This is a genomic window from Psychrobacter sp. P11F6, from assembly GCF_001435295.1.
Classification (GTDB): Bacteria; Pseudomonadota; Gammaproteobacteria; order Pseudomonadales; family Moraxellaceae; genus Psychrobacter.
The window spans coordinates 3,365,646-3,423,316 of sequence record NZ_CM003594.1 but is presented as its reverse complement, the minus strand read 5'-3'; the positions used below and the strand labels follow the sequence as shown (position 1 = coordinate 3,423,316).

General features: G+C 44.5%; 31 protein-coding genes, 9 tRNA genes and 11 rRNA genes (2 of these 51 cut by a window edge). 29 read left to right on the top strand and 22 right to left on the bottom strand.

Annotation, left to right across the window (positions count from 1 at the left end; all coding sequences use genetic code 11):
- Together AK822_RS14170 and AK822_RS14165 are read right to left on the bottom strand one after the other, a co-directional pair.
- Nucleotides 1-106, bottom strand: partial view of a phosphoglycolate phosphatase gene (locus AK822_RS14170; RefSeq protein WP_060492084.1) — the beginning only. The gene continues 596 nt to the left of window position 1, outside the view; 106 of the gene's 702 nt are visible here — the first part of the coding sequence; its start codon is at nucleotides 104-106; its stop codon lies off the left edge, out of view.
- A 165-nt stretch (nucleotides 107-271) separates the two neighbouring features.
- The gene (locus AK822_RS14165) at nucleotides 272-772 is read right to left on the bottom strand and encodes a DUF4385 domain-containing protein (protein ID WP_060492083.1); all 501 of its coding nucleotides are present in this window, start codon (nucleotides 770-772) and stop codon (nucleotides 272-274) included.
- Between the two features lie 182 nt (nucleotides 773-954).
- On the opposite strand from AK822_RS14165, the gene AK822_RS14160 reads away from it, so the two are divergent.
- Complete coding sequence (locus tag AK822_RS14160; protein ID WP_060492082.1) at nucleotides 955-1,323, top strand: hypothetical protein; 369 nt, start codon at nucleotides 955-957, stop codon at nucleotides 1,321-1,323.
- Between the two features lie 87 nt (nucleotides 1,324-1,410).
- On the opposite strand, the gene AK822_RS14155 is transcribed toward AK822_RS14160, so the two are convergent.
- Both AK822_RS14155 and AK822_RS14150 read right to left on the bottom strand, forming a co-directional pair.
- A tRNA-Phe gene (locus tag AK822_RS14155) sits at nucleotides 1,411-1,486 on the bottom strand.
- A 112-nt stretch (nucleotides 1,487-1,598) separates the two neighbouring features.
- Nucleotides 1,599-2,021: a hypothetical protein gene (locus AK822_RS14150; protein WP_060492081.1), complete on the bottom strand. Its 423-nt coding sequence runs from the start codon at nucleotides 2,019-2,021 to the stop codon at nucleotides 1,599-1,601.
- 573 nt (nucleotides 2,022-2,594) lie between these two features.
- Here AK822_RS14150 and hisB point away from each other — a divergent pair.
- From hisB to AK822_RS14135, 3 genes are all read left to right on the top strand, one after another.
- Nucleotides 2,595-3,260, top strand: a complete 666-nt coding sequence (gene hisB, locus AK822_RS14145) for an imidazoleglycerol-phosphate dehydratase HisB (RefSeq protein WP_060492080.1) — start codon at nucleotides 2,595-2,597, stop codon at nucleotides 3,258-3,260.
- On the top strand, nucleotides 3,260-3,904 hold the full coding sequence (gene hisH / locus AK822_RS14140) for an imidazole glycerol phosphate synthase subunit HisH (protein ID WP_060492079.1): 645 nt from the start codon (nucleotides 3,260-3,262) through the stop codon (nucleotides 3,902-3,904). The genes hisB and hisH overlap by 1 nt, the downstream gene beginning before the upstream one ends.
- Before the next feature lie 183 nt (nucleotides 3,905-4,087).
- Nucleotides 4,088-4,480 (top strand): hypothetical protein, encoded by a 393-nt coding sequence (locus AK822_RS14135; RefSeq protein ID WP_060492078.1) that lies wholly within the window; start codon nucleotides 4,088-4,090, stop codon nucleotides 4,478-4,480.
- Between the two features lie 124 nt (nucleotides 4,481-4,604).
- Here AK822_RS14135 and AK822_RS14130 read toward each other — a convergent pair whose 3' ends face one another.
- Entirely contained in the window at nucleotides 4,605-5,939 is a 1,335-nt protein-coding gene (locus AK822_RS14130; RefSeq protein ID WP_060492077.1) for a valine--pyruvate transaminase, read from the bottom strand.
- A 351-nt stretch (nucleotides 5,940-6,290) separates the two neighbouring features.
- Between AK822_RS14130 and AK822_RS14125 the strand changes: the two genes are divergently transcribed.
- From AK822_RS14125 to AK822_RS14115, 3 genes are read left to right on the top strand one after another with little or no spacing between them, the layout of a single operon-like run.
- The gene (locus tag AK822_RS14125) at nucleotides 6,291-7,568 is read left to right on the top strand and encodes a DNA methyltransferase (RefSeq protein WP_060492076.1); all 1,278 of its coding nucleotides are present in this window, start codon (nucleotides 6,291-6,293) and stop codon (nucleotides 7,566-7,568) included.
- An 8-nt stretch (nucleotides 7,569-7,576) separates the two neighbouring features.
- The gene (locus tag AK822_RS14120; RefSeq protein WP_060492075.1) at nucleotides 7,577-8,719 is read left to right on the top strand and encodes a DUF262 domain-containing protein; all 1,143 of its coding nucleotides are present in this window, start codon (nucleotides 7,577-7,579) and stop codon (nucleotides 8,717-8,719) included.
- Complete coding sequence (locus AK822_RS14115) at nucleotides 8,712-9,425, top strand: MAE_28990/MAE_18760 family HEPN-like nuclease (RefSeq protein WP_060492074.1); 714 nt, start codon at nucleotides 8,712-8,714, stop codon at nucleotides 9,423-9,425. The genes AK822_RS14120 and AK822_RS14115 overlap by 8 nt, the downstream gene beginning before the upstream one ends.
- Nucleotides 9,426-9,438: 13 nt before the next feature.
- On the opposite strand, the gene AK822_RS14110 is transcribed toward AK822_RS14115, so the two are convergent.
- The 13 genes from AK822_RS14110 to AK822_RS14050 form a co-directional block, all read right to left on the bottom strand.
- Nucleotides 9,439-12,084 carry an ABC transporter permease gene (locus AK822_RS14110; RefSeq protein WP_060492073.1) on the bottom strand — a complete coding sequence of 882 codons (2,646 nt, stop codon included), beginning with the start codon at nucleotides 12,082-12,084 and terminating at the stop codon, nucleotides 9,439-9,441.
- Between the two features lie 19 nt (nucleotides 12,085-12,103).
- A complete protein-coding gene (locus AK822_RS14105) occupies nucleotides 12,104-12,823 on the bottom strand; it encodes an ABC transporter ATP-binding protein (RefSeq protein ID WP_205628054.1) in 720 nt (239 codons plus the stop codon).
- A 12-nt stretch (nucleotides 12,824-12,835) separates the two neighbouring features.
- Nucleotides 12,836-13,660 (bottom strand): arylesterase, encoded by an 825-nt coding sequence (locus AK822_RS14100; protein ID WP_060492072.1) that lies wholly within the window; start codon nucleotides 13,658-13,660, stop codon nucleotides 12,836-12,838.
- 87 nt (nucleotides 13,661-13,747) lie between these two features.
- A complete protein-coding gene (locus tag AK822_RS14095) occupies nucleotides 13,748-15,016 on the bottom strand; it encodes an MFS transporter (protein ID WP_228139037.1) in 1,269 nt (422 codons plus the stop codon).
- Nucleotides 15,017-15,449: 433 nt separating this feature from the next.
- Nucleotides 15,450-15,695: a (Na+)-NQR maturation NqrM gene (gene nqrM, locus AK822_RS14090; RefSeq protein ID WP_060492070.1), complete on the bottom strand. Its 246-nt coding sequence runs from the start codon at nucleotides 15,693-15,695 to the stop codon at nucleotides 15,450-15,452.
- A 153-nt stretch (nucleotides 15,696-15,848) separates the two neighbouring features.
- Nucleotides 15,849-16,979, bottom strand: a complete 1,131-nt coding sequence (locus AK822_RS14085) for an FAD:protein FMN transferase (protein ID WP_228139036.1) — start codon at nucleotides 16,977-16,979, stop codon at nucleotides 15,849-15,851.
- A gap of 142 nt (nucleotides 16,980-17,121) precedes the next feature.
- Nucleotides 17,122-17,922 (bottom strand): SDR family NAD(P)-dependent oxidoreductase, encoded by an 801-nt coding sequence (locus AK822_RS14080; RefSeq protein WP_060492068.1) that lies wholly within the window; start codon nucleotides 17,920-17,922, stop codon nucleotides 17,122-17,124.
- A gap of 190 nt (nucleotides 17,923-18,112) precedes the next feature.
- A complete protein-coding gene (gene nqrF / locus AK822_RS14075; RefSeq protein ID WP_055125670.1) occupies nucleotides 18,113-19,348 on the bottom strand; it encodes an NADH:ubiquinone reductase (Na(+)-transporting) subunit F in 1,236 nt (411 codons plus the stop codon).
- 123 nt (nucleotides 19,349-19,471) lie between these two features.
- Complete coding sequence (gene nqrE / locus AK822_RS14070; RefSeq protein WP_011281361.1) at nucleotides 19,472-20,080, bottom strand: NADH:ubiquinone reductase (Na(+)-transporting) subunit E; 609 nt, start codon at nucleotides 20,078-20,080, stop codon at nucleotides 19,472-19,474.
- Nucleotides 20,080-20,751 (bottom strand): NADH:ubiquinone reductase (Na(+)-transporting) subunit D, encoded by a 672-nt coding sequence (locus AK822_RS14065; RefSeq protein ID WP_055125671.1) that lies wholly within the window; start codon nucleotides 20,749-20,751, stop codon nucleotides 20,080-20,082. Before AK822_RS14065 ends, nqrE begins: the two co-directional genes overlap by 1 nt.
- A gap of 1 nt (nucleotide 20,752) precedes the next feature.
- On the bottom strand, nucleotides 20,753-21,658 hold the full coding sequence (locus AK822_RS14060; protein WP_060492067.1) for a Na(+)-translocating NADH-quinone reductase subunit C: 906 nt from the start codon (nucleotides 21,656-21,658) through the stop codon (nucleotides 20,753-20,755).
- Nucleotides 21,639-22,874, bottom strand: a complete 1,236-nt coding sequence (locus AK822_RS14055) for an NADH:ubiquinone reductase (Na(+)-transporting) subunit B (RefSeq protein WP_055125672.1) — start codon at nucleotides 22,872-22,874, stop codon at nucleotides 21,639-21,641. The genes AK822_RS14060 and AK822_RS14055 overlap by 20 nt, the downstream gene beginning before the upstream one ends.
- 5 nt (nucleotides 22,875-22,879) lie before the next feature.
- A complete protein-coding gene (locus AK822_RS14050) occupies nucleotides 22,880-24,232 on the bottom strand; it encodes a Na(+)-translocating NADH-quinone reductase subunit A (protein WP_060492066.1) in 1,353 nt (450 codons plus the stop codon).
- A 1,113-nt stretch (nucleotides 24,233-25,345) separates the two neighbouring features.
- On the opposite strand from AK822_RS14050, the gene hisA reads away from it, so the two are divergent.
- The 3 genes from hisA to AK822_RS14035 all read left to right on the top strand — a co-directional run bounded on the left by hisA (nucleotide 25,346) and on the right by AK822_RS14035 (nucleotide 28,170).
- Entirely contained in the window at nucleotides 25,346-26,083 is a 738-nt protein-coding gene (gene hisA, locus AK822_RS14045) for a 1-(5-phosphoribosyl)-5-[(5-phosphoribosylamino)methylideneamino]imidazole-4-carboxamide isomerase (protein WP_045447648.1), read from the top strand.
- Nucleotides 26,084-26,146: 63 nt separating this feature from the next.
- Nucleotides 26,147-27,784 (top strand): mechanosensitive ion channel family protein, encoded by a 1,638-nt coding sequence (locus tag AK822_RS14040; RefSeq protein ID WP_087945663.1) that lies wholly within the window; start codon nucleotides 26,147-26,149, stop codon nucleotides 27,782-27,784.
- 83 nt (nucleotides 27,785-27,867) lie between these two features.
- Nucleotides 27,868-28,170 carry a hypothetical protein gene (locus AK822_RS14035; RefSeq protein ID WP_045447653.1) on the top strand — a complete coding sequence of 101 codons (303 nt, stop codon included), beginning with the start codon at nucleotides 27,868-27,870 and terminating at the stop codon, nucleotides 28,168-28,170.
- Between the two features lie 87 nt (nucleotides 28,171-28,257).
- Here AK822_RS14035 and rnr read toward each other — a convergent pair whose 3' ends face one another.
- From rnr to thrS, 4 genes are all read right to left on the bottom strand, one after another.
- Nucleotides 28,258-30,552: a ribonuclease R gene (gene rnr / locus AK822_RS14030; RefSeq protein ID WP_060492065.1), complete on the bottom strand. Its 2,295-nt coding sequence runs from the start codon at nucleotides 30,550-30,552 to the stop codon at nucleotides 28,258-28,260.
- A 141-nt stretch (nucleotides 30,553-30,693) separates the two neighbouring features.
- Entirely contained in the window at nucleotides 30,694-31,938 is a 1,245-nt protein-coding gene (locus AK822_RS14025) for a toxic anion resistance protein (RefSeq protein ID WP_060492064.1), read from the bottom strand.
- 321 nt (nucleotides 31,939-32,259) lie between these two features.
- Complete coding sequence (infC, locus tag AK822_RS14020) at nucleotides 32,260-32,763, bottom strand: translation initiation factor IF-3 (RefSeq protein ID WP_045447656.1); 504 nt, start codon at nucleotides 32,761-32,763, stop codon at nucleotides 32,260-32,262.
- Nucleotides 32,764-32,786: 23 nt separating this feature from the next.
- The gene (gene thrS / locus AK822_RS14015; protein ID WP_060492063.1) at nucleotides 32,787-34,721 is read right to left on the bottom strand and encodes a threonine--tRNA ligase; all 1,935 of its coding nucleotides are present in this window, start codon (nucleotides 34,719-34,721) and stop codon (nucleotides 32,787-32,789) included.
- 1,011 nt (nucleotides 34,722-35,732) lie between these two features.
- Between thrS and AK822_RS14010 the strand changes: the two genes are divergently transcribed.
- From AK822_RS14010 to AK822_RS13920, 19 genes are all read left to right on the top strand, one after another.
- A 16S ribosomal RNA gene (locus tag AK822_RS14010) occupies nucleotides 35,733-37,271 on the top strand.
- Nucleotides 37,272-37,346: 75 nt separating this feature from the next.
- Nucleotides 37,347-37,423: transfer RNA gene (locus AK822_RS14005), tRNA-Ile, on the top strand.
- A gap of 9 nt (nucleotides 37,424-37,432) precedes the next feature.
- Nucleotides 37,433-37,508: transfer RNA gene (locus AK822_RS14000), tRNA-Ala, on the top strand.
- Nucleotides 37,509-37,867: 359 nt separating this feature from the next.
- Nucleotides 37,868-40,729: ribosomal RNA gene (locus tag AK822_RS13995) — 23S ribosomal RNA — on the top strand.
- Between the two features lie 191 nt (nucleotides 40,730-40,920).
- Nucleotides 40,921-41,035: ribosomal RNA gene (gene rrf, locus AK822_RS13990) — 5S ribosomal RNA — on the top strand.
- 834 nt (nucleotides 41,036-41,869) lie between these two features.
- Nucleotides 41,870-43,408, top strand: a 16S ribosomal RNA gene (locus AK822_RS13985).
- A 75-nt stretch (nucleotides 43,409-43,483) separates the two neighbouring features.
- A tRNA-Ile gene (locus AK822_RS13980) sits at nucleotides 43,484-43,560 on the top strand.
- A gap of 9 nt (nucleotides 43,561-43,569) precedes the next feature.
- A tRNA-Ala gene (locus tag AK822_RS13975) sits at nucleotides 43,570-43,645 on the top strand.
- Between the two features lie 359 nt (nucleotides 43,646-44,004).
- Nucleotides 44,005-46,866 (top strand): 23S ribosomal RNA (locus AK822_RS13970).
- Nucleotides 46,867-47,057: 191 nt separating this feature from the next.
- A 5S ribosomal RNA gene (rrf, locus tag AK822_RS13965) occupies nucleotides 47,058-47,172 on the top strand.
- A gap of 849 nt (nucleotides 47,173-48,021) precedes the next feature.
- A 16S ribosomal RNA gene (locus AK822_RS13960) occupies nucleotides 48,022-49,560 on the top strand.
- 75 nt (nucleotides 49,561-49,635) lie between these two features.
- Nucleotides 49,636-49,712 (top strand) — tRNA-Ile (locus AK822_RS13955).
- Between the two features lie 9 nt (nucleotides 49,713-49,721).
- A tRNA-Ala gene (locus tag AK822_RS13950) sits at nucleotides 49,722-49,797 on the top strand.
- A 359-nt stretch (nucleotides 49,798-50,156) separates the two neighbouring features.
- A 23S ribosomal RNA gene (locus tag AK822_RS13945) occupies nucleotides 50,157-53,018 on the top strand.
- A 191-nt stretch (nucleotides 53,019-53,209) separates the two neighbouring features.
- Nucleotides 53,210-53,324: ribosomal RNA gene (gene rrf / locus AK822_RS13940) — 5S ribosomal RNA — on the top strand.
- A gap of 834 nt (nucleotides 53,325-54,158) precedes the next feature.
- Nucleotides 54,159-55,697 (top strand): 16S ribosomal RNA (locus AK822_RS13935).
- 75 nt (nucleotides 55,698-55,772) lie between these two features.
- Nucleotides 55,773-55,849: transfer RNA gene (locus AK822_RS13930), tRNA-Ile, on the top strand.
- Between the two features lie 9 nt (nucleotides 55,850-55,858).
- Nucleotides 55,859-55,934, top strand: a tRNA-Ala gene (locus tag AK822_RS13925).
- Between the two features lie 359 nt (nucleotides 55,935-56,293).
- Nucleotides 56,294-57,671: ribosomal RNA gene (locus AK822_RS13920) — 23S ribosomal RNA — on the top strand (it continues 1,484 nt past the right edge of the window).
- Together the 16S, 23S and 5S rRNA genes with 8 tRNA genes alongside form the textbook arrangement of a ribosomal RNA operon.

Below are 57,671 nucleotides of genomic sequence, written 5' to 3'. Positions count from 1 at the left end.
CCAGAGTGGTTAACATCGCATTAGTCGCATCAGCCAAATCTGGCACACTATCAATGAGCGTGCCATCAAAATCAAAAATCAAAAGTTGCTTAATATCTACAGTCATTATTATTTACCCATGCTAGCAATTTGATACTTTTTTGGAGTATTAGCTCCAAGCCCTCATTACCTTAGCACAGCAAATCATGAATTCAATTATTTAACAGTCTGTCATTATAAATGTTTCTATCTTTTCAGGCTGGGGGTAATATTTTATTGATATATTTTATGCTTATTCAACCTCTTTATAACGTTCGCGATGCTCAGCTTTCATTCTTAAATAATCTTCGTTCTCACGACACTCGTCCCATTTTTGTTTAAATATGCGCGCTGACTCTGCTTTGACTGGGTCTTCGATTTGTCGTGGCAACTCTTCGCGACCATGTGCGCCGCTTTGACCTTTTTTATCATCGGGCACTGGCCCTTTATATTTTTTGCCGCCTTTGTGATTGGCGTAACGACGGGCGCGGGTATAGCCCATTTGAATAAATTTGCGCGCCATATCTGCACCGACAAAGTCATCGGCCGCCAGATAATCTAAAAACATCTGATAAATTGTCTCGCTGCTCTCAAGCGCAATATCAGGGGTAGCAAAGCGCCAGTGTGGCAGGATTTCAGACTTATACGGCTCTACCAATAATACGCCTTGCTCGCCGCGACCGACCCGATACAGCTCAGGCTGCGCGCGCAAATCTAGGTTTTTATAATCCAAATCGTAATCGAACGCTCTCATCGATTTTCCCTATTAGTATTCGTCATCTGTCAAATTTATCATTATCAATACTATCGAGTATACTGAGCGCCGCTGTCTAAAAAACAGCACAAAAATGTTATGCAACCGTGACAGTAAGCGTTTAGCATGAGAAGCATGGCGAATAGAGTTAATCATTGAGCAGGTCTGAGTAGGTTAAAGTTATGACAGTTAATAAAAACATCATCAATAGCATCAGTCTAGCTGGCTCGACTTTTACGATGTCGTTAAAAAGTATATGTATGATTTCGGTGCTGCTGCTCATCAGCGTATTAAGCACCAATGTTGCCCATAGCGCATGGTTTGAGCGATTGATTCCGCAAGGAGAAACTTACACGGTACGTGAGATAGATCGTGATTTAGCGTTCGTGATTGATGGTTTCATTTATGATGCGCGCACGTCTTGCTTTTTAGCAGTGGGCGACAGAGTGATATTTTTTGAAGGACGCCATGGTATCGATTACCGCGCGACGGTTTATGACTTAGACTCGCGTGAACGTTGCGAGGTGTTATTAAGAAGACGTTTGTCATAAGCTATTAGACTTATTTCAGAACGGGATATAAGCATAAAAAAAGCCCCGAATATTGCTATTCGGGGCTTTTTAGAATTCTTAAACGAATGGTGGCTCGAGGCAGGTTCGAACTGCCGACACACGGATTTTCAATCCGTTGCTCTACCGACTGAGCTATCGAGCCGTCTTCGTTGAGGCGCTATTAAACTAAATATAGACGTCGCTGTCAAGTGGTTTTTGCATAATAGAAGATAAATAATCAAATATTGGCAAAATTAACTGTTTTTTCTCTAGATTTAGTCTTTAACACGCAGTAAATCATACTCGCTCATAATATGATGAATATCCGCATCGACAGGGACAAACTCACGGACGCCTTTTTTTACCTCGGCATCATAAACCAGTTTAATAAACTTAGCATCGATCGCGCGACCGCGATTTTGTGGATGTACCGTTAAATATTGCAGGCGCTTAGCATCGGTCTGACCATCATCAAAACAAGCAACCGCAGCGATAGGCTTGTCATTGAACATACCGACATATAGATATTGCCCACGCTTAAACCCTTGCTCAACGATATTGAGCACCTCGAGACCATCAGGCTGCGCGTCATCACTATCGTACAATGCCTGCAAGCGCTCTGCTAGCTCATTGTCGCGCGCAGGTTTTTTGATAAGTGGGGCATCCAAGCTATTGATGGCGATCGCTTCTAAAGGCATGGCAGTTCCTATAAACAGAGGGTTTCTATCGTATAAAGTAGCAGTATGACACAGCACAAAGTTATAACACGGCAAAAGTCATAGAAAGTAGGCTGTAGAATATGATATCTAAAAGTCAGTGCAAATCATGATTAATAATACTGAACACACTATTTTAGCAGAATGAGGTAATTTTGTGCGTGGTTTACCGCTTGGTCGTGGCAGTAAATGTTAGGGTTTGCTATGATGAGGCTAGATGATATTTAGTACGTACCAACCCTAGGGCGTGTCCTCAATTCAATCGATAGTTATCTAAATGTGTTAAAAATGGCTAAATCTTGCCAAACGGCGTCAAATAGCTGACTAATATCTCGATATTATCTGCGCTATTTTCCTTGTTTGACTACAATTTATCTCATTTTTATCGCCATTTTTAAAATGAGGACACGCCCTAATACCTTGATATCTTTTGTATATATCATTTTCTAATACATTTTTTGCTAGCGCTGATCCAGACACTAGTAAATTATTTAAACATGTTTTGCCTTATTTATTGACCGCTTTTCACTGATAAAAAACTGATAGAGAGTAGCCATGACAGCCAATGCAATGACGACTGCTGATACACCTGAGCAAAATACACCAAAAAACCTAAATTTACATGGTCGCCCTGAGCGTATCGCGACTGTCGAACGTAATACAGCTGAGACGCAAATCACTTGTACCGTAAACCTTGATGGCACAGGTAAAGGCACGGTGGATACTGGCGTGCCGTTTTTGGATCATATGATTGATCAAATCAAACGTCACGGTTTGTTTGACTTAGAGATTAAATGCAACGGTGATACTTTTATCGATGACCATCATAGCGTTGAAGACACTGGTATTACCCTTGGACAAGCATTTAACAAGGCATTGGGTGACAAAAAAGGCATTCGTCGTTATGGGCACTTTTATGCGCCGCTCGATGAAGCGTTGACTCGTGCTGTCGTCGATCTATCAGGACGTCCGGGTTTACACATGGACATTCCCTTTACCCGTTCGCATGTGGGTAATTTCGATGTTGACCTGTTTAGTGAATTCTTTTATGGTTTTGTGAACCACTCTTGGATGACGGTGCATTTAGACAATTTAAAAGGTAAAAACAGCCATCATCAAATTGAATCTACCTTTAAAGCGTTTGCTCGTGCGTTACGTATGGCTTGTGAGTATGATGAGCGTGCACTCAATACTCTGCCATCGACTAAAGAGGCGTTTTAATGGCTAAAGTAACCAAAGTAGCGCTACTAGATTATGGTATGGGTAATTTACACTCTGCCAGTAAAGCTTTGTCAGTGGTAGGGGCAGACGTTTCTATCACTAACGACCCAAAAGTCGTCGCTGCGGCAGACAAGATTGTCTTCCCCGGTGTCGGTGCGATGCGTGACTGTATCGCTGGCATGCATGAAGCAGGGATTGATGACGTCATACGCCATGCGGTGTTTAATAAGCCTGTTATGGCTATTTGTGTGGGCATGCAGGCATTGTTTGAGCAGTCCGCTGAAAATGGTGGTACAGACTGTTTGGGTATCTTAAACGGCACTGTAGAAGCGTTTGACCCTACGTGGAAAGACAAGCAGGGCGCTACCATCAAAGTGCCACACATGGGCTGGAACACCATTAGCGGTATGGATTTTGACCATCCGCTGTGGCAGGGTATTGAGGACAACGCGCATTTTTACTTTGTGCATAGTTACTACTGCGAGCCTACTGATAGCGCACAAGTGGCGGCGATATGTGACTATGGTCAACCGTTTTGTGCCAGTGTCATCCAAGATAATTTATTTGCGACTCAGTTCCACCCAGAAAAAAGTCATACTGCTGGCTTGCAGTTGTTGAAAAATTTCGTAGATTGGAATGTGTAAATAGACGATAAATGTGAATTGAATATTTAATTTAGTAGAAGGTGGATTATCAATTGTATAATCTGCCTTTTTTATGCTCAGCCATCACTTTGTAGCTGCCACTCTTTAGCTATTATAGTTTAGCCATCATGATTTAGTGATACTCTCAGTCGTTTTCTACTTGCTTATATTTGGAATACTCTAGTGGATTTTACCGCTTTTAAAATCAATATTATTGAAGTATCTGGACTTGCCAAAGATGCCTTACATATCTATGTCGGCGTCGGCATCTATCTTTTGTGTCTGCTTGTGCTGCGTCCTATCATTAAAAAGCAAAGCATCAGATCATTCATGGCTTTAGTCGTCGTGACGGGCATTGCTTTATTGGGCGAGTATTTAGATAATCGAAATACGATTGAAGCATCAGGCATGGCTGGCTTAAGCCACGAACAGCTGGTCGCAAGCCTCCGCGATTTGATCAATACGTGCCTGCTGCCTTACGTGCTCTATGCGCTGAATAAGTGGACGACACTCTTTCAGGCGACCATCAATAAGCCTAAATCATTGACCAAGCGCCATAAAAAAACGGACTATTAATCAGTCCGTTTTTTTGTTTTGCTATTCGAGTTTATGATGGTGCTATTCACAAAAATTAGAGTAGCAAGAAAAACTCGTGTAAGTACTAGGTATGGTAGGCTAAACGAGTTTGACTCCGCTAATCTTATTTTTTGGCTTCATCATAAAGCTCACGTACGACTTCACCAATCGCTTTAATACCATCCTTCAGCGTCTGCTCATCAGCGGCGATACTCATACGAATACACTCATGTGCATGCTGATAATCGCTGACATCGACACCGGGGAAGAAATACTGACTTGGTACAATGAGCGTGCCTTTTTCTTTTAAAATCTCGTACAGCTCAACCGTGGTAATCGGCAAATCTTTAAACCATAACCATAAGAATATCGCGCCTTCAGGCTTATGAATCATCAACGGATAATCGCCCAATGCTTCTTTTAACAGCTTCACGGCAAGGGTCGCCTGCTTTTGATAAAACGGCTTAATCTCATTATCAGCTAACTGCTTGATACGGTCATCTTTTACCAATGGCGTGGCAATCGCTGCACCAAAGCGTGTCGGTGCTAAATTCACCACCGCATTCATCGCGCTGACTGCTTCGATCACTTCAGCATCGGCCACGATAATACCCGTACGCATACCAGGCAGGCCAATTTTAGACAGGCTAAAGCACAGAATCGTATTGTTATCCCACGTCAAATGCGCGTCTGAATAGATGATATTCGGGAAGGGCATACCGTAGGCATTATCGATGATAAGCGGTATGTCATAACGTTTGGCAATCTCGGCCAAATGCGCCATTTCTTCATCAGTCAGCACGTTGCCAGTCGGGTTGGTCGGGCGTGAGCAGCAAATCGCGCCGATACGACCTTCCTTTAGCGCTGGCAAGTTCTCTAACGCGTCAAAATCCACACGATATTTAAAGAAGCCTTCCTCACCATCATGAGTCACTTCATCGATATGTGGCAATACCGCTGCGAAATGCTGACCTTCGACATGCACGTCGCTATAGCCGATATACTCAGGGGTCAATGGCAGTAGAATGGATTTGTCGATAGATTCGTTCTTCTCATCAAGCTTATTATCACTGAATGCACCGCCAAACAGATTAAACAAGTAGAAAAACGCATTCTGTGAGCCATTGGTCAGGGCGATATTTTCTGAGGTGAGGTTCCAGTCATAATGACGGTTAAAGAAGCCAACCAGTGCATCGATAAAGGCAGCATCCCCTTGCGGATTAGAGTAATTCGCCATGCTAATAATCGCGCTACTATTGGCTTCTCCTGCATCATTGTCATTGCCAAGCGCTTTGTACGTCTCCAAAAACAACTCATTGACGGCATCAATTTTGGCAGGGTTACCACCGCCCAGCATGTTGACTGGCTGATCGCTTTTTAGCGCATCGCCCAAATCGTCCATCAATTGTGAGATGCCAGTGGGTTGGGTAAATTTTTGACCGAACTTTGAGAATTTCATAAGGCTACCATGCTGTTTTGGAGGGTTTTATAAGGTGTTATTTTTTTGATAAAAGTTAGGCTAGTATAGCAAATGAGGAGTGTGTTTAGTGGGCAAAGAGTGGGTTTGATAATGGTTTATATGGTGATAAATATTTGAAATTTTGCTAAGAGTAAATTTTGGCGTAGGGTGGCGCTAGACTTGTCAAATTCTCGTAGAGAATGAAGGCGAGGCGTAACCCACCGAATAAGTTAAGCTCTACTATCGTATTTAATAATCTATAATACAATTTGATGGGTTTACGCTATCGCTAACCCACTCTACGCTTGCTATACTGGAGCACATACATTTTCTTACACTATGAATAAAATAATGCTCAGCCTCCCATCTCCTAAGTTGAATAAAAAAGAGCAAACTAATGGTACAGCGCTGTACCCTTATTACGCTGGCTTTTCATATGATTTCGTTGACGTTTCAATCCAAATGTTTAAAAAAGATAATATGCTAATTTTGGATCCATGGACAGGTACAGGTTTAACTAATAGAGTGGCTCAAGGATTGGGCATCTCGTCTATAGGTTTAGACATAAACCCAGCAATGGCAACTGTTGCTAAAGCTAATTTGATAATTGGTAACTATTCACTATCTATAAAACCAATCTGTTCAGAAATTATTAGCAAAGTTAAGAGGAAAAGAGTAGCTGATTTTTACAGCGAGACTGATCCTTTACTCCAGTGGTTTGATGATGAAAGCGTAAAAAACCTACGTATATTGGACTATTCAATATATAAACTCTTAGTTGATGAAAAACTGAGAGAAGAACTTACTATCGACATCACTAAACTTTCAGATATAGCTAGTTTCTTTTATATAGTACTTTTCAAAATTACAAAATCTTTGATAAAGCAGACTTATCCAACATCAAACCCTTCATGGATCAAAACCCCAAAAAGTAGTGATAAAAAAATAAATCTCAAGAAAAGCGATCTATTAGATTTATTTAGTGATGTAGTTGGAAGGCAAGTTCTTTTAGTGAGCCAATATAAAGACATACAACATAATCCTACGACTGAAGTTAGAGTGTGCGACTCTCAAAATATTTCAATAGACTCTAGTAAGGTAGATTTAATAGTTACATCTCCTCCTTATTGTACTAGGATAGACTATGCTGTTCTTACTAAGCCTGAGTTGGCTGTTTTAGGTTTTGAAAGCACGTACTTTAAGAAGCTTAGAAAAGAAATGATAGGAACTACAGCTATTGATGACTCAAGCCATGATATGAGTTTTGGCTGGGGCGAGTCCTGCCATCATTTTTTAAAGCAAATGTCAGAGCATGCTTCTGTTGCTTCTAAATCTTACTATTTAAAAAACCATATTCAGTATTTTGCTAGTATGGAAAAATCAATTAAAGAAATAAATAGAGTGTTGAAAGCTGATGGTGATGCGATACTTGTAGTTCAGGACTCTTACTATAAAGACCTTCATAATGACTTACCTTTGTTTATTGCAGAAATGGCGACTAATATAGGTTTGAAATTAGAAGAGAGAGTTGATTTTAAAGCTCGTTCGCTTTCCAATATTAATAGTAAGTCACTAAACTATAGAAGTATAAAGCCTATATACGAATCGGTATTGCATTTTAAGAAATAAGGAAAGTTATGAGCAATGATTTAGTAAAAATAATTGAATCTAATCTTAGAGGTATCCATACCTCACAGTATGATTTGTCATTTAATGAACTTGCAGATATGTATGAAAGTGGTGAACTAACAATTAACCCAGATTTTCAACGTTTATTTAGATGGTCTAATGCAAAACAATCACGCTTCATAGAGTCTCTCATACTTGAAATGCCCATACCTCCTATATATGTTACTGAGACCGCTGAAAAGCAGTACGATCTAATTGATGGTCTTCAGCGTATATCTAGTTATTTACACTTTCGCGGAACATTACGAAATGCTGAGCATCTTGATATTGGATTTGGTGATAAATTAGAACTCACAGATTGCGATATAATAAGTGAATTGGACGGAATAACATTCGATGATCTACCTAGTTCTTTACAAATAAGAGTTAAACGTAGCTTTATAAGAATGCAGATTATAAAAAAAGATAGCGATCCAATGTTTCGTTACCATATGTTTAAAAGATTAAATACAGGAGGAGAAATTTTAGAAGAGCAGGAAGTTAGAAATTGCACAATTAGAATTTTAGATACGGCTTTTCCAGATTTTCTAAAAAAATTATCTAGCGAACAATCTTTTAAAAGTGTAACAGATAATGTGTCGGATTTAAAATCAAGAAATGCTTATACAGAAGAACTAATTTTAAAGTTTTTTGCATTTAAAAATAATAGCGACAACTATGTAAAGAATATAGGTGATTTTTTAGACGATTACATGGAAAGTGTGGCCTTACCTAAAGAAGAGGAAAATCATGTCACTTTCAATTATAACGAAGAAGAAATAGTATTTAGAAAAGTTTTTAAGATTTTAAGTTTATCTATGGGAGAGCAAGCATTCTCTTCGAATAATAAAGCTCAAGATGGTTTGCAAAATAACTTTAGAAGTTATCATTATGAGGTTTTTCCTCAGGCTCTCATTCCATTAATTGATGTGATTGATACTGATAATAATGAGCATATCAGGCTTGTTAGAGAAGTAATAACAGAAATAAAGCTAGACCCAGATTTTATTTCAATGACTACTGGCGGCGGTAAAAACACTAAAAATGCATTAGACCAGCGTATTGCATTTGCTAGTAATAAATTATCTAACATAGAGTTTAAAAATGATTAATTTAAACGAAGTGTTAACTGAAATAGAAGAGGATTTAGCTTGGCGAGAGGACGAGTTAAGACATTTCGAAAACCGTATCTCGTCAGATGCAAATATAGATATACAAGAGAAAACAATTGAAACTAAACCCCTAGTTTTATTTCTTTACGCACATTTTGAAGGACATGCTAAATTAATGTTTACTGTTTATGTAAATGCATTAAATAGCTGTAATCTTAGCTGTAAAAGTGTATCGTTCCCTTTGATCGCAAGTAGTTTGCATTCGGAATTTGGTGCATTAAAAAACCTTGATAAGAAAAATCCTTTTTTCCCAAAGGAATATGAACCTATGTTCAAAGAATTAGGACGTAGGGTAGAGTTTTTTGAAAATCTAGAACAAATTTTAACTACCTCTTTGAAGTTGAATGTTGATAATATAGTTGATACTGAGTCTAATCTGAAACCAGATGTACTCAAAAAAATATTTTTCAGATTAGGGTTTGATACAGAAAATATTGACGATAGAGATTTTGCCAAAATTAATAGGTTACTTCAATTAAGAAATAATTTCGCTCATGGAAGCCATTTCGAAGGTATATCATATAATGAGTATCAAGAGATAAAGACTATTATTTGGAAAGTACTTAGAGAGATCAAGAATTTAGTTATAGATTACACAAGTAACAATAAATTTCACCGCCAACATAATCTCTCTTTAACTGCGTAGCTTTAGCCTCACCCTAAACCATCGCCCTAACTCTCGCCATAATCCCGCGCCCAATCACCAGTCTCACATAAATAATGGCAATGGCAAATAGCAAGACGACTAACGCCGCGCCGCCAATTGCCAAGCTCGTCCACGGCACACTAAACTGTAGATTAAACCACTGAGTAACAGCCAGCCAAGCACCACCAGTGGCGATAATCACGGCAAAGGTCGCTGCGCTAATACCAAGTACACCTAGCTCTAAGATATTGAGCATATACAAGTCACGCTTTTGCATCCCCAGTAATCGGAAGGACGCACTCTCTTTCATACGATCTTGCGAAGTAGACAGTAGCGAGCTGATCAGCACCATGACGCCAGTGAGCAGGGCAAGCAAGGTGAACACATAGACCAAGCGGCTCATTTGTACCACTAGCTCTTGGATTTGCTTCGCAATAGCAGTGCCATCGATCGTGGTGACAGCAGGGAACTCGCGTACCAGTTTGCCTTGCAGCTCTGGAATGGCATTCTCTGATACGTGGGCGGTAGCAAACTGAATCTGCGGTGCAGCCGATAGCACAGACGGCTCAAATAAGAAATAGAAATACGGGCTTGGGCCACGCTCATAGCGCGTGCGAATACTGGTAATTTGCCCGACGATTTCGATCCCTTGAATGTTAAAGCGAATCTGATCGCCCATACCGACATTGAGCATACTGGCGGCAGTGTCTAAGATGGATAAGGGTTTGATTTGTTCATCTGTCGCATCGATAGGGGTGTATAGCGCGTCATCCATGAGTGATTCAGTGATATATTCGGTCTCCATGACCGTATCTGCGTAGCTTAAGTTAAATACCCGCGTAGGGTCATCAAACCCATCCTCAGGCTCGATATCTTTTGCCGGTACATCATTGGCCGTCTCCACACGGGCACGAATGACCGGATAGTAGGTGACAGGTGCTTCAATGATCGCATCAATATTGTCATGTTGATCGCTCTGCACATCGAGCAAAAACAGATTAGGCGCATCTTCAGGATAAGCATTGATAAACTGCGCATTGATACTGTGATTGAGCGTGGTGATAAGCGTCAGCACTGCGACCGATAGCGATAAGGTGACAAAGAACAATGCGGATTGATTGCCTTTACGTGCAAGGTTATGAATGGCAATACGTTGCATCCAACTGACCTTGGTGTTACTCGCCAATTTGGCAAGTAGCCATAGCCACCCACGAGCCAGTAGCCAAAATATAGCCACGAAGCCGATCAAGCCGCCCAATAACTGTGCGCCTAATGACAGTGAGCCAACTTCATAAGCAAAGAAGGCATACAACCCTGCCAGCACCAAGCCATACCACAGTAGCGGCACGCGTCGATACCAAGGCAGGTTTTGTGTCTGGGTGCTCGCCCCTTGATTGAGTAGGGTAGCGGGTTTAGTCGTGTTAAGCGCGCTCAAACCACGCTGCGCAATCAGCAACGTCAGGGCTAAGGCAATCATAATGGTTTTGATGGCACTGATTGGATTGATGGCTAAGCCGACATCGGCAGGCAAGATAGCAACCAAATATGGCTGACCGATTTTAAGCAAACCTAGACTCAGTATAATCGCGGCGACACAAGCAATAGCAGTGGTGACGATGAGCAGCTGATAGTAGCTGCGCTTGAGTGACCCAAGCGGCTCGCCTAACGCCAAGTGAATGGCATTATTAGACTGCTGCTTGGTGACAAACGCGCTAATGACACCGTACATGGCAACCGCAGAGAGTAGCAACACCGCGATGACCAGTAATTTTAAAAACATCAGTACATTGTCAGAAATACGCGAGACCGAAGTATCTGCTGATTCGGCATCAGAGAGCTCGATATCAGGGTAATTGGTCAGGATATCTGTAAGCTGTTCACGCTGCGTGGTTATCAGCTCTGGGTCGCCTGCCATCTCAATACGATAGTTTATGCGGCTACGTTGACCCAATAGATTGGTTGACGGGAGTGAGTCTTGATGCATTAAGACACGCCCACCAAACCCAAATGTGGTCAGCGGGCGATCAGGTTCTTTGGTCAGTACATCACTTATTGTGAACTGCGCATCGCCAATGGTGATACGGTCACCGACATTGGCCTGTAGACTACTGAGCACTTCTGGCGCGACGATGACACTGTCAGAGGTTAGCTGCTCCCACAGCGGCTGTCCTGAGGCAAGCTCCGCTGTACCGTACAAGGGATAAGACGGCGAGACCGCTTTAATGCTGGCAAGCAAAGTTTGTTCATCATTGACCAGCATGGCGCTAAACTGATAGTCATACACGGTCTGCGTATCGGGGATGGTTTCTACCTGCGTCAATACTTCACTTGGCCAGTCTTGCTTGCTGTTTAAAATCAAATCCCCACCAACGAGCGCGCGCTGATTGTCATTGATATAGCGATCGACAGACTGCTGCACAGAATCGAGGGTTAGGTAGGTTGCAAGTGACAAGGTCAACGTCAGTAGAAACAATACCGGATACACCCAGCGTTGCCACCAGCTACGGCTTAGTGCTTGAGAGCCAAGTGTTTGAAAACCTAGGATACGGGTAAATAATTGATTGAGGATACCGCTAGGATAGCTGGACTCTTGACGCATACGGGTATCAGTCTTTTTTGTATCAGCTGGTGGTTTATTGTCTGTGGGCTTACGATTCATTAAGATACAATCCAGTTATTCATGTAGGTACAATTCGACCATCATGCATGGTGATGACACGATCTGCCATTTTGGCAAGTGCAGGGTCATGAGTCACCACCACCAGCGCCGAGCCAACCTGTTGACGTAAGTCCAATAGCAGCTGCATGACTTGATCGGCATTTTGCTCATCCAGATTGCCCGTTGGCTCATCCGCAAACACAATTTTGGGGTGCGATACCAGCGCTCGTGCCACCGCTGTACGCTGCTGCTCACCACCTGATAGCTGGTTGGGTAAACTATGACGACGATGACCCAAATCAACCGCCTCTATCAGCTCGTCTACTCGCGCTGGATTGGCACGCCTCGCAATATCAAGTGGAAAGGCAATGTTTTCTGCGACAGTCAGTGTCGGTAGTAGATGAAACGACTGAAAGACAAAACCCATGTCGTGTTGACGAATGATCGCCAGCGCATCTTCGTCAAGACTGCTGAGCATTTGACCTGCTAGCGACACCGTACCGCTGTCTGGGTAATCTAGCGCCGCGAGTAAACCTAACAAGGTGGATTTACCTGAGCCTGATTTGCCCATGATAACCACAAACTCGCCAGCATTGACATAGATATCTACATCTTTAATGATTGATAGGGTTTGCTCGCCGACTTGTACGGTTTTGTTGAGTTTATTAGCAGTCAGTAGGGCTTCTGTTTTAAAGTTTGCTTGTGGCATTGACGCGGCAATCGAAGGTGATGATGTCATTACAGTGTCTCGTTAAGTAGTCTCATTTGTCGTATTTTTTGTCGTCTCATCTTTAGCATTTTCAGTTGTGTTGTCTGCATCAGCTGTTCTTAGCTCTTTTAACTTGGGCTCTAGAATAGGCAAGATATTGTCATTGACGATAATCGTATAACCTTCTTTGGTTGGATGAATGGCATCGGCTTGATTGAGCGCAGGATCACCGCCCACACCATCCAAGAAGAAAGGAATCAGCGTCACGTTCATGTCTTTGGCGACGCGAGGATATATCGCTGCAAATGACTTCACATACTCAGAGCCAAGGTTGTCATAGATCTGCATGCCGCCCAAAATGACGATACTGCCATTATCCTGTAGACGTTTGACCGCGGTACGAATATTGGCTTCAACTGTCGCCACATCGATACCGCGTATGGCATCGTTAGCACCAATGGTCAAAATCGTCACATCAGGCTTAGTTTGCAATACCCAGTCTAAGCGATTGACCAATCCCGTGCTGGTTTCACCGCTCAATCCTGAATTGATAACTTTGGCATTGTCGTAACCCATTGCTTGCAGACGATCTTCTAACTGAGCAGGATAGTTGTCATCTTTGTCCACCCCAAGACCTTCTGTTAGAGAGTCGCCCAATGCCAAGATCGTTAATGGCGCTTGCTGTGCAGTGGATTTTGCCGGTTGCTCAGATTTTGCCGTTTGAGGTTCGGCAGTTTGAGTACTGTTTTGAATGCCATTATCGGTGCTAGGTTCAGATGGTTTTTGGCAACCACCGAGCGCCATTACGGTTGTTAAAACAGCCAATGTTGGTAAGTGTCGAGCGAAACGAATGGATAAATTCATCATGATTATTCTGTCCTATAAGCAATCAAACCAGTGTAGCAAAATAAGACAGACACCAATATTATCCTAAGGTTACTGTAGTTTTTGATATTACAGCTTTTTGCCATCGACCATCACTGGACGACTCACTACCCAAGCAATGACGACGTTGATAACCATCAAAATGAGCATAATGAATAGCGGTAAATCCCAGCTGCCAGTCGCTTCATGTAGCCAACCTGTCCCTAAGGGACCAAAAAATGCAATCAAATAACCGACGAATTGCGCCATACCCGACAGCTCACTAGATTGGTTGGTCGTATAAGTACGTAAGGAGAACAGCATCATGCTCAAGGTGAAAATAGCGGAGCAGCCAATGCCCATCAGACCTGACCACAACCACGCGAGGTCGGTAGATAAATAATTGATTCCTAAAATACCAATAACATTCAGCACCGCTGCAAACACCGCCAGCGCCTGAATAGGGCGGCCACGATTGATCAGCCACGTCAGGCTCAAAATAGAGACTGGCGCCATAAACTGAAACACTGAAGCCATTTGTCCTGCTTGCACTGCAGATAGCCCTTTGCTGACCCAAATAGAGGGTAAGAAACTGGCAACGGTATAAAATAATAGTGATTGCAGCCCCATAAATACCGCAATTTGCCAAGCAAAAGGCGTACGCCACATGGAGATGTCAGAAGATCCAGAGGTAGGTGGCACAATTGCTTGATGACTAGACGAACCCAGACGCAACCGCAAAAATATCCAAATAATGATCGCAAAAATGCCCAATAGCGACCACCCACCCAGTGCCCATTGCCAGCCCACTTGCTCAGATAATGGCAGTACAACTCCAGCGACGATGCCTGCCGTTACCGTCATCGTTAGACTAAATAGCCCTGTTATGAGTGGAATATGCTGGGGCGTACGCTGTTTAATAACAGGGGCAGCTAAGGTATTCGCAAAACCGATAGCCAAGGTCAACAATAACGTACCAATCAAAAACCCAGACCAAGTGGGAATAACGGTACGAATCATCATACCAGTGGTTAATAACGCAATCATCGCAATGAGCGTATTCTCAAGCCCAAAACGCTTACCAATGGCTGGCGCGATCAGTGCGCCCACTGCAAAAGTCAGCATGGGCACTGCTCCTAGCCAACCAATCTGCGTCTCAGAGATATTGAGTGCATCTTGTACGACAGGGGCAATAGAGCCAAGAGCAACAATAGGCGCACGCATATTGGTGGCGAGCAAGATCATGGCACATAAGATGAGCCAAAAAGTGAAGCGTGAGGAGGGCAGCTCAAACGGTGACGGCGTATCTGAATGAGACTGTAATGGCACATCAGGTGGCAAATCAGCAGAGGTAGACATAGCAGCACGACTATTAGAATAAGAAAAAGGACACGTCATTAAACAGCGCCGAAGCATCGTCGCTTGTAAATAACACCAAAGAAAACGCACCTAGACGGTGACTAAAATCATTAATTAGAATCGTAAATTAGAACTAGAGATTACTTGCAGAATACAAGATATATGAGTAACCATTTTGAAAGCGCGCTTATCTTCAATCGCCTATCAACTGAATACGGTATTAGATTTATTTAGTCTACTATTATTAACAGGCCTTGCACGTGTCGTATTTATATCCAAAATATCTTGAAGCGATGCTAACTAGATACGTCGCGGCTGGCACAACTAAAAATAGCGCCAGTCCCTTGCAAAGGACTAGACGCTATTATAAGAACAGATGTTAGGTAAATACTACCAGCGTATGGTAACAAACGCGGTATTTATACAATTTAGTTTATACAGGTCTGCCTAGCTGAGCGGCTTTAAGGGCATTTTCTTGCTGTTCTGCCACGATTGAATCACACTTATTGGGGTCATTTCCACAAAACGAGCAATTTTCATCACCCATTAGTTTAGCAACGCCGCCACAAGATCCTCTAAGCGGCTGCTTTTTGACCATATAACCGATACCCATAAAGATAAAGAACAGGACGAATACGGTAAAGGTAATGGCAAGCATGGGAAGCAATTGACTAAGCATAGAGGAAACCTCGATTTTTAAAAATAGTGTGGCTATTTACTAGGGTAATGCCTTAATAGTATAGCAAAACCAGTATAGCAAATTTTTGTATGGCTCGTTGATGGTTATCGAGCCGTTTACAGTATTGCGACTAAGTTCTATTACGACCAAGTTCTAAGGCTGTTTGTCAGCGCGTAATGCTTGCATCGCTGGTGTTTGTACCACTTGCCACTGGTCAGTATTCTTATCAGAACCCGTCGCCTTTGCCTCATCAGCTAAAACAACAAACAAGGCAGCTATATCTTGTGCTTTGGCTGTTGCAAGGGCTTTTTTATAAGGCATCGCAGTGAGAGCGGTCGCCCACGCATCAGCCAAGGCAACTGAGTCTGCTGCAACGGTTACCGATGGTGCGCCGCCCGCGATAGGCTTGCCAGTGGTTGGGTCAATCGTATGACTGTAGCGCTGACCGTCGAATATGACGGAATTACGATAGTTGCCAGAAGTTGCCAAATACATCTGATTATCGGTATTGATGGGTTGACGAATCGCTGATATTGTCTGACGCTCGCTGACCGTACTGTCCTCAATAGGCGCATCAATCGCAATTTGCCACGGCTGCTGTTGGTTATTGACCCCAGAGGTTGCAATTTCACCCCCTATCTCTACCATGTAGTTGCGAATTTGATAGTCATCTCTGAGTACATCGGCAATCACATCGACGCCATAACCTTTAGCAACTGCTGAGAAGTCAAGCCCGACGCCATCTTTGGTTTTATAAATGCTCTGCTCTTTTTGTATGATGCTCTCAAAATCTACCAAGGCTTTTGCTTGAGCAATCTCAAGTGCTGTCGGTGGACTTTGCAAGCGCTCAACGGTCATGGTGCTACCAAAGCCCCAAGTCTCTACCAATGGCATGACGGTAGGATCAAAGGCGCCACCAGATTGCTGATAGACGATTCGTGACACATCAAGCACGTGAGCAAAATCTGCATCGATAGTGAGGGGGATGTCTTTACCTAACTGGTTGAACTTAGAGATAGTAGAGTCTGCTTGATAGGTAGACATACTGTCATTGATTTGCTGCAAGCGCTTATCAATCGACGCTTGGATGGCCGCTTCATCTGCATCCGCAGGTAGCTGATAACTGATATGGTAGCTCGTTCCCATGGTCTCACCGCTGAGATAATCATAATCTGGCGTTTGCTGGCAAGCACTAAGACTGAATACAGCACTGATAGCCATAACGGGCAATAAGGTGGTTTTCATCGATTTGTTAGACAATGAGAGTGAGGCTAATTTTTGCATTATTGGTTTTCTCATATTAATCATAATGGCTTTTATGGCAAAAGGGTGAGTGGCACGTTCTATTAGCGTCGCCCATTTTACACCCCTTGTCACCCATAACGCCAATCATCGACTTAAGACCTAGTGGCTTAAACGACTAGATTTATTTTACTTTTGATTCACGGATGAGCTTATATAGTTTTGGTGGCGATAGGCGATTGACCGTGGTCGCCAGTTTTTCTTTAGTACCTGCCACGATGATATATTCTTCACCTTTAATCAGGGCTTTTATGACCTGTTTAGCAAAGGTAGCTGCGGTTAATCCTTTATTGGTTGCTTCGTCCATCGTTCCTTGCGCGCTACCGTCACCAGTCAAGGCGTTAATAGAAATACTGGTTTGAATAAATCCAGGGAATACCGTTGCCACCTCTATGTCTTGCTCGTACAGTTCCGCACGCAGACTGTTTGCCCACATATGAATTGCGGCTTTGGCTGCTCCATAAGCGCCGCGATATTGTGTGCCTAATAAACCTGCAACACTGGATACCATGACAATTTTGCCGCTGCCTTGCGCGATCATATTGGGCAGTACAAGTCTGGTCAAACGCGTTTGTGCAAAATAGTCTATCTCCATAATTTGGCGCTCAACTTCTTCAGTGGTTTCCATAATAAGCGAGCGTTGACTGATACCAGCATTATTAATAAGCCAATCAATTTGTCCGGCTTGAGCTTTAGCTGTCTGATACGCGTCTTTTGCTTGTTTGGCATCGGTGATATCAAAAGGGATGATGAAATGGTTTTTGCTGTTTTTACAGCGGCTTTTGACTGCTACTAATTTTGCCTCATCACGCCCACTTAAAATAATGGTGGCACCACGTTTGGCAAAGGCGATGGCTAATGCTGCACCGATACCACTAGAAGCACCAGTAATCCAAATGATCAAATCTTTAATGTTGGTTTTCATAAGAATCCTTTCTTAAGGCAATAAACAATTAATCATATAGTAGAAGGCAGATGGTCTGCTATTTAGATTTGTAGGCTTATTATGCAAGAGTTGCATTTAGTCAAAGCCAAAAAAAGAGCCTCAATTGAGACTCTCTTTTATTTATTACTTTAGAATACTTTTTTACGTAACCATTTGCTTAGTTACTCACTTAACCACCGAAGTCATCAAGCATGATGTTTTCATCTTCCACGCCTAAGCTGTGTAGCATGTCGATGACCGCCGCATTCATCATCGGTGGCCCACACATGTAGTATTCACAGTCTTCTGGGTTTGGATGGTCTTTCAGATAATTTTCAAGTAGCACGTTATGGATAAAGCCGGTTGGACCTTCCCAATTGTCTTCTGGTAATGGATCAGACAAAGCCACATGCCACTCAAAGTTATCAAACTCTTCTGCTAGTTGATCATAATCTTCAACATAGAACATCTCACGAATAGAGCGTGCACCATACCAAAAGCTGATTTTACGCTTAGTATGTAAGCGTTTAAGCTGATCGAAGATGTGCGAGCGCATCGGTGCCATACCTGCACCACCACCAACGAAAATCATTTCAGCGTCAGTCTCTTTGGCAAAGAATTCACCATAAGGACCTGAAACCGTTACTTTATCGCCAGGTACTAGGCTAAATACCCATGATGACATTTTGCCTGGTGGAATACCGTCAGGACCGCGTGGTGGTGGACTGGCGATACGAATATTAAACTTAATAAGGCCTTTTTCTTCAGGGTAGTTGGCCATCGAGTAAGCACGAATAACTGGCTCATCAACTTTTGAGACATAGTTGAAAATACCAAATTTTTCCCAGTCTTCGCGGTATTCTTCGTCAATGATAAAGTCTTTATAATGCACTTCATGCGGTGGCGCCTCTAACTGCACATAACCACCAGCACGGAAGTTCACTTCTTCGCCATCTGGAATTTTAAGGACCAGCTCTTTAATAAAGGTAGCAACGTTATCATTAGAGAGAACTTCACACTCCCACTTTTGTACATCAAAAAACTCAGGGTCAATCTCGATTTTCATGTCTTGCTTAACCGCTACCTGACAAGCTAAGCGCATATGATTGCGAATTTCGCCTTGAGTAAAATAGCCTTCTTCGGTGGGCAAGATAGAGCCGCCCCCTTCAATAACGCGGCAACGACACTGCGCACAAGTACCACCGCCACCACAGGCTGAAGATAAGAAAATACCTTCGCTTGCAAGGGTTTGTAGTAATTTACCGCCTGCTGGGGTCACGACGTCATTATCGGGATTATCATTGATATGGATGGTAACATCGCCTGAACTGACCAGTCTTGAGCGCGCCGCCAAAATAATGGCAACGAGGCCCATGATGATCAAGGTAAACATAGCAACGCCACCAATCGCCGTAGCGTAATCCATGGTAGGTATCCTTAATCTATGGAGTAGGGGTGCGAAAAGACGTCATTGCGTGTTTCCTGAACCCCTACCGAATAAATGAATTAAATAGGTCAAATCGCTAAATAGGCTGTTAAGCTTAGCGGTCTAAATTGACATACCGCCGAAAGACATAAAGCCAAGTGACATCAGACCAACTGTGATAAAAGTAATACCAAGACCACGCAGCGGTGCTGGAATGTCTGAGTATTTTAACTTTTCACGGATACCGGCCAATGCGGTAATCGCCAATGCCCAACCGAAGCCTGCGCCCACACCATACACGACAGATTCGCCGAAATTATAGTCACGCTCAACCATAAACAGTACACCACCTAAGATGGCACAGTTTACAGTGATAAGTGGCAAGAACACCCCAAGGGCGTTATACAGACTAGGGACGAACTTATCGAGGAACATCTCTAGAATCTGTACGGTCGCAGCAATCAAGCCGATATAACTGAGCAAGCCCAAAAAGCTTAAGTCGATATCAGGGAAACCTGCCCATGCCAGCGCACCATCTTTTAGAATGAACTGAAAGAGTAAGTTGTTTAGCGGTACGGTAATCGCCATCACGACGACCACGGCAACACCCAGACCAATAGCGGTTGAAACCTTCTTTGATACTGCCAAGAAAGTACACATACCTAAGAAATAGGCCAGCGCCATATTCTCAATAAAGACTGAGGTTATAAATAAACTAACATAATGTCCCATTAGTGACCGCCTCCATGTGCCATGCCTTTAGACTGCGGCTTCATTACAAATTCAGCGTCTTCAACCTGCTCAGGTTTCCAGATACGGATAATGGCAATGAACAAACCAATAATAAAGAATGCTGACGGTGGCAACAGTAATAGACCGTTTGGAATATACCAACCGCCATCAGTGACAGGCTGTAGGATGGTGATACCAAACCACGTACCTGAGCCAAGTAGCTCACGGATAGTCGCGACAAACAGCAAAACCGCAGAATAGCCAAGACCATTACCAATACCATCTAAAAAGCTTGGCACTGGTGGATTGCTCATGGCAAATGCTTCGGCACGACCCATCACGATACAGTTGGTGATAATCAAACCAACGAAGACCGACAAGCCTTTACTCACATCATAAGCAACGGCTTTTAGCACCTGATCGACCAAGATAACCAATGAGGCAATAATGGTCATCTGTACGATAATACGAATGCTTGAAGGGATTTGCTTACGAATGATCGAGATAAAAAAGCTTGAAAACGCCGTGACTAAGGTCAACGCCACACACATTACCATGGCATTGGCCATGCTTGTGGTGACCGCCAGTGCCGAACAGATACCAAGGATCTGTAGGGCAATAGGGTTATTATCAAAAATAGGCGAGGTTAAAATACTTTTAGTGTCAGCCATGTTATGCCTCCTTGCCGTTTGCTACTGGTCGTTTGGCTGCCAGTTCGGTTTCAGGTTGAGCGCTCAGCGTTGATTGCGTAGCTTGTGTATCTGCCGCATTATCAATCGCTTGACCACTCTCTTTACGTAGCGTATCTAAATAAGGCTTATAACCTTGCTCACCCAACCAAAACTGAATCATGTTACTGACACCGCGACCGGTCAAGGTTGCACCACTGATACCATCGACCCAGTTCTCTTTTGGTGTACCCGCTTTGGTCACACCAGTGGCAACATTACCATTTTCGTCATATGAGTGGATACCGCTCCACTTCGCACGCCACTCTGGCTCTTCGATACGAGCACCCAGACCTGGTGTTTCTTTATGCTCATAAAAGCTGATGCCTTTAATGGTATTCATATCGCTTTCAAGGGTTAAGAAACCATAGATAGTGCCCCATAGTCCATAGCCTTGAATCGGCAAAACAACCATTTCAGGTTTGCCTGAGCCATCTTTTTTAACATAGACTTTGGCATATTTAGGCTTGCGACCAATACCAGCAGGGTCATTGTTGCCTAAATCTTCACTCAGTGCTTTATTCTTAGTCGCTTGGCTTGCGTCATAAGCATTACGATCAGGGATGCCAGCGGCTTTTAGCGCTTCGTCATCAACGTAGCTGCCTTTACTTAAGTCAATAATTTCGACATCGAAATCTTTAAAACGTTCAGCAACATCATCTGCTGTATCAGACTCGGCATCGTACATGCCAGCGGCGACCAAGATGTTTTTGTTACGGTCTAAGCGTGCGTTTTCAATTTGAGCAGGTTTTAGACCAACCGCTACTGCTGAAACTAAGACGGAACACACCAAGCATAGCGTCAATGCCACACTGATGGTTTTCGCATTATTACTTTTGGGCTTGGACATAACGAACCCTCCGAGCTGTTTGGCGTTTGATGTTTGCTTGGGTCACAAAGTAATCAAACAATGGAGCAAATAAGTTGGCGAATAAAATGGCCAGCATGATGCCTTCTGGGAAAGCTGGGTTCACGACGCGAATCAATACCGTCATAAAACCAATCAAGATACCATAAGCCCAGCGGCCTTTATTGGTATGCGCAGCTGATACAGGATCGGTTGCCATAAACACGGCACCAAAGGCGAAGCCACCGATAACTAAGTGCCAATAGAACGGCAGGTTCATCATCATATTGTCTTCAGAACCAATCATATTAAAGACAAGAGAAGTAGCAATCAGACCTACTACACAACCTGCCATAATACGCCATGAAGCAATACGCGTCCAAAGTAGAACGACGGCACCCATTAGGATAGCCAGTGTTGATACTTCACCGATACTACCTTGCATATTACCTAAGAATGCATCACCCCAAGTGATTGCATTACCATAGACGTCGACGAAGTCTTGTGGAACCACGCCAAGTGCCGCAAGGCCAAGTGGTGTTGCACCAGAGAAACCATCGACCGCCGTCCATACTGAGTCACCAGACATATAAGCAGGGTAAGCAAAATATAAGAATGCGCGACCTGATAGGGCAGGGTTTAGGAAGTTTTTACCCGTACCACCGAACACTTCTTTTGCGACTACCACACCAAAGATAATACCGAGGGCAACTTGCCATAAAGGAATATCTGGTGGTAAACAAAGCGCAAACAGCACTGAGGTCACAAAGAAACCTTCGTTGACTTCATGGCCGCGCACTACAGCAAAGATAATCTCACAGAGAATACCGACCGCAAAGGTGACGATATAAATCGGTAAAAATTGCATCGCCCCGTAAACGAAGCTTGCCCAGATACTGTCTGGGTTATAGCCTGCCATACTGGTGATAACGGTACGCCAGCCTTCAGGCTGCAAACCAAGGGTTGCAATCGCCGTTAGTGCTTGATGACCGATGTTGTACATACCCCAAAACATGGCTGGGAAAGTACATAACCATACGGTAATCATAATACGCTTTAGGTCGATACCGTCGCGTACGTGTGATGCTGAGTATGTAGTTGAGCTTGGTTGACGCAAAAACGTATCAAACATCTCAAAGATAGCATAGTATTTTTCGTGTTTGCCACCCTTGGTGAAAGACGGCTCCATACGATCGAACATATTGTGTAAAAATTTCATCGTGGTTAGCCCTCCAGCTCAATGCGCGTCAAGTTATCACGCAAAATATCACCGAATTCATATTTGCCAGGAGATACGAAGGTGCATAATGCTAAATCTTCTTCGTCCAATTCGAGCACGCCCAAATCTACGGCGCTAATCATGTCTTCGACAATTAATGCACGTAGTAACTGTGTCGGCAGATAATCTTGCGGCATGACCTCTTCATAAACCCCGATAGGTACCATCGCTCGCGGTGAACCATTACTCGTGGTCGTAAAGTTATATTTCTTATTACCAAAAAACTTAGAAATATAAATAGGCAGCTTAGAGAAGCGGTTGGTGCCGACACTTAGGAAATGGAACGCTGGACGTTCACGCCCTTCAGGCAGCACACTGATTTGGTTATGAAAACGACCAAGATAAGCCGTATTGCCAAACACTTTACGACCTGACAATACCGAACCAGAAATAATACGGTTTTCGCCAGCCGCCAGCTGTCCTTTGGTCAGAGCAGCGATATCAGCACCGCGCTCAGTAGCCACCAAACGTGGCTTGGTGACCGCAGGACCTGCCAAACTAATGATACGGCGCGTATACAAGCGACCGCTAGTGAATAGCTTACCAATCGCAATCACGTCTTGGTAGCCAATCGTCCATACGGTCACGCCGCGCATGATTGGGTGCAAAAAGTGAATGTGCGTGCCAGCCAGACCAGCAGGATGCTTACCAGCAAAGCTATGATACTCAGTGACATTATTAGCCGCCGTTTTGGCAACTGGCGTCAACTGGGCATCACCATGATGGCAAACAAAGGTCTTGGGGCTGAGTGTCGATAAGACAGCAAGTCCGTCATTGAACGCTTGCAACTGATCGCTAATCAGCAGCATCGGGTCAAATGCTAATGGATTGGTATCCATAGCGGTGACAAAAATAGCATGAGGACGGGCACCGATTTCTGGCGCACGGCTATAAGGGCGCGTGCGAAACGCGGTCCATTCGCCAGAGGCAAGCAGTTGGGTTTCAACAACTTCAGCGTCTAGGTCAGCAAGTTGCTGGGAGTCATAGCGCTCGAAGTCTACTTCTTCACCGTTTGGGTCGACCGCAATCACAAGGCTCTCAAACACACGTCGTTCACCGCGTTTAATCGCGACGACTTTACCAGCAGCAGGGGCAGTATAGATAACGCCAACTCGTTTTTTGTCTTCAAAAACGGGCTGACCCTTTGCTACGATATCACCTTCTTTGACATTCATCGTAGGCTTCATGCCCACATAATCATAGCCAATAACGGCGACATGTGTCGGTTGGTGCTCAGATATCTCGCGGGATGATTCACCGGTGATGGGCAAATCCAAACCTTTTTTGATGGTAATCATAAGCGAAAACTTAGTCCATAGTCTAAAACGATACCAGACGTCCTGTTTGGTATATCGGTAGCATGAACATCTGCGTCATTCAATAAAGCCCCCACGTCTCTCTTCCTATAGTAGGATAGTGACAAAAGATCTCTAAAAATAACGCATGATCATAACTACTAGTAAGAGTATTAACGCTGACCTTAGACTCCTTAACAACACGTTAATGTCTTATTCGAATGACCAAAGTGGCGACTGGCTACCAAGGTGTATGTTAAAACCATCAAATCAAACGCAATCGTTTAAGCCTTTAGCGAAAATGATTGTGTAGACAATAGCTCTATCATACGTTTCATTGAAAATTAAAGCTTGTAACACCAGTGCAATTGACCACCCTTATCGGTTTGGTATCTTGTTAATAGATACGCAATTAGATAAGAATGCAGCCAAAAGATGATCTATCGAAATAGATGATAAACTGGTTAACAGACAAACTAGAGAAGCCATTATTAAGTAGATTTTACTCACATCAATAAGCGGCTATACAGCTAGTAATGACTGTTCTAAAATAGTTAGCTAGTGATAGAGATACGATAGAGACTATAAAAAAGAAAGAGGCGTCATTAGAGTTTAGTGCTGTAGAGTAGACTGTTTAGAGGCCACCAGTTGAAATTTCTAATATAACCCTTCTTAGCAATATGTCAGCCAACATCAAAAAGATGCATTTAGCTGCTGCTCGACTCATCCTGACCGCTATGCAACACTAAGCCATAAATGACTCAATAAAAAGCGCAGCGCATGGTTACTATCACATAGAAACAAATAAAAATTTACCTAGGATTATACGCTAAATTGACCTAAAATTGCCAGTCAGTAATTGAATTTATCTAATGTTGCCAGTGATTCAATGTATTAAAACTTATGGTTATGATTGACAGTTTTTTTATGGTCATTTCTATCTATCGAAGCGGATTTTGGGTCTATCATGGATAGCTTTTGACTCGTCTATATATTAAGTCACTTTTGACTGATGTTTTTATGCGTGTTTAGAGGGTGTTGAACGTTCAATACACCCTGATTTTTGAATTTACTTTTCTAAATATATTTATTGTTGTGCTTTATAAGGAATGCTATATGTGTGCTGTGCCTGTCATTATCCCGGCGATTGATTTAAAAGATGGTAAATGTGTCCGCTTAAAACAAGGCCGTATGGAGGATGATACGGTTTTTTCTAATGATCCAGTGGCCATGGCAGCACGCTGGGTAGAGGAAGGTGCACGTCGACTGCATTTGGTTGATTTGAATGGGGCATTTGATGGCGTACCCGTTCATAGACAAGTGGTGAATGACATTACGAAGGCGTATCCGAATCTGCCTATTCAGCTGGGCGGCGGTGTGCGCAATATGAATACCATTGAGCAATATATTACGGCTGGTTTGACTTATATCATCATTGGTACAAAAGCGGTCGAAGATCCTGAGTTTGTCGCTGAGGCTTGCCGCGAATTTCCGGGTCATATCATTGTAGGTATCGATGCTAAAGACGGCATGGTAGCAACCCATGGTTGGGCAAATGTGACCGATACTAAGGCGACCGAGCTTGCGAAGCGCTTTGCTGATGTCGGCGTATCGTCGATTGTCTACACCGATATCAACCGCGATGGCATGATGCAAGGCGTCAACGTTGAACAAACTGTCAATTTAGCACGTGAAGGCGGCTTGCCTGTGATTGCCTCAGGCGGCGTGACCAATATGAAAGATATCGAACTGCTGAAACCTTATGGCGATTGTATTGAAGGTATCATTACTGGTCGCGCGATCTATGAAGGCACGTTAAACTTGGGCGAGGCACAAGTTTATTTAGACAGTTAATGATTATTGAACATTTAATAAAGAAAGATGAGTACGAAAATCTATAAAAAGCAAAGGATGCTTATGAACACCGACTTTGACCGTTCAACGATGTGCGATTTTATAAAAGCGTGCGGTCAAATGCTGTTGTTACTAAGCATCTTTTTTACCTTTCCAGTGTATGCGGCTAGTGAAGAGGTGACTGGTATCACCACTGCATTGGGGATAGATACAGCAGAAAATCCAGCAGCTGACAAACCTTTACTGGATGAGCCATCAGAAGAGGAAGCTTCAGCATCTCCAGTGGTCATACCTGAACCAGCACCACCGCCCATAATCAGTGGTGAGAGCACCAATAATGCGCAAATCGAAACCACTCCTACTCCGCAAAAAGATAATGACATCCGTCAACGTATTCAGGGTATTTTTTCTGAAATAGAAGGTCTGCAGGCTGTCAATGTCAGCGTTACGCAAGGTGTTGTCACCTTAACCGGAGAGACGCCGAACGAGAAAAAAGCGCAACAAGCCATTAATTTGACCAACCGTCTGACAGATGTGGTCACTGTCGAAGATCGGATTGATCGCACGCTTGATGTTCAAGACAATGTTACTACCGTTTATCAAGGTCTTAAAGCACAAGCCAAAAATCTAGTCAAAGCCTTGCCACTCCTATTGGTCGGCATTGTCCTATTTGCATTGGTGACATGGTTTGGTAGTTGGCTGGCTAATCGCAAAAAAATGTGGCAACGGCTCACGCCCAATCCGTTTGTCGCCGAATTGCTGTCACAAACCGTTAAAGTTATTTTTATTGTTTTCGGTTTGATTCTTGCGCTGAGTTTGATAGGCGCCGAAACCATTTTAGGCACTTTGCTTGGCGGTGCAGGCGTTATCGGTATTGCCGTTGGTTTTGCGGTCAAAGACACTATTGAGAATTACATTGCCTCGCTCATGCTCAGTATTCGCCAACCATTTCGCGCACGTGATCATATTTTGATTAATAATCAAGAGGGGATCGTAGTACGGCTAACCTCACGTGCGACTATTCTGATGACTTTAGATGGTAACCAGTTGCGCATTCCCAATGCTGAAGTATTTAAAGCAACGATTTTAAATTACACCAAAAATCCAGAACGTCGATTTACCTTTGAGTTAGGTGTTGATGCCAATGATGATCCATTAGCGGCTATCAAGGTCGGACTGGATGCGATACATACATTAGCATTCGTTTTAGATGAACCAAAAGCAGTGGCTGTCATTACCAATGTTGGCGACTCTAATATCATTTTGGAATTTCAAATTTGGGTGGATCAATCAGACACGGATTTCTCAAAAGCACGCAGTATTGCCATTCGTGAGACCAAGCATGCGTTAGAAAATGAAGGCTTCAGCTTGCCTGAACCGATTTATCGTTTACGATTCAATAGTAACTTAGAAAAAGCGTTTGAGCATATGCAGGCTAACACTGATGGTGCTAAGTCAGACATGACGATTACGCCAATCATGCCCAAAGTGACTGATAAAAACCAGAATAAAGATAATAGCGTTGATGATAAGGACAAAAAACAAGCAAAGGCTCGTGCCAAATTGATTTTACAAGGTCGCAATGCTGATGAGGTGCTTAACGCTCGTCCTGACGACAAACTCATGGAAAAAGTTGAACAGGAAATTGCAGAAAGCTCTGACGAGACTGATTTACTGAATAATAATAGCCCGCAAGAATAATTTGCAAAAACCTGCCAAAAACTAGGCATAAAAAATGCAACGAAACGTATATCTGATTATCATTCAAATACGAGACATTTTTTATGCAAATGAAACACTTGATTATATTCGCCCTAGTGGGCATGGTTGCGTTACTAGGTTTCAACCTCATTAATGGCAATCAACGTGATAAAAATAGAGAGCTAGTCATAAGTGACGCAGGATCTGAGCAATCTCCCGATACAGCGTTACCAAATACGGATGATGTAGAAAGTGGCTCAGTAGATGTCGCAAGCCAGCCACTTGGCAAACAGCCTAAAGCCATTCTCGATAATGCTACCGCGAAAATAGATCAGGCTCAGGAAGCAGACAAGGAACGTCTAGACCAGATGAGTAATGCGCAATAATGATTTAAGTAGTCGTTATAAAATACTACGCACAAAAAAGGCCAACGATGACGTTGGCCTTTTTATTATTTGAAGCGTTTGCTAACACTAGCTTTTCTTACTTGCACCTTTACTACGGCTGCCAGTCTTTTTAGCGGGGCCTCTTCTATCAGTACTTTTCTTCTCAGTGCCTTTCTTAGAAGGCGCGCTCTTCGTTTGATTCATTTCACTAGATTGCAATTTGGCTTTTAAATCAAAGTCAATTTGTAGCAGATCCATATTGACGCCAGCAACTTTCACTTTAACGCGATCGCCCAGTCCGAACAATGTCCCTTTATCTTTACCGATCAGCTGTTGTTGCTGCTCATCGTAAACAAAGAAGTCATCACCGACATTAGAGATGTGAACCAAACCATCAATATATAAGTCAGTCAAGGTAACAAACAAACCGAAGCTTGTGACTGTAGTGACCACACCTTCGAACTCTTCACCAACATGATCTTTCATATAGTGACACTTGAGCCAAGACTCTACATAGCGTGAGGCTTTTTCGGCTCGGCGCTCAGTATCTGAGGTTTGCGTGCCAGCCGCTTCAAGAGAAAAGTCCATCACTGGCTGCTGGGTATTGGTCACTTTTGCTTTGATGGCACGATGCAGCATCAAATCAGGGTAACGACGAATCGGCGAGGTGAAGTGGCTATATTCGTCATAAGCTAGCCCAAAGTGACCGATATTGTCAGGCGCATAGTTTGCTTGCATCATTGAGCGCAACAGCATGCTGTGGATACTAATCGCATCGGGTCTGTCTTTGGTGGCTTCAATAATGCGCTGATAATCGGCTTGCGTTGGATTTTCTTCTGGAAAGCTTAAACCAAAATTCTTTGCGTATTCGTGAATACGCATTGATTTTTCGCCATCAGGTTTGTCATGGTTACGATATAAGACAGGAAGCTCATGCTTGAGTGCAAAGTTCGCTGCACAAGTATTGGCCAGCAACATACATTCTTCAATGAGTTTTTGAGCATCACCGCGAGTACGCGGTAGGATTGCTTCGATACCACCTTTCTCATTAAACTTAATGTAGGTCTCAACTGTTTCAAACTCCATTGCATGACGCTCTTCACGCTTTTTAAGCAGTAGCTCATACAATTGATGTAAGGTATCGACAGATTTTTTGACGTCTTTATTACCCGTGAGTGAGGTAGGTACGCTCTTATCTTCTGGATTCTCAAGATAAGCGTTCACTTGATTATACGTTAAACGTGCTTGTGAGTGCATGACAGCAGGATAGAACTCATAACCAGTCACTTTGCCTGCCCGCGATATTTTGATATCGGCGACCATACAAAGACGGTCACGGTCAGGATTCAGTGAGCACAGACCATTAGAGAGCACTTCAGGCAACATTGGAATCACACGATGCGGGAAATATACGGACGTACCGCGCTCGTAGGCATCTTTATCAAGTGGCGAGTTTGGTGTAACGTAATAACTGACATCAGCAATCGCAACTAAGACACGATAGTTGCCACCAGAGCGTTTTTCAGCAAATACGGCATCATCAAAATCACGTGCATCTTCACCATCGATAGTCACCAGCGGCAAATCACGCAAATCTGTACGACCTTTTAAATCTTTTTCAGTCGGCTCTTGATAATCGTTGGCTTGCTTCAGTGCTGCTTCGCTAAAATCTGATGGGATGTCATAATTGAGTAAGGTGGTTTCAATAATCAGTTCGCGATCATTGTCATCAGACAGTACTTCGGTGATTTTACCCGTCGCAAATTCATGCTGATTTGGCCAATCAATAACATCAACCTTAACAGGAGAGCCTTGCTTGGCATTCATCGCTTGTACATTTTCTTCAGTAACGGTAATCGGCTGGTGATTATTTGGACTACCAAGCTCGACACAGTAGCCATCTTCATCACGTGCTAATGTACCAATGAAGTTGTTTTGGCGACGTTCAACGACATCGACGATACGTCCTTCGGTGCGCCCGCGATTGTCTGTCGATGTACCGACTGCATCTACGGTATCACCGTTAAAAACCCAGCGCATTTGCTTTTCATGCAAAAACAAATCTGGCATATCGCTTAATAATACAAAGCCAAAGCCTTTCGGATGTGCAGACACTGTACCTCTGACGACATCTTGTTTAGTCACCGTACGATAGCGATAAGGACGACCGTCGCGGTTTACTTGTCCATCACGTGCCATCGCTTTTAGGCGATTGCCTAAAGCGTCAAACTGGTCTGGGTCATCAATATTAAAGGCTTTTGCCAATTGTTGATGTGTGACTTCACCATGCTCATTAATCGTACTGAGTATCAGTTCGCGACTAGGGATAGGATTGTCATATCTTTTTGCCTCACTTGAGGCGTTTGGATCGTTCCAACTCATAAATTACCGTATCTATTTTTAAAATTATTAATAATGGCTATCTTAACACGAACGACGTTGCAATATCTTGCGTCAATTGTCTTAAGTGTATTTGGTAGCAGGAAGTGGCCACCTTTAATAGGTAACAACTATTAAAACAAATCAAATGTCGATATCGACTGTACTTGATTTATTGGTTATCTTTTTACTGTCTATCTCTTTCGACACTTCTAATACTGTTGTTTGATTAGACTTATCCAAGTATTTCTGAGCCTTATCGACTTCAGTGGTCAAAGTATTGACTGTTTGTTTCATGTTCTCTAGCGCTTCAATTTTATAATTGCTAATCATGTCCATCGTATCATAGACGTTATTGAAAGCGTTTTGCAATTTATCAAGCTCAATGCTGCTACTGGTCGCTTGCTCATGGATTTCACCTGACTGACGTTTTAGCATCGCTGAGGTCGATTCAATTAAGCTACTGGTGGTTTTATTTAAAGCAGTAATTTGATCAAGTACCAGTTTTTGATTGGTCATTGCTTGTGCAACCACGACTGCTGTACGTAGTGCAGATACGGTGGTTGTGGTGGCTCTATCAACGCCTTTTATCAATTCTAAGTTATTGCGGCGAATGGTATCGAGCGCTAAATAGCCTTGCACGTTCACGGCTAATTGGGTTAAAAAGTCGGTGTTTTTTTGACGCACATAAAACAACATCTCTTCTTTAATAATGCGTGCTTTTTCGGGATCGGTCGCTTCTATCGCATAAACCTTTTGTTCTAACTGCTCATCGATTTTTTTGCCGACATAAACGTATTGGCGTATGGATTGCATCAGCTCCCACATATTGACTTTTTCTTGCTCAATCATCGCATTGTCTCTGAGCAGCTCATCCTTACCATTATATAGACTGGTAACAACCGCATTGATATGCGACTGTGCAGATTCGTATTGACGGAAGTAATCCTGTACTTTATTGCCAAATGGGATGAGACCGAATAACTTACGTGAGCTGGTCAGCTCTTTTTTACTGGGATCTAAATCTTCGACGATGCCGCGTAACTCAGTCAGTGACTTGGCGATAGGGGAATTATCAAACAAGCTGTCATTGAGGCTTTTGGCGGGTAAATCAAGCATACGATTAGACACTTGGGCTGATTCACGAATCTCTTTGGTACCGAGATTATGAATCGACTGCACATTTTGCTGAAATTCAGCACTGTGCACAGAATTATTAATCACATGATCAACAAAGGCATCGACCTTGGCATCAAGCTCGGGGATTTGGCTGTCATCCAATTTGACCATTTGATCTGCTTCGCTTTTTTGTATTTCTCTCACAGGTTCAGGCGCGGTTAGAGAAATACTTGGCGTCGTTGCATTTTCTGGTGGGGTCAATTCTTGCATGAAATTTCCTTCAATATTGGATAAAAGTAGTGTTTTTGTCAACGACTCTGATGGTCGTGATATACGTTATTTTTATACACTTACTAGAAATTTTTAATAAATGCTGATTAGCAAATATAAAACAGACCTTTAGATTACCGCGTAATCAAATGGTTGAGAAGGTAGGTTTTGTAAAATAGAGTCAGCCAATTATATCTGACTAAACATATTTAAAAGAGATATGTATCTATGCACACAATAAAAAACCATCAATATCCCGCAGTATATTGATGGTTAAGGTTATACATATCTATATTGACTAACAGCCATCTAATAAACAGATTACTTTTTCTTAGTTGGCCCAAGCAGCATACCCATCTGACGACCTTCCATCTTAGGATATTGCTCAACGTTAGCAATCTCAGCAGTATCTTCGATAATACGATCTAGCTGCTTGCGACCAATCTCTTGGTGCGCCATTTCACGGCCACGAAAGCGAATACTGATTTTAACTTTGTCTTGGTCTTCCAAAAAGCTGACGATTTTTTTCAGTTTAACCTGATAATCAGCTTCTTCAGTACTAGGACGCAGCTTCATCTCTTTTAGCTGAGTTTGCTTTTGGTTCTTTTTAGCTTCTTTCGCTTTTTGCTTTTGATCATAGAGGAAATGCTTATAATCCATGATTTTGCATACTGGCGGTTTGGCTTCAGGAACCAATTCGACCAAATCTAGACTGTCCTCACGTGCCGCTTTCATCGCGGTTTCGATATCGACCACGCCCATCTGTTCGCCGTCTTCTTTAACGAGACGGACTTCTTTGGCTGTGATATCTTCGTTGATGTTCAAACGGTTTGACTGTTTAATAGGTATTACTCCTCATCTGTTTTTGGGGTCTGTCGGCCTTTGTCGCTGACAGCGGTCTGTACTAATGTAATAAATTCTGGAACACTCATCACGCCAAGATTTTCACCTTCACGAGTACGGACATTAACACTGCCCGATTCGACTTCTTTATCCCCTAATACTAGCATATAGGGAACGCGTTCTAATGTTTTCTCTCGTATCTTAAATCCAATCTTTTCGTTACGCAAGTCACTAATAGCTCGCAAACCTGACTTTTTGAGTTCGCTGACCACATTTTCACAAGCATCTGCCTGTTTATCAGTGATATTCATCACTACAACTTGCTGCGGCGCTAGCCAAACGGGCATCCAACCAGCGTAGTTTTCAATCAAAATACCAATGAAGCGCTCGAATGAACCTAAGATGGCACGGTGCAACATAATAGGTACTTCGCGCTCGTTTTGCTCATTGACGAATTCGGCATCAAGGCGCTCAGGCATGTTTGGGTCAACCTGAATCGTACCGCACTGCCAGACGCGACCCAATGAATCTTTCAAACTAAATTCAATCTTCGGACCATAAAATGCGCCTTCACCTGGCAGATAAGCCCAATCTAATCCTGAGCTATCTAATGCATCGGCTAAAGCTTTCTCTGCAAAATCCCAAGATTCATCGCTACCGACCCGTTTTTCAGGGCGGGTCGAGAGTTTCATAATGATATTATCAAAACCAAAGTCTTCATAAACGGCAAGAGTTAGCTTGATAAAGTCAGCGACTTCTTGCTGGATTTGTGACTGTGTACAGAAGATATGTGCATCATCTTGGGTAAAACCGCGTACACGCATCAAACCATGGAGAGAACCTGATGGTTCATTACGATGGCATGAGCCAAACTCTGCCATACGTAATGGTAAGTCACGGTAAGATTTTAGACCTTGGTTAAAGACTTGCACGTGGCACGGGCAGTTCATCGGTTTTACCGCATAATCACGACTTTCGCTGGCAGTCGTGAACATGTTAGTCGCATAGTTACCCCAATGACCAGAACGCTCCCATAAACTACGATCTACGATTTGCGGTGTTTTAATCTCTTCGTAGCCATTATCGTTTTGTACTTTACGCATATATTGCTCAAGCACTTGGTAAATAGTCCAACCGTTTGCATGCCAAAACACCATACCTGGTGCTTGCTCTTGCATGTGAAACAAGTTCAGTGCCTTACCGATTTTACGGTGATCACGTTTTTCTGCTTCTTCGATACGCTGAATATAGGCTTTTAGGTCTTTCTTATCCGCCCATGCTGTACCATAGATACGTTGCAGTTGCTCGTTCTTGGCATCACCGCGCCAATATGCACCAGACATTTTGGTCAGTTTGAATACTTTTAAAAATCTGGTGTTTGGCACGTGCGGACCACGGCACATATCCACATATTCTTGATGATGATAGAGACCAAAGGCTTCTTCGCCTGGCATATCGTTAATCAGCTTAAGCTTATAGTCTTCACCACGTTCTTCAAAGATTTTAATGACTTCATCGCGTGGCGTTATTTTTTTGATAACGTCATAATCTTGCTTAATCAGCTCCATCATGCGTTTTTCAATGGCTGCCATATGCTCTGGTGTAAACGGCGTTTCGCTATAGATGTCATAATAAAAACCATCATCGATAACGGGACCAATCACCATTTTTACATCAGGATATAACTGCTTAACGGCATGACCTAATAGGTGAGCACAAGAATGGCGAATGATATCGACACCGTCATCATCTTTTGGTGTCACGATTTCAACATTAGCATCATGAGCAATAGGGTCGTGCGCATCAACTAGATGACCATCTACACGCCCGGCGACCGTTGCTTTAGCCAATCCTGCACCAATGCTTTGTGCCACTTCCATGACGGTGGTGCTACCTTCGAAGTTTTTTACGCTACCATCGGGTAAAGTAATCGCTACCATAATCTATTCACCTTTTTGCGTCCGTTGGCAGTGATGATTGCAACCATCAATCATATAACCGCAAGACTGCGTCAATTATATCCAACTGCTATGATATGTTATAAGAGATAGATATCACTTAAAGGCAAAATTTCAAACAATCAACCGTTGAACAATCAAGGCTAATAAGAAATGCCATTAAGCAATATTATAAAGTCAGCTATTATAGCAAAAACTGTGTATCAACACTAGATAGTAAGGGATTAGGTCGGCCTCTATATATAGATGCTATCTATGCGAATATCAAGAAGTGTAAATCATAGCTAAAGGACACAGCGAAGGCAATTATCAATAAGTAGATAAATATGTCAAAAAGTCAGTATAGAGCTTCAAAGTTTTAGCTTAAAGTAAGTTCTTAATGGCAACGCTATAGATACTGTTTAAAGCTGAGTAATTATTTACCGTCTAATTTAAGAGAATTAAATGAATATTAATCTTAACCCATTGAAAACCATACACAATTAAAAGTCTTATCAAATAAACCTAAAAACCTCTGATAAAGCGGTTGACACTCTCGTCAGAATCTATATAATACGCCCCACAGCAAAGGAAGCTAAGCAGTAGGTTAACCAACTTATTACTTAGATTACCAAGCTAAGACAAAACATAAAAAAGCTTGACAAATCAAATCATTATGATAAGATAGTCGGCTCGCTAGATAGCTTGACCTGAAAGGGTTTGAGACTAAACAGCAAGAGAATTACCCTATATATCAGTTACTGGACGACAGTGATTGAGCACTATTTAAAAGCATAACTAAAGAACAACTTGTGTGGATTTTTGCTGATTCAGAATGCTAAAAAATAAAGTTGGTTTTAACTCCTTTTCGGAGTTCATTCTAACTATAAAAATTATCATTTAAGACAGCAGAAAAACTCAAAGTTAATTCATTACGAACATAATTTTTAGCGATTTTGCCAGATTAGATGAGCCAAGTTTAGAAGCTTCTTTAAAGAGCTTCATAGCAAGATTAAACTGAAGAGTTTGATCATGGCTCAGATTGAACGCTGGCGGCAGGCTTAACACATGCAAGTCGAGCGGTAACAGGAGAAGCTTGCTTCTCGCTGACGAGCGGCGGACGGGTGAGTAATACTTAGGAATCTACCTAGTAGTGGGGGATAGCACGGGGAAACTCGTATTAATACCGCATACGACCTACGGGAGAAAGGGGGCAGTTTACTGCTCTCGCTATTAGATGAGCCTAAGTCGGATTAGCTAGATGGTGGGGTAAAGGCCTACCATGGCGACGATCTGTAGCTGGTCTGAGAGGATGATCAGCCACACCGGGACTGAGACACGGCCCGGACTCCTACGGGAGGCAGCAGTGGGGAATATTGGACAATGGGGGAAACCCTGATCCAGCCATGCCGCGTGTGTGAAGAAGGCCTTTTGGTTGTAAAGCACTTTAAGCAGTGAAGAAGACTCCATGGTTAATACCCATGGACGATGACATTAGCTGCAGAATAAGCACCGGCTAACTCTGTGCCAGCAGCCGCGGTAATACAGAGGGTGCAAGCGTTAATCGGAATTACTGGGCGTAAAGGGAGCGTAGGTGGCTCTATAAGTCAGATGTGAAATCCCCGGGCTTAACCTGGGAACTGCATCTGAAACTGTAGAGCTAGAGTATGTGAGAGGAAGGTAGAATTCCAGGTGTAGCGGTGAAATGCGTAGAGATCTGGAGGAATACCGATGGCGAAGGCAGCCTTCTGGCATAATACTGACACTGAGGCTCGAAAGCGTGGGTAGCAAACAGGATTAGATACCCTGGTAGTCCACGCCGTAAACGATGTCTACTAGTCGTTGGGTCCCTTGAGGACTTAGTGACGCAGCTAACGCAATAAGTAGACCGCCTGGGGAGTACGGCCGCAAGGTTAAAACTCAAATGAATTGACGGGGGCCCGCACAAGCGGTGGAGCATGTGGTTTAATTCGATGCAACGCGAAGAACCTTACCTGGTCTTGACATATCTAGAATCCTGCAGAGATGCGGGAGTGCCTTCGGGAATTAGAATACAGGTGCTGCATGGCTGTCGTCAGCTCGTGTCGTGAGATGTTGGGTTAAGTCCCGCAACGAGCGCAACCCTTGTCCTTAGTTACCAGCGGGTTAAGCCGGGAACTCTAAGGATACTGCCAGTGACAAACTGGAGGAAGGCGGGGACGACGTCAAGTCATCATGGCCCTTACGACCAGGGCTACACACGTGCTACAATGGTAGGTACAGAGGGCAGCTACACAGCGATGTGATGCGAATCTCAAAAAGCCTATCGTAGTCCAGATTGGAGTCTGCAACTCGACTCCATGAAGTAGGAATCGCTAGTAATCGCGGATCAGAATGCCGCGGTGAATACGTTCCCGGGCCTTGTACACACCGCCCGTCACACCATGGGAGTTGATTGCACCAGAAGTGGATAGCTTAACCTTCGGGGGAGCGTTCACCACGGTGTGGTTGATGACTGGGGTGAAGTCGTAACAAGGTAGCCGTAGGGGAACCTGCGGCTGGATCACCTCCTTATAGATGGCATTCGGTCAGCAAGAATTCACAACAAGTTGTTCTTTAGTTTAAGCTTACGTTTTAACAAGCGTAATTGGGTCTGTAGCTCAGCTGGTTAGAGCACCGTGTTGATAACGCGGGGGTCAGTGGTTCAAGTCCACTTAGACCCACCATTTTATAATGGGGCCATAGCTCAGTTGGTAGAGCGCCTGCCTTGCACGCAGGAGGTCAACGGTTCGACTCCGTTTGGCTCCACCACTATAGACGAATAAGCTTTAAGTGCTAATAGTATAAATAGAAACAAGTGATTTATCTTTGAATAAAGACACGATTACTTCTTTCTGTTTTATACGGAAATCTGTGACTCGACGAGAGCATAGAGACTATTTAAAAACATAGATATGAGTCTGGGTTAGGAGGAGCGTGTTCACGCGCACCTCTTAACCTTAATCACTCACCTCTTAACGACATCAGTTGTTATCCCAGGGGTGAGTGATTAAAAAAGTAAAGAGAACTGAATCAAGCGTATAAACATAGGTGATATCGTTATCATAATTAGATCTTATGACACTTTGAAGTCAACACTTATTTATAAGTTAGACTACTTGGGGTTGTATGGTCAAGTAATGAAGCGCACATGGTGGATGCCTTGGCAGTCAGAGGCGATGAAAGACGTGACAGCCTGCGATAAGCTTCGGGGAGGCGGCAATATCCTGTGATCCGGAGATTTCTGAATGGGGAAACCCACCTACCATAAGGTAGGTATCTTGTACTTGTACAAGAAGCGAACGAGGGGAAGTGAAACATCTCAGTACCCTTAGGAATAGACATCAAATGAGATTCCCCTAGTAGCGGCGAGCGAACGGGGAGAAGCCGATTAATGCTAATGTAGAAGAACAGCGTGGGAAAGCTGACCGTAGTAGGTGATAGTCCTGTATTCGAAACATTAGCGTTAACATATTAAGTAGAGCGGGGCACGAGAAATCCTGTTTGAAGATGGGGGGACCATCCTCCAAGGCTAAATACTCCTGACTGACCGATAGTGAACCAGTACCGTGAGGGAAAGGCGAAAAGAACCCCTGTGAGGGGAGTGAAATAGAACCTGAAACCGTGTGCGTACAAGCAGTGGGAGCCTTAATTTATTAGGGTGACCGCGTACCTTTTGTATAATGGGTCAGCGACTTATATTCTGTAGCAAGGTTAACCGTTTAGGGGAGCCGTAGGGAAACCGAGTCTTAATAGGGCGTTTAGTTGCAGGGTATAGACCCGAAACCGAGTGATCTATCCATGAGCAGGTTGAAAGTGCCGTAACAGGCACCGGAGGACCGAACCCACTGTCGTTGAAAAGCCAGGGGATGACTTGTGGATAGGGGTGAAAGGCTAATCAAACTCGGTGATAGCTGGTTCTCCCCGAAAGCTATTTAGGTAGCGCCTCGGACGAACACCATTGGGGGTAGAGCACTGTTTCGGCTAGGGGGTCATACCGACTTACCAAACCGATGCAAACTCCGAATACCGATGAGTGATATCCGGGAGACACACAGTGGGTGCTAACGTCCATTGTGGAGAGGGAAACAACCCAGACCGCCAGCTAAGGCCCCAAATTCCTAGTTAAGTGGGAAACGAGGTGGGAAGGCATAGACAGCTAGGAGGTTGGCTTAGAAGCAGCCATCCTTTAAAGAAAGCGTAATAGCTCACTAGTCGAGTCGGCCCGCGCGGAAGATGTAACGGGGCTCAAACTAGGAGCCGAAGCTGCGGATTTGAATTTGTTTTCAAGTGGTAGGGGAGCGTTGTGTAAGCCTGTGAAGGTGTGTCGTAAGGCATGCTGGAGGTATCACAAGAGCGAATGCTGACGTGAGTAACGATAATGCGAGTGAAAAGCTCGCACGCCGGAAGATCAAGGGTTCCAGTCCAACGTTAATCGGGGCTGGGTGAGTCGACCCCTAAGGCGAGGCCGAAAGGCGTAGTCGATGGGAAATCGGTTAATATTCCGATACTTGTTTATAATGCGATGGAGGGACGGAGAAGGTTATGTCAGCCTGGCGTTGGTTGTCCAGGTGAAAGGATGTAGGCTTACAACTTAGGTAAATCCGGGTTGTTACATGGCTGAGATCTGATAGCAAGCTGTACTTGTACAGTGAAGTGGCAAATACCATGCTTCCAGGAAAAGCTTCTAAGCAATAGTTATAAACGAATCGTACCCTAAACCGACACAGGTGATCAGGTAGAGAATACCAAGGCGCTTGAGAGAACTCTGCTGAAGGAACTAGGCAAAATGGTACCGTAACTTCGGGAGAAGGTACGCTGCTGATGGTGATAGGACACGCTCCTTGAGCTGTTGGCAGTCGCAGATACCAGGCTGCTGCAACTGTTTATTAAAAACACAGCACTCTGCAAACACGAAAGTGGACGTATAGGGTGTGATGTCTGCCCGGTGCTGGAAGGTTAATTGATGGGGTTAGCGTAAGCGAAGCTCTTGATCGAAGCCCCAGTAAACGGCGGCCGTAACTATAACGGTCCTAAGGTAGCGAAATTCCTTGTCGGGTAAGTTCCGACCTGCACGAATGACATAATGATGGCAGCGCTGTCTCCAGCAGAGACTCAGTGAAATCGAAATCGCAGTGAAGATGCTGTGTACCCGCGGCTAGACGGAAAGACCCCGTGAACCTTTACTACAGCTTTACATTGAACTTTGACCTGACTTGTGCAGGATAGGTGGGAGGCTTTGAAGCCGAGACGCTAGTCTCGGTGGAGCCAATCTTGAAATACCACCCTGGTCATGTTGGGGTTCTAACTCAGGTATAACAATACCGAGGACAATGTATGGTGGGTAGTTTGACTGGGGCGGTCTCCTCCTAAAGAGTAACGGAGGAGTACGAAGGTGCGCTCAGACCGGTCGGAAATCGGTCGTAGAGTATAAAGGCAAAAGCGCGCTTAACTGCGAGACCCACAAGTCGAGCAGGTACGAAAGTAGGTCTTAGTGATCCGGTGGTTCTGTATGGAAGGGCCATCGCTCAACGGATAAAAGGTACTCTGGGGATAACAGGCTGATACCGCCCAAGAGTTCATATCGACGGCGGTGTTTGGCACCTCGATGTCGGCTCATCTCATCCTAGGGCTGAAGCAGGTCCTAAGGGTATGGCTGTTCGCCATTTAAAGAGGTACGCGAGCTGGGTTTAGAACGTCGTGAGACAGTTCGGTCCCTATCTACCGTGGGCGTTGGAAATTTGAGAGGATCTGCTCCTAGTACGAGAGGACCAGAGTGGACGAACCTCTGGTGTTCGGGTTGTCACGCCAGTGGCATTGCCCGGTAGCTACGTTCGGATGGGATAACCGCTGAAAGCATCTAAGCGGGAAGCCCACCTCAAGATTAGATTTCCCTAAAGAGCCGTTGAAGACTACGACGTTGATAGGCAGGGTGTGGAAGTGCAGCGATGCATGTAGCTAACCTGTACTAATTGCTCGTTTGGCTTGACCATACAACACCCAAGTGGTTTGTATGAAAGCTCTAATTAATCTATCTTGTATAAGCGAAAGCTTATAGAATAAAAGAAAGAATATTTCGATATCACCTTTAACCTTGATTCAGTTAGGTTACAAGTTGATCGACCATAAACTAAACACTTATAGTCAAACAATAAAAATAACAGACTCATATCTAACCCCCTTTGCTGACGACAATAGCATGATGGCACCACCTGATCCCTTCCCGAACTCAGAAGTGAAACATCATTGCGCCAATGGTAGTGTGGATTCGTCCATGTGAGAGTAGGTCATCGTCAGCTCTCTATTCTAAAGTAAAACCCCCTTCTGCTTATGCAGAAGGGGGTTTTCTTTGCCTGTAGTTTGAGAAAATAGGCTGGATTTCAAGTTTCTTAATAAATAATTTAGAGACTAGGATTGATTTGAACCTGTTTTTTAACGATCATTACCCTATCAGCTGATTAAATAAGCCTTATTTTAGAATAATTAAATGAACAGTTAGCTTCAAATAAGTAATTAACCCATCTAATGCCAACTCAATATAAGATCTACAGGTATTTCCAGCGTTTAAACCCAAATACATCGAATCCCTATTTCCCCCTAACCCATTGAAAACTATGCATTATTAAAAGTCTTGTCAAATAAACCTAAAAACCTCTGATAAAGCTGTTGACACCCACCTTAAACTCTATATAATACGCCCCACAGCAAAGGAAGCTAAGCAGTAAGTTAACCAACTTATTACTTAGATTACCAAGCTAAGACAAAACATAAAAAAGCTTGACAAATCAAATCATTATGATAAGATAGTCGGCTCGCTAGATAGCTTGACCTGAAAGGGTTTGAGACTAAACAGCAAGAGAATTACCCTATATATCAGTTACTGGACGACAGTGATTGAGCACTATTTAAAAGCATAACTAAAGAACAACTTGTGTGGATTTTTGCTGATTCAGAATGCTAAAAAATAAAGTTGGTTTTAACTCCTTTTCGGAGTTCATTCTAACTATAAAAATTATCATTTAAGACAGCAGAAAAACTCAAAGTTAATTCATTACGAACATAATTTTTAGCGATTTTGCCAGATTAGATGAGCCAAGTTTAGAAGCTTCTTTAAAGAGCTTCATAGCAAGATTAAACTGAAGAGTTTGATCATGGCTCAGATTGAACGCTGGCGGCAGGCTTAACACATGCAAGTCGAGCGGTAACAGGAGAAGCTTGCTTCTCGCTGACGAGCGGCGGACGGGTGAGTAATACTTAGGAATCTACCTAGTAGTGGGGGATAGCACGGGGAAACTCGTATTAATACCGCATACGACCTACGGGAGAAAGGGGGCAGTTTACTGCTCTCGCTATTAGATGAGCCTAAGTCGGATTAGCTAGATGGTGGGGTAAAGGCCTACCATGGCGACGATCTGTAGCTGGTCTGAGAGGATGATCAGCCACACCGGGACTGAGACACGGCCCGGACTCCTACGGGAGGCAGCAGTGGGGAATATTGGACAATGGGGGAAACCCTGATCCAGCCATGCCGCGTGTGTGAAGAAGGCCTTTTGGTTGTAAAGCACTTTAAGCAGTGAAGAAGACTCCATGGTTAATACCCATGGACGATGACATTAGCTGCAGAATAAGCACCGGCTAACTCTGTGCCAGCAGCCGCGGTAATACAGAGGGTGCAAGCGTTAATCGGAATTACTGGGCGTAAAGGGAGCGTAGGTGGCTCTATAAGTCAGATGTGAAATCCCCGGGCTTAACCTGGGAACTGCATCTGAAACTGTAGAGCTAGAGTATGTGAGAGGAAGGTAGAATTCCAGGTGTAGCGGTGAAATGCGTAGAGATCTGGAGGAATACCGATGGCGAAGGCAGCCTTCTGGCATAATACTGACACTGAGGCTCGAAAGCGTGGGTAGCAAACAGGATTAGATACCCTGGTAGTCCACGCCGTAAACGATGTCTACTAGTCGTTGGGTCCCTTGAGGACTTAGTGACGCAGCTAACGCAATAAGTAGACCGCCTGGGGAGTACGGCCGCAAGGTTAAAACTCAAATGAATTGACGGGGGCCCGCACAAGCGGTGGAGCATGTGGTTTAATTCGATGCAACGCGAAGAACCTTACCTGGTCTTGACATATCTAGAATCCTGCAGAGATGCGGGAGTGCCTTCGGGAATTAGAATACAGGTGCTGCATGGCTGTCGTCAGCTCGTGTCGTGAGATGTTGGGTTAAGTCCCGCAACGAGCGCAACCCTTGTCCTTAGTTACCAGCGGGTTAAGCCGGGAACTCTAAGGATACTGCCAGTGACAAACTGGAGGAAGGCGGGGACGACGTCAAGTCATCATGGCCCTTACGACCAGGGCTACACACGTGCTACAATGGTAGGTACAGAGGGCAGCTACACAGCGATGTGATGCGAATCTCAAAAAGCCTATCGTAGTCCAGATTGGAGTCTGCAACTCGACTCCATGAAGTAGGAATCGCTAGTAATCGCGGATCAGAATGCCGCGGTGAATACGTTCCCGGGCCTTGTACACACCGCCCGTCACACCATGGGAGTTGATTGCACCAGAAGTGGATAGCTTAACCTTCGGGGGAGCGTTCACCACGGTGTGGTTGATGACTGGGGTGAAGTCGTAACAAGGTAGCCGTAGGGGAACCTGCGGCTGGATCACCTCCTTATAGATGGCATTCGGTCAGCAAGAATTCACAACAAGTTGTTCTTTAGTTTAAGCTTACGTTTTAACAAGCGTAATTGGGTCTGTAGCTCAGCTGGTTAGAGCACCGTGTTGATAACGCGGGGGTCAGTGGTTCAAGTCCACTTAGACCCACCATTTTATAATGGGGCCATAGCTCAGTTGGTAGAGCGCCTGCCTTGCACGCAGGAGGTCAACGGTTCGACTCCGTTTGGCTCCACCACTATAGACGAATAAGCTTTAAGTGCTAATAGTATAAATAGAAACAAGTGATTTATCTTTGAATAAAGACACGATTACTTCTTTCTGTTTTATACGGAAATCTGTGACTCGACGAGAGCATAGAGACTATTTAAAAACATAGATATGAGTCTGGGTTAGGAGGAGCGTGTTCACGCGCACCTCTTAACCTTAATCACTCACCTCTTAACGACATCAGTTGTTATCCCAGGGGTGAGTGATTAAAAAAGTAAAGAGAACTGAATCAAGCGTATAAACATAGGTGATATCGTTATCATAATTAGATCTTATGACACTTTGAAGTCAACACTTATTTATAAGTTAGACTACTTGGGGTTGTATGGTCAAGTAATGAAGCGCACATGGTGGATGCCTTGGCAGTCAGAGGCGATGAAAGACGTGACAGCCTGCGATAAGCTTCGGGGAGGCGGCAATATCCTGTGATCCGGAGATTTCTGAATGGGGAAACCCACCTACCATAAGGTAGGTATCTTGTACTTGTACAAGAAGCGAACGAGGGGAAGTGAAACATCTCAGTACCCTTAGGAATAGACATCAAATGAGATTCCCCTAGTAGCGGCGAGCGAACGGGGAGAAGCCGATTAATGCTAATGTAGAAGAACAGCGTGGGAAAGCTGACCGTAGTAGGTGATAGTCCTGTATTCGAAACATTAGCGTTAACATATTAAGTAGAGCGGGGCACGAGAAATCCTGTTTGAAGATGGGGGGACCATCCTCCAAGGCTAAATACTCCTGACTGACCGATAGTGAACCAGTACCGTGAGGGAAAGGCGAAAAGAACCCCTGTGAGGGGAGTGAAATAGAACCTGAAACCGTGTGCGTACAAGCAGTGGGAGCCTTAATTTATTAGGGTGACCGCGTACCTTTTGTATAATGGGTCAGCGACTTATATTCTGTAGCAAGGTTAACCGTTTAGGGGAGCCGTAGGGAAACCGAGTCTTAATAGGGCGTTTAGTTGCAGGGTATAGACCCGAAACCGAGTGATCTATCCATGAGCAGGTTGAAAGTGCCGTAACAGGCACCGGAGGACCGAACCCACTGTCGTTGAAAAGCCAGGGGATGACTTGTGGATAGGGGTGAAAGGCTAATCAAACTCGGTGATAGCTGGTTCTCCCCGAAAGCTATTTAGGTAGCGCCTCGGACGAACACCATTGGGGGTAGAGCACTGTTTCGGCTAGGGGGTCATACCGACTTACCAAACCGATGCAAACTCCGAATACCGATGAGTGATATCCGGGAGACACACAGTGGGTGCTAACGTCCATTGTGGAGAGGGAAACAACCCAGACCGCCAGCTAAGGCCCCAAATTCCTAGTTAAGTGGGAAACGAGGTGGGAAGGCATAGACAGCTAGGAGGTTGGCTTAGAAGCAGCCATCCTTTAAAGAAAGCGTAATAGCTCACTAGTCGAGTCGGCCCGCGCGGAAGATGTAACGGGGCTCAAACTAGGAGCCGAAGCTGCGGATTTGAATTTGTTTTCAAGTGGTAGGGGAGCGTTGTGTAAGCCTGTGAAGGTGTGTCGTAAGGCATGCTGGAGGTATCACAAGAGCGAATGCTGACGTGAGTAACGATAATGCGAGTGAAAAGCTCGCACGCCGGAAGATCAAGGGTTCCAGTCCAACGTTAATCGGGGCTGGGTGAGTCGACCCCTAAGGCGAGGCCGAAAGGCGTAGTCGATGGGAAATCGGTTAATATTCCGATACTTGTTTATAATGCGATGGAGGGACGGAGAAGGTTATGTCAGCCTGGCGTTGGTTGTCCAGGTGAAAGGATGTAGGCTTACAACTTAGGTAAATCCGGGTTGTTACATGGCTGAGATCTGATAGCAAGCTGTACTTGTACAGTGAAGTGGCAAATACCATGCTTCCAGGAAAAGCTTCTAAGCAATAGTTATAAACGAATCGTACCCTAAACCGACACAGGTGATCAGGTAGAGAATACCAAGGCGCTTGAGAGAACTCTGCTGAAGGAACTAGGCAAAATGGTACCGTAACTTCGGGAGAAGGTACGCTGCTGATGGTGATAGGACACGCTCCTTGAGCTGTTGGCAGTCGCAGATACCAGGCTGCTGCAACTGTTTATTAAAAACACAGCACTCTGCAAACACGAAAGTGGACGTATAGGGTGTGATGTCTGCCCGGTGCTGGAAGGTTAATTGATGGGGTTAGCGTAAGCGAAGCTCTTGATCGAAGCCCCAGTAAACGGCGGCCGTAACTATAACGGTCCTAAGGTAGCGAAATTCCTTGTCGGGTAAGTTCCGACCTGCACGAATGACATAATGATGGCAGCGCTGTCTCCAGCAGAGACTCAGTGAAATCGAAATCGCAGTGAAGATGCTGTGTACCCGCGGCTAGACGGAAAGACCCCGTGAACCTTTACTACAGCTTTACATTGAACTTTGACCTGACTTGTGCAGGATAGGTGGGAGGCTTTGAAGCCGAGACGCTAGTCTCGGTGGAGCCAATCTTGAAATACCACCCTGGTCATGTTGGGGTTCTAACTCAGGTATAACAATACCGAGGACAATGTATGGTGGGTAGTTTGACTGGGGCGGTCTCCTCCTAAAGAGTAACGGAGGAGTACGAAGGTGCGCTCAGACCGGTCGGAAATCGGTCGTAGAGTATAAAGGCAAAAGCGCGCTTAACTGCGAGACCCACAAGTCGAGCAGGTACGAAAGTAGGTCTTAGTGATCCGGTGGTTCTGTATGGAAGGGCCATCGCTCAACGGATAAAAGGTACTCTGGGGATAACAGGCTGATACCGCCCAAGAGTTCATATCGACGGCGGTGTTTGGCACCTCGATGTCGGCTCATCTCATCCTAGGGCTGAAGCAGGTCCTAAGGGTATGGCTGTTCGCCATTTAAAGAGGTACGCGAGCTGGGTTTAGAACGTCGTGAGACAGTTCGGTCCCTATCTACCGTGGGCGTTGGAAATTTGAGAGGATCTGCTCCTAGTACGAGAGGACCAGAGTGGACGAACCTCTGGTGTTCGGGTTGTCACGCCAGTGGCATTGCCCGGTAGCTACGTTCGGATGGGATAACCGCTGAAAGCATCTAAGCGGGAAGCCCACCTCAAGATTAGATTTCCCTAAAGAGCCGTTGAAGACTACGACGTTGATAGGCAGGGTGTGGAAGTGCAGCGATGCATGTAGCTAACCTGTACTAATTGCTCGTTTGGCTTGACCATACAACACCCAAGTGGTTTGTATGAAAGCTCTAATTAATCTATCTTGTATAAGCGAAAGCTTATAGAATAAAAGAAAGAATATTTCGATATCACCTTTAACCTTGATTCAGTTAGGTTACAAGTTGATCGACCATAAACTAAACACTTATAGTCAAACAATAAAAATAACAGACTCATATCTAACCCCCTTTGCTGACGACAATAGCATGATGGCACCACCTGATCCCTTCCCGAACTCAGAAGTGAAACATCATTGCGCCAATGGTAGTGTGGATTCGTCCATGTGAGAGTAGGTCATCGTCAGCTCTCTATTCTAAAGTAAAACCCCCTTCTGCTTATGCAGAAGGGGGTTTTCTTTGTTTGGGAGTATTTTAGAAATACCTTAATTTATAAATTGGCTTGAAGAGTTAAAAACTAGAAACTATGGATTAAATACTCTGTTGCTTTCACTTTTTTAAAGATCGTCACCTATTTAGTGGATCAAATAATATCTATAAAACCACGTTCCAAGAAATATTTGACTTTATAAATGTATTAAAGCAGCCCAAATTCATCTCAGTAAAAGACCTAGAGAAATCTTTAGCGTTCAATGCCAAATCTATCCAGATAACCACTATCTCTAACCCATTGAAAACCATACACAATTAAAAGTCTTATCAAATAAACCTAAAAACCTCTGATAAAGCTGTTGACACCCACCTTAAACTCTATATAATACGCCCCACAGCAAAGGAAGCTAAGCAGTAAGTTAACCAACTTATTACTTAGATTACCAAGCTAAGACAAAACATAAAAAAGCTTGACAAATCAAATCATTATGATAAGATAGTCGGCTCGCTAGATAGCTTGACCTGAAAGGGTTTGAGACTAAACAGCAAGAGAATTACCCTATATATCAGTTACTGGACGACAGTGATTGAGCACTATTTAAAAGCATAACTAAAGAACAACTTGTGTGGATTTTTGCTGATTCAGAATGCTAAAAAATAAAGTTGGTTTTAACTCCTTTTCGGAGTTCATTCTAACTATAAAAATTATCATTTAAGACAGCAGAAAAACTCAAAGTTAATTCATTACGAACATAATTTTTAGCGATTTTGCCAGATTAGATGAGCCAAGTTTAGAAGCTTCTTTAAAGAGCTTCATAGCAAGATTAAACTGAAGAGTTTGATCATGGCTCAGATTGAACGCTGGCGGCAGGCTTAACACATGCAAGTCGAGCGGTAACAGGAGAAGCTTGCTTCTCGCTGACGAGCGGCGGACGGGTGAGTAATACTTAGGAATCTACCTAGTAGTGGGGGATAGCACGGGGAAACTCGTATTAATACCGCATACGACCTACGGGAGAAAGGGGGCAGTTTACTGCTCTCGCTATTAGATGAGCCTAAGTCGGATTAGCTAGATGGTGGGGTAAAGGCCTACCATGGCGACGATCTGTAGCTGGTCTGAGAGGATGATCAGCCACACCGGGACTGAGACACGGCCCGGACTCCTACGGGAGGCAGCAGTGGGGAATATTGGACAATGGGGGAAACCCTGATCCAGCCATGCCGCGTGTGTGAAGAAGGCCTTTTGGTTGTAAAGCACTTTAAGCAGTGAAGAAGACTCCATGGTTAATACCCATGGACGATGACATTAGCTGCAGAATAAGCACCGGCTAACTCTGTGCCAGCAGCCGCGGTAATACAGAGGGTGCAAGCGTTAATCGGAATTACTGGGCGTAAAGGGAGCGTAGGTGGCTCTATAAGTCAGATGTGAAATCCCCGGGCTTAACCTGGGAACTGCATCTGAAACTGTAGAGCTAGAGTATGTGAGAGGAAGGTAGAATTCCAGGTGTAGCGGTGAAATGCGTAGAGATCTGGAGGAATACCGATGGCGAAGGCAGCCTTCTGGCATAATACTGACACTGAGGCTCGAAAGCGTGGGTAGCAAACAGGATTAGATACCCTGGTAGTCCACGCCGTAAACGATGTCTACTAGTCGTTGGGTCCCTTGAGGACTTAGTGACGCAGCTAACGCAATAAGTAGACCGCCTGGGGAGTACGGCCGCAAGGTTAAAACTCAAATGAATTGACGGGGGCCCGCACAAGCGGTGGAGCATGTGGTTTAATTCGATGCAACGCGAAGAACCTTACCTGGTCTTGACATATCTAGAATCCTGCAGAGATGCGGGAGTGCCTTCGGGAATTAGAATACAGGTGCTGCATGGCTGTCGTCAGCTCGTGTCGTGAGATGTTGGGTTAAGTCCCGCAACGAGCGCAACCCTTGTCCTTAGTTACCAGCGGGTTAAGCCGGGAACTCTAAGGATACTGCCAGTGACAAACTGGAGGAAGGCGGGGACGACGTCAAGTCATCATGGCCCTTACGACCAGGGCTACACACGTGCTACAATGGTAGGTACAGAGGGCAGCTACACAGCGATGTGATGCGAATCTCAAAAAGCCTATCGTAGTCCAGATTGGAGTCTGCAACTCGACTCCATGAAGTAGGAATCGCTAGTAATCGCGGATCAGAATGCCGCGGTGAATACGTTCCCGGGCCTTGTACACACCGCCCGTCACACCATGGGAGTTGATTGCACCAGAAGTGGATAGCTTAACCTTCGGGGGAGCGTTCACCACGGTGTGGTTGATGACTGGGGTGAAGTCGTAACAAGGTAGCCGTAGGGGAACCTGCGGCTGGATCACCTCCTTATAGATGGCATTCGGTCAGCAAGAATTCACAACAAGTTGTTCTTTAGTTTAAGCTTACGTTTTAACAAGCGTAATTGGGTCTGTAGCTCAGCTGGTTAGAGCACCGTGTTGATAACGCGGGGGTCAGTGGTTCAAGTCCACTTAGACCCACCATTTTATAATGGGGCCATAGCTCAGTTGGTAGAGCGCCTGCCTTGCACGCAGGAGGTCAACGGTTCGACTCCGTTTGGCTCCACCACTATAGACGAATAAGCTTTAAGTGCTAATAGTATAAATAGAAACAAGTGATTTATCTTTGAATAAAGACACGATTACTTCTTTCTGTTTTATACGGAAATCTGTGACTCGACGAGAGCATAGAGACTATTTAAAAACATAGATATGAGTCTGGGTTAGGAGGAGCGTGTTCACGCGCACCTCTTAACCTTAATCACTCACCTCTTAACGACATCAGTTGTTATCCCAGGGGTGAGTGATTAAAAAAGTAAAGAGAACTGAATCAAGCGTATAAACATAGGTGATATCGTTATCATAATTAGATCTTATGACACTTTGAAGTCAACACTTATTTATAAGTTAGACTACTTGGGGTTGTATGGTCAAGTAATGAAGCGCACATGGTGGATGCCTTGGCAGTCAGAGGCGATGAAAGACGTGACAGCCTGCGATAAGCTTCGGGGAGGCGGCAATATCCTGTGATCCGGAGATTTCTGAATGGGGAAACCCACCTACCATAAGGTAGGTATCTTGTACTTGTACAAGAAGCGAACGAGGGGAAGTGAAACATCTCAGTACCCTTAGGAATAGACATCAAATGAGATTCCCCTAGTAGCGGCGAGCGAACGGGGAGAAGCCGATTAATGCTAATGTAGAAGAACAGCGTGGGAAAGCTGACCGTAGTAGGTGATAGTCCTGTATTCGAAACATTAGCGTTAACATATTAAGTAGAGCGGGGCACGAGAAATCCTGTTTGAAGATGGGGGGACCATCCTCCAAGGCTAAATACTCCTGACTGACCGATAGTGAACCAGTACCGTGAGGGAAAGGCGAAAAGAACCCCTGTGAGGGGAGTGAAATAGAACCTGAAACCGTGTGCGTACAAGCAGTGGGAGCCTTAATTTATTAGGGTGACCGCGTACCTTTTGTATAATGGGTCAGCGACTTATATTCTGTAGCAAGGTTAACCGTTTAGGGGAGCCGTAGGGAAACCGAGTCTTAATAGGGCGTTTAGTTGCAGGGTATAGACCCGAAACCGAGTGATCTATCCATGAGCAGGTTGAAAGTGCCGTAACAGGCACCGGAGGACCGAACCCACTGTCGTTGAAAAGCCAGGGGATGACTTGTGGATAGGGGTGAAAGGCTAATCAAACTCGGTGATAGCTGGTTCTCCCCGAAAGCTATTTAGGTAGCGCCTCGGACGAACACCATTGGGGGTAGAGCACTGTTTCGGCTAGGGGGTCATACCGACTTACCAAACCGATGCAAACTCCGAATACCGATGAGTGATATCCGGGAGACACACAGTGGGTGCTAACGTCCATTGTGGAGAGGGAAACAACCCAGACCGCCAGCTAAGGCCCCAAATTCCTAGTTAAGTGGGAAACGAGGTGGGAAGGCATAGACAGCTAGGAGGTTGGCTTAGAAGCAGCCATCCTTTAAAGAAAGCGTAATAGCTCACTAGTCGAGTCGGCCCGCGCGGAAGATGTAACGGGGCTCAAACTAGGAGCCGAAGCTGCGGATTTGAATTTGTTTTCAAGTGGTAGGGGAGCGTTGTGTAAGCCTGTGAAGGTGTGTCGTAAGGCATGCTGGAGGTATCACAAGAGCGAATGCTGACGTGAGTAACGATAATGCGAGTGAAAAGCTCGCACGCCGGAAGATCAAGGGTTCCAGTCCAACGTTAATCGGGGCTGGGTGAGTCGACCCCTAAGGCGAGGCCGAAAGGCGTAGTCGATGGGAAATCGGTTAATATTCCGATACTTGTTTATAATGCGATGGAGGGACGGAGAAGGTTATGTCAGCCTGGCGTTGGTTGTCCAGGTGAAAGGATGTAGGCTTACAACTTAGGTAAATCCGGGTTGTTACATGGCTGAGATCTGATAGCAAGCTGTACTTGTACAGTGAAGTGGCAAATACCATGCTTCCAGGAAAAGCTTCTAAGCAATAGTTATAAACGAATCGTACCCTAAACCGACACAGGTGATCAGGTAGAGAATACCAAGGCGCTTGAGAGAACTCTGCTGAAGGAACTAGGCAAAATGGTACCGTAACTTCGGGAGAAGGTACGCTGCTGATGGTGATAGGACACGCTCCTTGAGCTGTTGGCAGTCGCAGATACCAGGCTGCTGCAACTGTTTATTAAAAACACAGCACTCTGCAAACACGAAAGTGGACGTATAGGGTGTGATGTCTGCCCGGTGCTGGAAGGTTAATTGATGGGGTTAGCGTAAGCGAAGCTCTTGATCGAAGCCCCAGTAAACGGCGGCCGTAACTATAACGGTCCTAAGGTAGCGAAATTCCTTGTCGGGTAAGTTCCGACCTGCACGAATGACATAATGATGGCAGCGCTGTCTCCAGCAGAGACTCAGTGAAATCGAAATCGCAGTGAAGATGCTGTGTACCCGCGGCTAGACGGAAAGACCCCGTGAACCTTTACTACAGCTTTACATTGAACTTTGACCTGACTTGTGCAGGATAGGTGGGAGGCTTTGAAGCCGAGACGCTAGTCTCGGTGGAGCCAATCTTGAAATACCACCCTGGTCATGTTGGGGTTCTAACTCAGGTATAACAATACCGAGGACAATGTATGGTGGGTAGTTTGACTGGGGCGGTCTCCTCCTAAAGAGTAACGGAGGAGTACGAAGGTGCGCTCAGACCGGTCGGAAATCGGTCGTAGAGTATAAAGGCAAAAGCGCGCTTAACTGCGAGACCCACAAGTCGAGCAGGTACGAAAGTAGGTCTTAGTGATCCGGTGGTTCTGTATGGAAGGGCCATCGCTCAACGGATAAAAGGTACTCTGGGGATAACAGGCTGATACCGCCCAAGAGTTCATATCGACGGCGGTGTTTGGCACCTCGATGTCGGCTCATCTCATCCTAGGGCTGAAGCAGGTCCTAAGGGTATGGCTGTTCGCCATTTAAAGAGGTACGCGAGCTGGGTTTAGAACGTCGTGAGACAGTTCGGTCCCTATCTACCGTGGGCGTTGGAAATTTGAGAGGATCTGCTCCTAGTACGAGAGGACCAGAGTGGACGAACCTCTGGTGTTCGGGTTGTCACGCCAGTGGCATTGCCCGGTAGCTACGTTCGGATGGGATAACCGCTGAAAGCATCTAAGCGGGAAGCCCACCTCAAGATTAGATTTCCCTAAAGAGCCGTTGAAGACTACGACGTTGATAGGCAGGGTGTGGAAGTGCAGCGATGCATGTAGCTAACCTGTACTAATTGCTCGTTTGGCTTGACCATACAACACCCAAGTGGTTTGTATGAAAGCTCTAATTAATCTATCTTGTATAAGCGAAAGCTTATAGAATAAAAGAAAGAATATTTCGATATCACCTTTAACCTTGATTCAGTTAGGTTACAAGTTGATCGACCATAAACTAAACACTTATAGTCAAACAATAAAAATAACAGACTCATATCTAACCCCCTTTGCTGACGACAATAGCATGATGGCACCACCTGATCCCTTCCCGAACTCAGAAGTGAAACATCATTGCGCCAATGGTAGTGTGGATTCGTCCATGTGAGAGTAGGTCATCGTCAGCTCTCTATTCTAAAGTAAAACCCCCTTCTGCTTATGCAGAAGGGGGTTTTCTTTGCGTGTAGTTTGAGAAAATAGGCTGGATTTCAAGTTTCTTAATAAATAATTTAGAGACTAGGATTGATTTGAACCTGTTTTTTAACGATCATTACCCTATCAGCTGATTAAATAAGCCTTATTTTAGAATAATTAAATGAACAGTTAGCTTCAAATAAGTAATTAACCCATCTAATGCCAACTCAATATAAGATCTACAGGTATTTCCAGCGTTTAAACCCAAATACATCGAATCCCTATTTCCCCCTAACCCATTGAAAACTATGCATTATTAAAAGTCTTGTCAAATAAACCTAAAAACCTCTGATAAAGCTGTTGACACCCACCTTAAACTCTATATAATACGCCCCACAGCAAAGGAAGCTAAGCAGTAAGTTAACCAACTTATTACTTAGATTACCAAGCTAAGACAAAACATAAAAAAGCTTGACAAATCAAATCATTATGATAAGATAGTCGGCTCGCTAGATAGCTTGACCTGAAAGGGTTTGAGACTAAACAGCAAGAGAATTACCCTATATATCAGTTACTGGACGACAGTGATTGAGCACTATTTAAAAGCATAACTAAAGAACAACTTGTGTGGATTTTTGCTGATTCAGAATGCTAAAAAATAAAGTTGGTTTTAACTCCTTTTCGGAGTTCATTCTAACTATAAAAATTATCATTTAAGACAGCAGAAAAACTCAAAGTTAATTCATTACGAACATAATTTTTAGCGATTTTGCCAGATTAGATGAGCCAAGTTTAGAAGCTTCTTTAAAGAGCTTCATAGCAAGATTAAACTGAAGAGTTTGATCATGGCTCAGATTGAACGCTGGCGGCAGGCTTAACACATGCAAGTCGAGCGGTAACAGGAGAAGCTTGCTTCTCGCTGACGAGCGGCGGACGGGTGAGTAATACTTAGGAATCTACCTAGTAGTGGGGGATAGCACGGGGAAACTCGTATTAATACCGCATACGACCTACGGGAGAAAGGGGGCAGTTTACTGCTCTCGCTATTAGATGAGCCTAAGTCGGATTAGCTAGATGGTGGGGTAAAGGCCTACCATGGCGACGATCTGTAGCTGGTCTGAGAGGATGATCAGCCACACCGGGACTGAGACACGGCCCGGACTCCTACGGGAGGCAGCAGTGGGGAATATTGGACAATGGGGGAAACCCTGATCCAGCCATGCCGCGTGTGTGAAGAAGGCCTTTTGGTTGTAAAGCACTTTAAGCAGTGAAGAAGACTCCATGGTTAATACCCATGGACGATGACATTAGCTGCAGAATAAGCACCGGCTAACTCTGTGCCAGCAGCCGCGGTAATACAGAGGGTGCAAGCGTTAATCGGAATTACTGGGCGTAAAGGGAGCGTAGGTGGCTCTATAAGTCAGATGTGAAATCCCCGGGCTTAACCTGGGAACTGCATCTGAAACTGTAGAGCTAGAGTATGTGAGAGGAAGGTAGAATTCCAGGTGTAGCGGTGAAATGCGTAGAGATCTGGAGGAATACCGATGGCGAAGGCAGCCTTCTGGCATAATACTGACACTGAGGCTCGAAAGCGTGGGTAGCAAACAGGATTAGATACCCTGGTAGTCCACGCCGTAAACGATGTCTACTAGTCGTTGGGTCCCTTGAGGACTTAGTGACGCAGCTAACGCAATAAGTAGACCGCCTGGGGAGTACGGCCGCAAGGTTAAAACTCAAATGAATTGACGGGGGCCCGCACAAGCGGTGGAGCATGTGGTTTAATTCGATGCAACGCGAAGAACCTTACCTGGTCTTGACATATCTAGAATCCTGCAGAGATGCGGGAGTGCCTTCGGGAATTAGAATACAGGTGCTGCATGGCTGTCGTCAGCTCGTGTCGTGAGATGTTGGGTTAAGTCCCGCAACGAGCGCAACCCTTGTCCTTAGTTACCAGCGGGTTAAGCCGGGAACTCTAAGGATACTGCCAGTGACAAACTGGAGGAAGGCGGGGACGACGTCAAGTCATCATGGCCCTTACGACCAGGGCTACACACGTGCTACAATGGTAGGTACAGAGGGCAGCTACACAGCGATGTGATGCGAATCTCAAAAAGCCTATCGTAGTCCAGATTGGAGTCTGCAACTCGACTCCATGAAGTAGGAATCGCTAGTAATCGCGGATCAGAATGCCGCGGTGAATACGTTCCCGGGCCTTGTACACACCGCCCGTCACACCATGGGAGTTGATTGCACCAGAAGTGGATAGCTTAACCTTCGGGGGAGCGTTCACCACGGTGTGGTTGATGACTGGGGTGAAGTCGTAACAAGGTAGCCGTAGGGGAACCTGCGGCTGGATCACCTCCTTATAGATGGCATTCGGTCAGCAAGAATTCACAACAAGTTGTTCTTTAGTTTAAGCTTACGTTTTAACAAGCGTAATTGGGTCTGTAGCTCAGCTGGTTAGAGCACCGTGTTGATAACGCGGGGGTCAGTGGTTCAAGTCCACTTAGACCCACCATTTTATAATGGGGCCATAGCTCAGTTGGTAGAGCGCCTGCCTTGCACGCAGGAGGTCAACGGTTCGACTCCGTTTGGCTCCACCACTATAGACGAATAAGCTTTAAGTGCTAATAGTATAAATAGAAACAAGTGATTTATCTTTGAATAAAGACACGATTACTTCTTTCTGTTTTATACGGAAATCTGTGACTCGACGAGAGCATAGAGACTATTTAAAAACATAGATATGAGTCTGGGTTAGGAGGAGCGTGTTCACGCGCACCTCTTAACCTTAATCACTCACCTCTTAACGACATCAGTTGTTATCCCAGGGGTGAGTGATTAAAAAAGTAAAGAGAACTGAATCAAGCGTATAAACATAGGTGATATCGTTATCATAATTAGATCTTATGACACTTTGAAGTCAACACTTATTTATAAGTTAGACTACTTGGGGTTGTATGGTCAAGTAATGAAGCGCACATGGTGGATGCCTTGGCAGTCAGAGGCGATGAAAGACGTGACAGCCTGCGATAAGCTTCGGGGAGGCGGCAATATCCTGTGATCCGGAGATTTCTGAATGGGGAAACCCACCTACCATAAGGTAGGTATCTTGTACTTGTACAAGAAGCGAACGAGGGGAAGTGAAACATCTCAGTACCCTTAGGAATAGACATCAAATGAGATTCCCCTAGTAGCGGCGAGCGAACGGGGAGAAGCCGATTAATGCTAATGTAGAAGAACAGCGTGGGAAAGCTGACCGTAGTAGGTGATAGTCCTGTATTCGAAACATTAGCGTTAACATATTAAGTAGAGCGGGGCACGAGAAATCCTGTTTGAAGATGGGGGGACCATCCTCCAAGGCTAAATACTCCTGACTGACCGATAGTGAACCAGTACCGTGAGGGAAAGGCGAAAAGAACCCCTGTGAGGGGAGTGAAATAGAACCTGAAACCGTGTGCGTACAAGCAGTGGGAGCCTTAATTTATTAGGGTGACCGCGTACCTTTTGTATAATGGGTCAGCGACTTATATTCTGTAGCAAGGTTAACCGTTTAGGGGAGCCGTAGGGAAACCGAGTCTTAATAGGGCGTTTAGTTGCAGGGTATAGACCCGAAACCGAGTGATCTATCCATGAGCAGGTTGAAAGTGCCGTAACAGGCACCGGAGGACCGAACCCACTGTCGTTGAAAAGCCAGGGGATGACTTGTGGATAGGGGTGAAAGGCTAATCAAACTCGGTGATAGCTGGTTCTCCCCGAAAGCTATTTAGGTAGCGCCTCGGACGAACACCATTGGGGGTAGAGCACTGTTTCGGCTAGGGGGTCATACCGACTTACCAAACCGATGCAAACTCCGAATACCGATGAGTGATATCCGGGAGACACACAGTGGGTGCTAACGTCCATTGTGGAGAGGGAAACAACCCAGACCGCCAGCTAAGGCCCCAAATTCCTAGTTAAGTGGGAAACGAGGTGGGAAGGCATAGACAGCTAGGAGGTTGGCTTAGAAGCAGCCATCCTTTAAAGAAAGCGTAATAGCTCACTAGTCGAGTCGGCCCGCGCGGAAGATGTAACGGGGCTCAAACTAGGAGCCGAAGCTGCGGATTTGAATTTGTTTTCAAGTGGTAGGGGAGCGTTGTGTAAGCCTGTGAAGGTGTGTCGTAAGGCATGCTGGAGGTATCACAAGAGCGAATGCTGACGTGAGTAACGATAATGCGAGTGAAAAGCTCGCACGCCGGAAGATCAAGGGTTCCAGTCCAACGTTAATCGGGGCTGGGTGAGTCGACCCCTAAGGCGAGGCCGAAAGGCGTAGTCGATGGGAAATCGGTTAATATTCCGAT

Excerpts from the sequence above, each read along its gene's own strand:
- AK822_RS14165 (WP_060492083.1), bottom strand. The coding sequence starts at position 772 with ATGAGAGCGTTCGATTACGATTTGGATTATAAAAACCTAGATTTGCGC.
- AK822_RS14160 (WP_060492082.1), top strand. The coding sequence starts at position 955 with ATGACAGTTAATAAAAACATCATCAATAGCATCAGTCTAGCTGGCTCG.
- AK822_RS14150 (WP_060492081.1), bottom strand. The coding sequence starts at position 2,021 with ATGCCTTTAGAAGCGATCGCCATCAATAGCTTGGATGCCCCACTTATC.
- hisB (WP_060492080.1), top strand. The coding sequence starts at position 2,595 with ATGACAGCCAATGCAATGACGACTGCTGATACACCTGAGCAAAATACA.
- hisH (WP_060492079.1), top strand. The coding sequence starts at position 3,260 with ATGGCTAAAGTAACCAAAGTAGCGCTACTAGATTATGGTATGGGTAAT.
- AK822_RS14130 (WP_060492077.1), bottom strand. The coding sequence starts at position 5,939 with ATGAAATTCTCAAAGTTCGGTCAAAAATTTACCCAACCCACTGGCATC.
- AK822_RS14125 (WP_060492076.1), top strand. The coding sequence starts at position 6,291 with ATGCTCAGCCTCCCATCTCCTAAGTTGAATAAAAAAGAGCAAACTAAT.
- AK822_RS14120 (WP_060492075.1), top strand. The coding sequence starts at position 7,577 with ATGAGCAATGATTTAGTAAAAATAATTGAATCTAATCTTAGAGGTATC.
- AK822_RS14115 (WP_060492074.1), top strand. The coding sequence starts at position 8,712 with ATGATTAATTTAAACGAAGTGTTAACTGAAATAGAAGAGGATTTAGCT.
- AK822_RS14110 (WP_060492073.1), bottom strand. The coding sequence starts at position 12,084 with ATGAATCGTAAGCCCACAGACAATAAACCACCAGCTGATACAAAAAAG.
- AK822_RS14105 (WP_205628054.1), bottom strand. The coding sequence starts at position 12,823 with ATGACATCATCACCTTCGATTGCCGCGTCAATGCCACAAGCAAACTTT.
- AK822_RS14100 (WP_060492072.1), bottom strand. The coding sequence starts at position 13,660 with ATGATGAATTTATCCATTCGTTTCGCTCGACACTTACCAACATTGGCT.
- AK822_RS14095 (WP_228139037.1), bottom strand. The coding sequence starts at position 15,016 with ATGTCTACCTCTGCTGATTTGCCACCTGATGTGCCATTACAGTCTCAT.
- nqrM (WP_060492070.1), bottom strand. The coding sequence starts at position 15,695 with ATGCTTAGTCAATTGCTTCCCATGCTTGCCATTACCTTTACCGTATTC.
- AK822_RS14085 (WP_228139036.1), bottom strand. The coding sequence starts at position 16,979 with ATGCAAAAATTAGCCTCACTCTCATTGTCTAACAAATCGATGAAAACC.
- AK822_RS14080 (WP_060492068.1), bottom strand. The coding sequence starts at position 17,922 with ATGAAAACCAACATTAAAGATTTGATCATTTGGATTACTGGTGCTTCT.
- nqrF (WP_055125670.1), bottom strand. The coding sequence starts at position 19,348 with ATGGATTACGCTACGGCGATTGGTGGCGTTGCTATGTTTACCTTGATC.
- nqrE (WP_011281361.1), bottom strand. The coding sequence starts at position 20,080 with ATGGGACATTATGTTAGTTTATTTATAACCTCAGTCTTTATTGAGAAT.
- AK822_RS14065 (WP_055125671.1), bottom strand. The coding sequence starts at position 20,751 with ATGGCTGACACTAAAAGTATTTTAACCTCGCCTATTTTTGATAATAAC.
- AK822_RS14060 (WP_060492067.1), bottom strand. The coding sequence starts at position 21,658 with ATGTCCAAGCCCAAAAGTAATAATGCGAAAACCATCAGTGTGGCATTG.
- AK822_RS14055 (WP_055125672.1), bottom strand. The coding sequence starts at position 22,874 with ATGAAATTTTTACACAATATGTTCGATCGTATGGAGCCGTCTTTCACC.
- AK822_RS14050 (WP_060492066.1), bottom strand. The coding sequence starts at position 24,232 with ATGATTACCATCAAAAAAGGTTTGGATTTGCCCATCACCGGTGAATCA.
- hisA (WP_045447648.1), top strand. The coding sequence starts at position 25,346 with ATGTGTGCTGTGCCTGTCATTATCCCGGCGATTGATTTAAAAGATGGT.
- AK822_RS14040 (WP_087945663.1), top strand. The coding sequence starts at position 26,147 with ATGAACACCGACTTTGACCGTTCAACGATGTGCGATTTTATAAAAGCG.
- AK822_RS14035 (WP_045447653.1), top strand. The coding sequence starts at position 27,868 with ATGCAAATGAAACACTTGATTATATTCGCCCTAGTGGGCATGGTTGCG.
- rnr (WP_060492065.1), bottom strand. The coding sequence starts at position 30,552 with ATGAGTTGGAACGATCCAAACGCCTCAAGTGAGGCAAAAAGATATGAC.
- AK822_RS14025 (WP_060492064.1), bottom strand. The coding sequence starts at position 31,938 with ATGCAAGAATTGACCCCACCAGAAAATGCAACGACGCCAAGTATTTCT.
- thrS (WP_060492063.1), bottom strand. The coding sequence starts at position 34,721 with ATGGTAGCGATTACTTTACCCGATGGTAGCGTAAAAAACTTCGAAGGT.